We start from the raw sequence: 56,290 nt of genomic DNA on the forward strand, positions 1-56,290 counted from the left end.
TCGAAGTGATTGCCGTGGACCCGTCCGCCATACGTCCGGACCGGGCACGCTGGTTCGGCCTTGATCAATTGGCCCCCCATTCGCCGGCACGCCTGGCGACCTGGGTGACACGCACTGATGATATCCATACCGCTCGTGATGCCTGCCCTGGCCTTGTCGGGGATGTCGAACCCATGACGAGAGGAACATTGAATTGGCAAATAACCATACCGGCTGATGGAAGCCTTCCCATGGATGGATCAGTCCCCACCCTCATTCAATGGGCGCCTGGGCTTCATCCGGCGGACACGCTCCAGGACAAGGGTTGTGCGCTATTGGCACTGGATGTCTTTCATACGGATCCGGAAAAGATCAAAGCGATCCTGACGGCCATGAATTTTTCTGGCCCGATTCATCTTCACGCACTGCAAGCGCCTTCGGCTCCCTATCTGCTTGCGCATATTCAAACGCCAAATGGGTTGAAGACACTGCCGCTTTTACACGTGTGACCGTTTGGGGCGGCTTCGCCACCCAGCGGGAGCAAGCTCCCTCGCCACGCATATTCACTTCGTAACCGAAGCGAAACGCAGCTATCCGATTTCCCCATAGTTGCTATCGATACCAGCGCCGTTCTCGTCCTCGGCCTCTCTCTCTAATCTGCCCACCAACGCGATCGACGACGATCGCCGCAGATCAAACCGACCTTATGGAGAGAGAAACGATGAACACCTTCAACCGCACCCTCGCTGTCACCACCCTGGCATTGGCCACCCTCAGCGCCGAAGCCGCGTCGCCTGTCCAGGCCGCTGCCAGCGCGTCTGCTGTCGGCATCGTGGTCCAGTCCGCCAGCTACATCACCACCAAGGATGGCGTGCAGCTGTATTACAAGGACTGGGGCCCGCGCGATGGTCAGGTCGTGACCTTCAGCCACGGCTGGCCACTGGACTCCGACAGCTGGGAAGGCCAGATGATGTTCCTCGCCTCGAAGGGTTATCGCGTGGTGGCTCACGATCGTCGCGGCCACGGTCGCTCCAGCCAGCCTTGGGAAGGCAACGACATGGATCACTACGCCGATGACCTGGCGGCAGTGATTGAAGCGCTGGACCTGAAGGATGTCACGCTGGTGGGCTTCTCGACGGGGGGCGGTGAAGTGGCTCGCTACATCGGCCGTCACGGCACCGCTCGAGTGAAGAAAGCCGTGCTGGTGTCCTCTGTCCCGCCGTTGATGCTCAAGACCGACACCAACCCCGGTGGCTTGCCTATCGAGGTGTTCGATGGCCTGCGCAAGGCGTCCCTGGAGAACCGCTCGCAGCTGTACCTGGACATTGCCTCCGGCCCGTTCTACGGCTACAACCGCAAGGGCGCCAAGCCATCCCAAGGGCTGATCCAGTCGTTCTGGGTGCAGGGCATGCAGGGTGGCAGCAAGAATACCTATGACTCGATCGCGGCATTCTCGGCGACCGACTTCCGCGGCGATTTGAAGAAGTTCGATGTGCCGACGCTGGTGATCCACGGCGATGACGACCAGATCGTGCCTATCGACGCTTCAGGCCGGGCCTCGGCGGCGCTGATCAAGGGCGCTCGACTGATCGTCTACCCTGGTGCACCGCACGGCTTGACCGAGACGCACAAGGATCGCCTCAATCAGGATCTGCTGACCTTCCTCAAGGAATAAAAGCCCAGATCTCTTGTGGGAGCGAGCTTGCTCGCGATGGCGGTGGATCAGCTTGCCTCAATGCTGAATCTGCCGACGCCATCGCGAGCAAGCTCGCTCCCACTGGGGGTTTGGGGTGGATTCGGCGCTTGTGTGCACTCAAGATCAATTGTGGGAGCGAGCTTGCTCGCGATGGCGGTGGGTCAGCTTGCCTCAATGCTGAATCTACCGACGCCATCGCGAGCAAGCTCGCTCCCACAGTTGTTTCAGGATGGATCACGAATTCAATGCCGCAACAACTTACGCAATGGAATCTCATCCTTGCGCACCGGTGACTTGATGACGATGTAGCTGAAGTACTTGGAAATGCCGATGTTCTTGTCCAGCAGGCTTTCCATCACGTCCTGATAGTCCTGGATGCTGCGGGTCATGAAGCGCACCAGGTAGTCGTAGCCGCCGCTGATGAGGTGGCATTCGAGTACTTCATCCACCAGCCGGATGTTGGATTCGAACTTGGCGAAGTCCTCACGCTTGTGGTCGCTGAGGGTGACTTCGGTGAAGACCGTCACCGAATCGGTAATCTTGGCCAGGTTCAGATGGGCCTTGTAGCTGGAAATGTAGCCCAACGACTCCAGTCGTTTGACCCGCTGAAGGCACGGGCTGGCGGACAAGCCCACGGCATCGGCCAGGCTGACGTTGGTCATGCGGCCATCTTTTTGAAGCTCTACCAAAATGCTGATGTCGATCCGGTCCAGTTTCGCTAAACCTTCCATCGCATACCTCTTGCCTGCCGTTTGTAAGACAATCTTCTAACAAAATCAGCGTCGTAAGGACAGCTGATGCTGAGCGACCAGATCAGCCATGCTGTTGATGCAGTAGTCCGCCGCACAGGGCGCGGGAGACATATCGGCGTTGCGACAGATCAGGCAGACAGCCCCAACCGACCGTGGGCGGGCGCCGGGACGGGTCACCTGGAGAATAGACTCGGCGCTCAGGCCATTGGCCGCCAACCAATCGTGATCCTGCAACGGGTCGCTCGCCAGCGAAATAAAATCATCAGGCTCGATGCCCAGGCGCTCGCACAACACGCCCCGGTCCTCGGCATCGCGATCCCCTTGCACCAACAACCGATAGAACTTGCGCAGGTAGAGCATCGCACCCGGCGCATCCTCGAACAGCGTCCAACCGGCAGCCGAGCGGGCGAAGCTCATGCCCTCCTCCCAACTGACCTTGAGCTTCCAGCGCTCGGCCAATTGACGGTGGGCGAAACACAGCAAGCCGCTGAAGCCCAATTCGCCGAAACGCGGGTACAAGGCTTGCAGCACCTCGTCAAAATCGGCGAGCACCTGTGCTTTGTCCAACGGCTCGCCATGGTTTTCCAGCAACGGCTGCAACGCCGTCCAGACGCCGGAGTCCCGATCCACCAAGACCTCATCGCAGTCGATCAACAACGCCCGATATTCAGTCAGCCTCATCTGTAAAGCCTCCGATGATGTCCCATCGATCAACGCTCCATTAATCGCCACTGACGCTTGCCCGGGCAAACGTCATGAACGCAGGCATCAGCCGAGGACGCGTGCCAAGGCGCCGTCGAGAATCTGCAACGCTTCGTCGATCTGCGCTTCGCTGGTCACCAGCGGCGCCAGGAAGCGCAAGACGTTGCGGTACACCCCGCACTTGATCACCAGCAAACCGCCGGCCCGGGCTTCGTCGATCAGGCGTTGGTTCAGGTCGGCGTCCGGGGTGCGCGCGTCATCATGCTTGATCAGTTCGATCGCCAGCATGAAGCCGCTGCCGCGCACATCGCCGATCTGCGGGTAACGGGTTTGCAGGTGCAGCAGGCCCTGGCGCAAGCGCTTACCCAGGACTTCACCACGGGCCAGCAGCTGTTCTTGCTCGTACGCCTCGATCACCGCCAGCGCCGCCGCGCACGACAGCGCATTACCGCCGTACGTACCGCCCAGGCCACCCGGCAGTGGAGCGTCCATGATCTCGGCCTTGCCGACCACACCCGACAACGGCAAGCCACCGGCGAGGCTCTTGGCGACCGTGACCAGGTCCGGCTGGATGCCGGCGTGCTGGAAACCGAACCATTTACCGGTGCGACCGAAACCGGTCTGGATTTCATCGAGAATCAACACAATGCCATGCTTTTGCGTCAATGCGCGCAGGCCCCGCAAAAACTCGGCGGGGGCCGACAGGAAACCGCCATCGCCCTGCACCGGCTCGATGATGATGGCCGCGACCCGCTCAGGTGCCACTTGGGTGGCCAACAGCTCGTCCAGCGCCTGGAGCGCCATCGCGCTGGTGACGCCGCGATAGGCATTCGGATACGGCGTGTGGAAGACCTCCGGGGCGAACGGGCCGAAGTTCTGTTTGTACGGCTGGCTCATGCCGGTCAGCGTGGTGCCGAGCAAGGTCCGGCCATGGAACCCGCCGCGAAAGGCAATCACGGCCGAGCGGTTGGTGTGGGCCCGGGCGATCTTCACGGCGTTTTCCACCGCTTCGGCACCCGAGGTGAAAAATGCCGCTTTATAGGCGTGCTGGCCGCCGATCATTTCGCACAGGCGCTGGGCCAGGTCCAGGTAGGGCTTGTAGGCCACGACCTGGAAACAGGCATGGGAGATCTTCTGCAACTGGGCCTGCACGGCCGCGATGACCTTGGGGTGATTGTGGCCGATGTTCAACACACCGATGCCGCCGACGAAGTCCAGGTAACGCTTGCCGTCCACGTCCCATAATTCCGAGCCCTGGGCCCGATCGATCACCAACGGGTGCGCGGTGACCAAACCACGTGGCACGAATTGATCACGCTGACGGAGCAAACTTGGGGTTTCTTCGACTTTACTGTTCATTGGCATTTCCCATCGTGAGCCTCGCACCCAGGAAGCGGCTGCGGTGTGTTCACAGGTTAAGCGTTCGACGCGATTGTCTAAGCCGAACTTGGTCGTTGAGAAATTCGGATCGACTGTTTACACCCCGGCAAACAGCAGAATCCTCCAGAGGCATTCCAGCCCCATGGAATCTGCCGCAAGAGGCACCTTGCAACGCAGTGCGATGCTGCTACGCCGGCCCTTTCGACAGATCCTGCTCTGGCGTTGAGGCATGCTAGGGGCTCCTTGATTTCAGGCGAGAAGTGACCCATGGCCCTGCTCTATAAAGCTGACCCGGTACGCGGCGAACACTGGCGGCGCCTGTTCGCCGAACACGCGCCGGACATTGAATGGCGTGCCTGGCCAGACATCGGCGACCCGCGGGATATCCAGTACCTGGCGGCCTGGCAAGCGCCGGACGACGTCGAAACGCTGTTGCCGAATCTGCAGGTGCTGTTCGCCTTGTCGGCCGGCGTGGATCAACTCGACCTTGGCCGCTTGCCAACGACGCTGCCAGTGGTGCGCTTGCTCGACCCCGGCATCAGCCAGGGCATGTGCGAGTACGCCAGTTTCGCCGTGCTCAGCCTGCACCGGGACATGTTGCGCTATCGCCAGCAACAGGCCGAACGCTGCTGGCAAGCGCACCGGCTGATGCCCGCCGGGCAACGCCGGGTGGGCGTCATGGGCCTGGGTTTGCAGGCACGGCAGATACTCGCCAGCTTGAAGACCTTTGGTTTTGCCTTGTCGGGCTGGGCCCGCAGCGAACATGACATTGATGGGGTCGCGTGCTTTGCTGGCGACGAGCAACTGCCGGCGTTTCTCGGTCAATGCGACATAGTGCTGTGCGTCCTGCCGTTGACCGAGCAGACCCGAGGGATCCTCAACCGCCAGCTGTTCCAACACCTGCCCAAGGGCGCAGCGTTGGTCAACATGGGCCGGGGTGGACACCTGATGGAAGCGGACCTGCTTGAAGCCCTTGCCGACGGCCAGCTCAGCGCCGCGGTGCTGGACGTGCTGGAGCAGGAACCGGCACCGATGGATCATCCCTTCTGGCACCATCCACAGATACTGTTGACGCCGCACATCGCGGCGATGACTCAGCCTGAAAGTGCCTTTGGCGTGTTGCTGGAGAACATCCGCCGGCATCAACGGGGCGAATCGATGCTGGGCCTGGTTGATCGTGAGCGCAGCTATTGAGCGCTCGAATAGCATGCTCCCCGTCACACCTCATCATGCGGTGTCGTGCTGCTGTCTTTTTATAAAACAGCAGCTATGACGCTTACCAGGTGATAGCATTTGGCCTTCAACTATCTGAAGGATCAGCATGCATGAAGCAGAACGTAAGGACACAACGACTGGATAAGCTTCATAAGCTTGTGACTGCCTACACCGCCGAAGCTCATGAGGAAAAACTGCTACCTGCCGATCACCCTGCACTCGCCTGGTTCACCCCATTCAAATACCTGAATCCAGTTAGCTGGGCACTTGCCCCAAATAAAATCCCCTACGTAGCGGCCACTGCGTTGGTTGACAGTTATTCCTGCCTGCCGCGAAGACCAGACATGGCGTTTACCTATCTGTGGACGGCTACCAACAGTTGCTACAACGATCTCTATATGAAGTCATCTGCCCATGCGGAAAGCTTGGGGGACTCGAAAGCCATTGAAAAATCCCTGATTGAAATCAACAAGATCATGCAGTCCCAAATCGCCTTGCCGACCGCCTCCTCGCAGGGTCCCGATTTCAGCACCCCTCAAGAAATAATTTTGGATTTCGCCCACCGCCTACCTGACAAGACACTGCATTTCGTCGCGTCTTACATCCTCAAGGGTATGGCTATCGAAAAACACAATGAGTTCGTCATAAAAAAAGCAAACAAAACCGGAAAAAAAGCAGACACCATCAGAAAAATTCATATTTCATCATCATACAAATCGTTTAAAACCAAGTTCAAGGCAATGTTCAATCATTTCTACTGGACCTACGGTGAGGCCTATTCCGCCCTATGTACGATTACCGAGAATCCGGACAAAACGGATGTAAGCTTCGGAATAGTCGAAAACGAAAAATCTCGAAAAATCACCCATGCGCTTGGAAAAGAGATAAAAACAATACTCATCAAGATACCTGCCATCGACCAATTCGATGACCTCGGCAAGCCCACCGTAAAAACCCCGGCCCTCTATTCAGACACCCAGAGACTAGAATTTCTCGTGTTTTGCCTTCTCTACGCCACCAGAAACAATAACGCGCACGGAAATGTAGCATCCAGGGTCGGCAGTATATTTTCAGACAGTCAAAGCATCGTTGCCGCTACTTGGATTTTTTTGTTTGGCTATTTCTACCTTTCATTGATTCTCCTGTGCTTAGGTTCTATTGAACCCGATGACCTGCATATTCATTCACTCAACGCCTCCTTATTAGATAAAAAATGACTAAACCCGAATTCAAGGCATTAAGCGGTGAGATTTTCGACTTTGAAAATCTCACCGACAGAAATGACTTCATGCAGAATGAAGTGAGCTTTTGGAAGCCAAAACTCAAAAGTCTCAAAAAACACGACACATCGAATGTTCACCAGGCCCTGACGAATATAGCGGCCTGCGTGGAGATTTTTGAATATCACATCGCCATGGAAGAGCAATATTTTCTCGACGAAGAAGCGCCAGAAGAGGAGCTTTCGGACGTCTGGATCTATAGCAACTCACCCGCCACGATCAAATGGCTGGAGATTTATTCGAATGAACCCGCTATTGCCGGAGGTTTCTACGATGCAATTTTTCTAGGCAAAAGTGATAACCCAGGCTCATTTAACGACTTCAGCGGATACCTGGCCGCGTATGAATTCAAACTTCCCCTGCAAAACTCTTTCGCACAGCGTTCCACTTCAGAAGCGGCGGTGATACGTGGAATTCACTCAAACTTCTTCAAGATCAAATACAGGCTCGTAAAAAAAGCAAGAAAAGAAATGAACCTGTTTGCCCAATGGCAAAAGCAGGAAGAGGAGGCCTGGGCAACGCGCCTTGAGACGCTAGAGTCAACATATAAAGAGAAGCTTCGGCTGGAAGGCCCCGCGACCTATTGGGCAAAAAAAGCCAGTGAACACCAGACACGTGGTTATATCTGGACAGGCGTACTCAGCGTCACCTTGTTTTTCTCCGTCATCGGCCTATGGACATCCTTCAATCTATGGCTGAGTGGTGACCGCACACCGATTGCCCTCAATCAGATCGAGGGTGCGCTCATTTTCGTAACCCTTATCTCAACGTTGGCCTTTACCGTCAAAACACTCTCAAAGCTGGTTTTCAGCGCATTCCACCTTCAACGCGATGCAGAAGAACGAGAGCAGCTTACCCACTTGTATCTGACATTGAGCAAAGACACCCAAGTAGACGAGGAATCGAGAAAAATAATCCTCCAGTCGCTGTTCAGCCGCTCGGAGACAGGACTTATCTCTAATGAATCCGGACCAACCATGCCCGGACTGACGGACCTGCTGTCTGCTTTCAAAAAAGGCTGACAGCCACTGAAAGGTTATTCGCGCAGCACCTGCATACTTATCTATCGCGCTTTCGCGTCGGCCCAAGCCTGAAATCCGGCCCGGTATTTACTGCTGGCCGAGCAGCTGATTTGAGCAAGAAATGTGGTCGGCAAAGCCGTTGCTGACGGAACATACCGAATCAATTGGCGGCCCTTGCCAGGCCTCGTTGCAGGTGAGATACACACGCTTTCAGCGGATAAAACCGTCCGATCAAGCGCCTCTTTCAATGGTGATCTGCCATGTCCATTTCGCAACGCCCTACTTACTTCTATCGCGCCATGACCGCCACCGACGTGCCTGCGGCCCATGCCTTGTCCGTGCAGTTGAAATGGCCCCATCGCCTGGAAGACTGGGCGATGTTGCAACGCGTCGCCCAAGGGTTTGTCGTGGAAGACCAGGGTCGTTTGATTGGAACGGCGTTCACCTGCGCCCAGGGGGACTACGCCACCATCGGCCTGGTGATTGTCGACGATGAGTATCAGGGCCAGGGGATCGGTCGCAAACTGATGGAACTGGCGATCGAGGCTTGCGGCTCGCGGACCGCCGTGCTCAATGCGACGCTGGCCGGTGCCCCGCTGTATGCCAGCCAGGGCTTCGTTGATTTTGGGCATATCCAGCAGCATCAAGGGCAAGCGCTGGTGCCGGCCCTGCAAGCACTGGCCGCCGGCGAGCACTGCCGCGAGCTGGGCGAAGCCGATCATGCCGAGCTGATCAAACTGGCCAATGCCGGGAGCGGGCTGGAGCGGAGCGCTGTGCTCAATGATCTGTTCGAGGTCGTTGAACATTCAGTGGGTATCGAGCGCGACGGTCACTTGTGCGCCTTCGCCCTGCTGCGCCCCTTCGGCCGTGGGCGCTGCATTGGCCCGCTCATCGCCCAGAGCCTGGAACAGGCCCAGCACTTGATCGCCGTGCTGCTGGCTCAAGTGCCGGACGCATTCGTTCGCATCGACATCCCTTCAAACAGCGGCCTGGCCCCTTGGCTGGAAAAGGCCGGGCTCAAGCAGGTCGACACCGTCGCCCAAATGGCACGGGGCACGCCTCCGCAAGCGACCGGCGCAGTTCGGCAATTTGCGCCGGTGACCCAGGCCATTGGCTGAAAACCCCGCACTCCCCTCAACGCTTCCCTGGAGAATCATCTTCATGCTCGAACCCACTGCAGTGCTGTTGGCACACGCCGATGGCCGCCTTGCCTCAACCCCGTTCACCCCGGGTTCGCTGGGCGCCAAGGATCCGTTCGACCGCCTCATCGCCTATGACGGGGCGGATGGCATGGCTGCCGGCGTGGTCCGGGCGAGCGGGCTGTTCAGCGTCGATGCATACCCCTTCAGTGAGACGCTTGTGGTGCATGCCGGCGCAGTGACGCTGCGCAGCCAGGGACAGACGCTGCAGCTCAAGCCAGGTGAAAGCGCGGTGATCGGGCGGGGGACGGCGCTTGAGGTCGAGGCGCAATCTGGCTCGCTCTGGGCCTTCTGTGCCGATACCCAGCGTATCGAAGCGCACCTTCCCGGGCTGACGGCACTCCCCGCCCACACCCTGCTCTCGCCTTCCGCAGCCCCGGATGACGAGATCCTGCTCAGCCCGCCGCCGCAATGTAGCTCGCACAATTTGTTTGTCGAGCAAGCGAGCAACCTGCGCATCGGTATCTGGGACTCGACGCCCTACACTCGCAAGTCACGACCGCACAAACTGCATGAGCTGATGCACCTGCTCGAAGGCAGCGTCACCTTGCAGGCAGCCGATGGCAGCGACTTGACGGTCAACACCGGCGATACCGTATTCGTCCCGCTGAATGCACCGTGTGCCTGGAAAAGCAGCGTTTATGTGCGCAAGGTGTACGTCGTCAAGTAATCCGGTGTACGGCAGCTCCACCGCTATCGCGAGCAAGCTCGCTCCCACAGGGGATTGGTGGTGGATGTGAAGTCTGCGGCCAACCGAGAACCCAATGTGGGAGCGAGCTTGCTCGCGATGGCGGCGGCACAGCCAACATCATCGCAAGCTGATCCACCGCTATCAGAGCAAGCTCGCTCCCACAAGGGGTTGTGGTGGGGGGGGGTGGCAGATCAGCCAAAAAAAGCCCGCAGTGTGAGCGGGCAAAAGGTGTCGCAGGTTGGATCAAGCCTCAGAGCGCGGCGGCGATGGCCTGGCCAACATCCTGGGTCGAGCCTTGCCCACCCAGGTCGGGGGTGATGGGGCCTTCGGCGATGACTTGTTCGATGGCCTTGAGAATCCCATCGTGGGCCGCGCGGTAGCGCTCATCGCCGTTCCCCAGGAAATCGAGCATCAAGGCGCCGGACCAGATCATCGCGATCGGGTTGGCGATGTTCTGCCCATAGATATCGGGGGCCGAGCCATGCACCGGTTCGAACAGCGACGGGTAGCGGCGCTCCGGATCCAGGTTGGCCGACGGTGCGATGCCGATGGTACCGGCGCAGGCCGGGCCAAGGTCGGAGAGGATGTCGCCGAACAGGTTCGACGCCACCACCACATCAAACCGGTCGGGCTGCAAAACGAAGCGAGCGCACAGGATGTCGATGTGTTGCTTGTCCCACTTCACATCCGGGTACCGCTCGGCCATCAATGCCGTGCGCTCGTCCCAATACGGCATGCTGATGGAAATGCCGTTGGACTTGGTGGCCGCGGTCAAGCGTTTGCGCGGTCGGGTCTGGGCCAGGTCGAAAGCGAACTTCAGGATCCGGTCGACCCCGCGCCGGGTGAACACCGACTCCTGCAGCACGAACTCATGCTCGGTGCCTTCGAACATCTTGCCGCCGATGGAAGAGTATTCCCCCTCGGTGTTCTCGCGGATCACCACGAAGTCGATGTCCCCCGCCTTGCGCCCGGCCAACGGACACGGCACCCCCGGAAACAGCCGCACCGGGCGGATGTTCACGTACTGGTCGAAGTCGCGGCGGAACTTGAGCAACGAGCCCCACAGGGAAACATGATCCGGCACCTTGTCCGGCCAACCCACGGCGCCGAAGTAGATCGCGTCGAAGCCCTTGAGTTGTTCGAACCAGTCGGCGGGCATCATCTGCCCGTGCTCCAGGTAGTAATCGCAATGGGCCCAATCGAGCACTTCGATGTCCAGCGACAACTGCCACTTTTTCGCGGCTTGCTCCAGTACTCGCAGCCCTTCAGGCAAGACTTCCTTGCCGATGCCATCGCCGGCAATGGCAGCGATTCGAAATGGTTTGCTCATCAATCGTGGCTCCCGGGTGTCTGTTCAAATGACGGTCGCATCACAGCCCACCGATGTGGAAGGCTTTGACTTCAAGGTATTCGTCCAGGCCGTACTTGCTGCCTTCGCGCCCCAGGCCCGACTGCTTGATGCCGCCGAAGGGCGCGACTTCCATGGAGATAAGCCCGGTATTGAGCCCGACCATGCCGAACTCCAGCGCCTCGCCGAAACGCCATGAGCGGCGCAGGTCCTGGGTGAAGTAATAAGCCCCCAGGCCATACGGCGTGGCATTGGCCAGGGCCAGGGCCTGCTCTTCAGTAGTAAAGCGCATCAGCGGAGCCACCGGGCCGAAGGTTTCCTCGTTGGCAAGCAACATCCCGGCATGGGCCTCGCCCAATACCGTTGGCTGGACAAACTGACTGTCGCCCTCGGGAACACCGCCACAGAGCAGGCGCGCGCCCTGGCTCAACGCATCGTCGATGTGCCGGGCGACTTTGTTCACCGCCGCGAGGTTGATCAGCGGGCCGATCATCACGTCAGCCTCCAGCCCATTGCCGACCTTGAGCTTGCCCACCTCTTCCACCAGCCGTGCGGCGAAGCGTTCGTAGATACCGTCCTGCACCAGGATGCGGTTGGCGCAGACGCAGGTCTGGCCGGCGTTGCGAAACTTGCTGAGCATGATGCCGGCGACGGCTTGCTCCAGGTCCGCATCGTCAAACACGATGAACGGCGCGTTGCCGCCCAGCTCCAGGCTCAAGCGCTTGATGTGCTCGGCGCTCTGGCGCATCAACAGGCGCCCGACCGCCGTCGAACCGGTAAAGGAAATCTTGCGCACCGTCGGGTTGCCGGTCAGTTCTTCGCCGATACCGGCAGGCATACCCGTCACGACATTGAACACCCCGGCCGGAATCCCGACCCGCTCGGCCAACACCGCCAGGGCCAAGGCCGACAAGGGGGTCAGGTCCGAGGGTTTGACAATGACCGGGCAGCCCGCCGCCAGGGCCGGTGCGCACTTGCGGGTGATCATCGCATTGGGGAAATTCCACGGGGTGATCGCGGCACAGACACCCACCGGCTGCTTGAGCGTGAGCAGGCGTCGGTCGCCGCTGGGCGCCGGAATGGTCTCGCCATAGACCCGCCGGGCCTCTTCGGCAAACCATTTGGCGAAACCGGCCCCGTAGCGGATTTCGCCTTTGGCTTCGTTCAACGGTTTGCCCTGTTCACAGGTCATGATCAGCGCGAGGTCGTCGAGGTTGTCCATCATGGCTTGATACCAGCGCTCCAACAGCGCTGCCCTTTCGGCCGCCGGACGCGCGCGCCACGCTGGCCAGGCGCGCTCGGCGGCCTCGATGGCACGCCGGGTTTCCACGCCTTGCATAGCCGGTACCCGGGCGAGCACCTGGCCGGTGGCCGGGTCGATGACGTCAAGGGTGGCGGCGTTGTCGGCGCCGATCCACTGACCGTCGACGTAAGCGAGTTCTGCCAACAGGCTGGGGTCTTTCAATCGATTCTTGAGCATGGTCGCGTCCTGTTCCGAGGTGATTCCAGTCTAAGGAGATGCCACGGGGCAGGATGCTGAAAGCGGGGTTTGGGCAGTGTTGGATGCTGAAGTTTCGAGGTGGGACGGCAGGCTCTACCGAGGCCCCAGGCTAAACACCGAACACTGAACACTGAACATTGAACACTGTGGGAGCAAAGCTTGCTCGCGATGGCGGTGGATCAGGCGACATCGATCAAGACCGTGTCATCGTTCATCGCGAGCAAGCTTTGCTCCCACAGGTGTGTTCCCATAGATGTGTTCCCACAGGTGTGTTCCCACCTTTTGTTTTGTGCAGGGCTTAGATTTTCAGGGAGCCGAGCAACCCTTCCAGAAACCGCTCCCCCGCGTCCATCTGGCTGACTTCGATGAACTCGTCAGGCTTGTGCGCCTGTTCGATCGAGCCTGGGCCGCAGACCACCACGGGTACATCCAGGCGCTGCTTGAACAGGCCGCCCTCGGTGCCAAAGGAGACCTTGGTGGTGCCGGTGTCCGGGGTGGCAAAGTTTTTCAGGAAGCGCACGGCTTCGACGCTCGGATGGGTGTCGAGGCCCGGATAGACGTTGAGGGTTTCGATCTCGATGTCCGCGATGCTGGAGAGTTTTTTCGCCTCGCGCACGATCACCTCGGCGCGCTCGCGCAGTTGCTCCAGGAACAGGTCCAGATCGTCGTCCGGCAAGTTGCGCACTTCGAAATCCAGGGTGCACAGGTTCGGCACGATGTTCAGTGCCTTGCCGCCGACAATCTGCCCGACATGCACGGTGCTGTAGGGCACGTCGTAATCCGCATCCTGGGCACCTTGCTCCTGCAATTGCTGCTGGCTCAGGCGCAACGCCGCGATGAAATCGCAGGCGACGTGAATCGCATTGACCGAGCGCGGCGCCAGCGATGAGTGCGCTTCCAGGCCGCGACAGTAGGTGCGATAGGAACCCTTGCCCTTGTGGCCGAGCACGAACTGCATGTTGGTCGGCTCGCCGATCACGCACAAAAATGGCCGCACCGGCGCCAGGTGCAGCACGTCGAGCAAGCGCCGCACCCCCACGCAACCGATCTCTTCGTCGTGGGAAAGCGCCAGTTGCAATGGCCGGTTCAACGAATGGTCGGCGGCATCGAGCATGGCGTCGATGGCCAGCGCAATGAAACCTTTCATGTCACAACTGCCGCGCCCGTAGACCCGTCCATCGCGCACAGTCGCCTGGAACGCCGGAACGGTCCAGGCCTGCCCCGCCGCCGGCACTACGTCGGTGTGGCCGGATAGCAGGACCCCGGGCAACTCACGCGGGCCGGTGCTGGCGAACAGGTTGGCCTTCTTGCCGCTCTCATCCTTGACGATCAGCGACTCGATGCCCTTGCTCAGCAACAGCTCGCGCACGTACTCGATCAGGGCCAGGTTCGATTCTGAAGAGACCGTTTCAAACGCCAGCAGGCGTTCGAAAATGGCTAGCACGCGGGGTTTCATGAGGCCTTGCTCCGTTGTTCGGCACAAAGGGCGAACCGGCGGATGGAAAACGGCTCGATGAAGGTTCGAGTGCTGCCGGTGCTGATCAGTTCAGCCATGACATCGCCAACGCCCGGACCGAGCTGGAAGCCATGGCCGCTGAAGCCGAACGCATAGTACAAGCCATCGACGTTGCCACTGGGCCCCATCACCGGCAGGGAATCGGGCAGGTAGCCTTCGATGCCGCTCCACACGCGGATGATGTTGAGATTGCCGACGCCCGGCAGCAGCCGACGCATCTGGTCCAGTTGGTTGAGGATGCTGCGCGGCTCGACATAGGCCCGGCGGTTGAGCATGTCCGGCTTGCTGCGATAGCCGCCGCCGATGATGATATTGCCCCGGGGAATCTGGCGGAAATAGATCACTTCTTCAGGAATCTTGGTGTACACGCCGATCACCGTCGGCAAGGCGTACGGCACCGGTTCGGTGACGGCCATCTGCGGGCCATTGGTCTCCAGCGGCACCGGCTCGCCGAACTGCGCCGAGAGCTTCTGGCCCCAAGCGCCTGCGGTAATCAACAGTTGCGCGGCACTGAACTGGCGGCCATCGGTGGTGCTGATGCTGAACCCGTCACCGACCTTCTGCACCTCAGCCACCTCGGTGCGTTCCTCGATGCGTGCCCCGAGCCGCCGCGCCGCCCGAGCAAATGCCGGGGCTGCCAGACGCGGGTTGGCGTGACCGTCGTGAGGCGCATAGGAGCCGCCCTTGACGTCCTTGCCCAGAAACGGAAAACGCGCGTGCAGCTCGCTGCCGCGATAGATCTGCAAGTCCAGTTGCGCCGCTTCGGGGGCGGCCGCATAAGCCTCGAGTTCGGGAATTTCATCCTCGCGATAACACACGCGCATGTGCCCGCTGGCGATGAACTCCAGGTCGTCGTCGATCAGCTCCGGCAGACGCTTCCATAGCGCCCACGAGCGGTTGGCCAGTTCCAGTTGCCCGAGAAAACGCCCTTGGCGCCGCACGTTGCCGAAGTTGACGCCGCTGGCGTACTGGCCGATCTGGTCACGCTCCAGCAAGATCACCGACTGCCCCCGCTGGCGCAGGAAAAACGCTGCCGCCGAGCCCATCAGGCCGCCGCCGACAATCACCACATCGGCTTTATTTTCCGTCATGGCATCACCTCCCGAGTGAGCATCGACAGTGGTTTGACCGGCGCCTGACCACGCTGGCGGCCCACCTCCTGCACCTGGACACCCGCCGCTGCAGCAATCACTTCGGCCCCGGCCTGGGAGCAATAGCGCCCCTGGCAGCGGCCCATGCCAACCCGGCTGAACGCCTTGGCCCGGTTGACTTCACAAGCACCCTTTTCGCTGACCGTGCGGCGCAGTTCGCCGGCGCTGATCATCTCGCAGCGGCAGACGATGGCCTCGTCCGGCAAGGTCTTGGCTTGTGCTGCCGGCCAGGGAAACGCCTGGGCCAGGCCGAGGCGAAACGCGTCCATCACCTTGAGCGCCTGGCGCTGTTCGGCGACGAGCGCGGCGTCTACCGGCTGCTGCAGATCGCTCAACAACGCCAAGGCGACCAGGCGCCCGGCATGCTCGGCGGCATCGGCGCCACGGATCTTCGAACCATCACCAGCGGCGTAGACACCGCTGACCGAGGTCCGCCCCTCTTCGTCCGTGTCCAGCAGCCATTGGCTGGAGGCCTCGTCAAAGCGCAGGCGGCAGCCCGCCAGGTCGGCCAGTTGGGTTTCCGGGCGCAAGTGATAACCCAGCGCCACCGCATCGCACGCCACCGTCAAGGTTTCCCCCCTCGCGGTACGGACCCGCACGCCACTGACACCGGTGCTCGCTTCTCCCAGAATCTGCAGCGGCGAAATACCCAGGTGCACGGCAATCTTCGCCCGATACAGCTGCGCCAACAGTTTCATGCCGGTGAACAGCAAGCCCGGGCGCGCCAGGAGCTTGGGCAAGGCTTTGATGCGCTGGCCCAGCGGCGATGTATCCAGCACCGCTGCGACATTGGCGCCGGCCTTGAGGTATTGGCTGGCGACCAGATACAGCAACGGTCCGCTGCCCATGAACACCACGCGGTGGCCGATGGAAACCGCCTGGGCCTTCAAGGCGATCTGCGCGCCGCCGAGGCTGTAGGTACCGCCCAACTGCCAGCCCTCGATGGGCATCAGGCGGTCGGTGGCGCCGGTGCAGAGGATCAGCGCGTCGTAATCCACCGTCGTGTGCTGGCCCTGGCTGACGCAGCACAACTGCCCGGGTGTCAGGTTCCACACCAGGGTATCGGGGCGGTAGTCGATCTGCGGGCGCAAGCGGTCGAAGCTTTCGTGCAGGTCACGGGCCTTGTCCGCTTCGGTGCCGTACAGCGTGGCGTAGGTGCGGGTGAACCCTTCGGGCTGACGCCGGTAGATCTGCCCGCCATCGCGACGGTTTTCGTCGATCAGGGTCGGCTTGAAGCCCGCTGCGACCAGGGCCTGCGCGCAACGGATACCCGCCGGTCCAGCGCCTACAATGACTATCCGCGCAGCGGCCATATCGCCTCCGGTTGTTGAGTAATGATGTCCAGCCCTTCGCGTACTTCATTGGAGCAGGCTCGCAGGCGTTCGCCGCTGCGGGTCCAGACCCAGCAATCCTGGCAGGCGCCCATCAGGCAGAAACCGGCCCGGCTGCCCGGATCGAATTCCGACTGGCGCAACGCCGGGCCGTGGGTCAGCAATGCGACCATCAACGTGTCGCCCTGCAACGCCTCGACCGGGACGCCATCCACTTTCAATTTGACGACGAGTCGGCCCTGTTCGGCCAACCTCACGAAACGCGCGTTCATGCGTAAGCTCCCACGATCATGCTGTTTGAATCCTGTTGGCGCTTGAGCAGCTCGGCACTGTCGTGATGACAGAGCACCTCGCTGCCGCCGTCGATGATCCGCCGGGGCGGCGCGGTGTGGTTGCACAGGCCGTCGACCCGCACCGGGCAGCGATTGAGGAAGGTGCACAGCTCCGGCACCTCGGCGCGCGCGCCCAACGCCGGCAGCGTGCCGCACGTCGTGGTGCCACAACTTTCCAGCCAGCCCTGGCGCAACTCCGGCACCGAGTGGATCAACAGGTCGGTGTAGGGATGGAACGGCGCCTGGGCGAACGATTGCCGGCTGCCCTCTTGAACCTTGTGGCCGCTGTACATCACCACGATATCGTCGCACAGCGCCCGCACCGTGGAGATGTCGTGGCTGATGAACAGGTAGGACACCCCCAGTTGCTGGCGCAGGTCGCGCAGCAGTTCAAGGATCGCCGCGCCGACCACCGTGTCCAGCGCCGAGGTCACTTCATCGCACAGGATCAGGTCCGGCTTGGCCGCCAGTGCCCGGGCCAGGTTGACCCGCTGTTTCTGTCCGCCGGAGAGTTCGCTCGGGCGGCGCTCGGCCATGTCCCGTGGCAGACGCACCAGGTCGAGCAATTCGCCGATACGCTCACGCAGCGCCGCGCCCTTGAGGCCGAAATACATCTTCAACGGCCGGCTCAGGATGGTGCTGATGCTGTGCATCGGGTTGAGCGCGGTGTCGGCATTCTGGAACACCATCTGGATGCGTCGGAACTGTTCGTCCGTGCGTTCGGACAGGCTGCCACCCAGTGGCTGGCCGTCAAATGTCAGCCCGCCCAGGGCCGGGGTCAACAGCCCGGCCACCACCCGCGCCAAGGTCGATTTGCCCGAGCCTGACTCACCGATCACCCCGATGGCCTGGCCCCTGCGCACGGTCAGGTCGATGTCTTCGAGCACCCGGATCGCCGGCATGCCGTGCTGGTTCTTGTTGCCGTAGCCGGCGGTCAGGCCCTTGATGGTCAACAGCGGCGTGTCTTCGGCTACGCCGCACGGCGGGCGAATCGTCGTGTCTGGCCGTGCCGCCGCCAGCAGGCTGCGGGTGTAGGCGTGAGCCGGGCCCTTGAGCAGCGGCGCGGTGGCGCTCTGTTCGAAGATCTGCCCGCCGTTGAGCACCACGATCTGGTCGGCCATCTGCGCCACGACAGCCAGGTCGTGGGAGACGTAGACCGCCGTCGCGCCACGTTCACGCACCACCCGCTTGAAGGCGCGCAGCACGTCGATCTGGGTCGTCACATCGAGGGCCGTGGTCGGCTCATCGAGCACCACCAGCAGCGGATCGCTGATCAGCGCCATGGCCGCCATCACCCGCTGCAATTGCCCGCCAGACACTTGATGGGGATAGCGTTGACCGATGCCTTCGGGGTTGGGCAGCGCCAGGTCGCGGAACAGTTCGATGGCCTTGGCTTCGAGCACGGCCCGGCTGCCCAGGCCATGGATCAACGCCCCTTCCACCACTTGGTCGATGAGTTTCTTGGCCGGGTTGAACGCCGCCGCGGCGCTTTGGGCAATGTACGACACCCGATTGCCGCGCAGGCCTTGCAGCTCGCGCTCACTCAAGGCGAGCATGTCGTGCTCGCCAATCTGCACCACGCCGCCAGCCAGGCGACAACCGCGTCGGGCATAACCGAGCAGTGCCAGGGCGATGGTGGTCTTGCCCGAACCGGACTCGCCGATCAGCGCCAGCACTTCACCTTTCTCCAGGGAGAAACTCACACCCTTGACGATCTCCACCTCGCTGCGCTCGCCACAGGCGACCACGCGCAGGTTCTCGACTCGGATCAATTGGCTCATATCAATGGCCTCCCGTACGTCGGTTGCGCCGCGAAGACAAGCGGTCGATAAACAGATTGACGCCAATGGTCAGGGTGCCGATGGCCAGGGCTGGAATCACGATGGCCGGCGCGCCCTGGTTGAGGCCGCCAATGTTTTCCCGCACCAGCGAGCCCAGGTCGGCATCCGGCGGCTGCACACCCAGGCCGAGGAAGCTCATGCCGCTGAGCAGCAGGACGATGAAACCGAAACGCAAGCCCAGGTCGGTCAGCACCGGGTTGAGCATGTTCGGCAGGATTTCCACACAGGCGATGTACAGCCGGCGTTCGCCACGGGTGCGGGCCACTTGCACGTATTCCAGGGCCTCGATGTTCACCGCCATGCTGCGGGCGATACGAAACGCCCCCGGGGTGAAGCTGAGCACCGCCGTACAGATCAGCAAGGTCACCGACGAGCCGAACGCCGAGACCATGATCAGCGCGAGCATCTTGCTCGGGATTGAAATGAAGGCGTCCATCAGGCGGCTGATCAGCTCGTCCAGCCACTTCGGCGAAACCACCGACAGCAGCGCGCAACCGGTGCCCAGCCCACTGGCCAGTACTGCCGCCACCAACGCCAGGCCCACCGTGAAGCGCGCGCCCACGAGAATGCGGCTGAGCATGTCGCGACCCAAGTAATCGGTGCCCAACGGATACGTGGCGCTGAGGTTGTCGAAGACGTTGTCGGAGACCACTTCCCCCACCGGGTGGGGCGCCAGCCATGGCCCGAAGATCGCCACCAGCAACCAGATCACGCACATCGCGGCGCCGATCAGGCCGAGCCAGGGGGTTTTGCGCGACACCTTGCCCAAGGCCAGTTCGGGCGCCGCAGGCGGGGATTTCACAATGAGATTGTTCATTGGTTTCTCAGCCTCGGATTGGACAGGATCGCGCACAGGTCAGCCACCAGCACCAACACCAGGTACGCCGTACAAAACAGCATGGTGCAGGCCTGGACCAACGCCATGTCGCGGTTGGTCACGGCATCGACCATCAGGCTGGCGATGCCGGGATAGTTGAAGATCGTCTCGACGATCACCACCCCACCCAACAGGTAGGACAGGCTCAGGGCGATGGCATTGGCAATCGGCCCGATGGCATTGGGCAAGGCATGGCGCAGAACCACCCGCACCGGGCTCACGCCCTTGAGACGGGCCATTTCCACGTAGGGGCTGTCGAGTTGATCGATCACCGCCGCCCGGGTCATGCGCGCCATCTGCGCAACGATGACGCAGCACAGGGTCATCACCGGCAAGGCATAGGTGCGCATGAATTGCAGCGGCGAAGTGATCTCGCTGGAATAGGACAGCGCCGAAAGCCAGCCCAGGTTCACCGCGAAAATCAGCACGGCAAGGGTGGCGACCAGGAACTCCGGCACCGCCACCATCGTCAGGGTGAAGAAGCTCAGGAAGCCGTCGATGCGCCCCCCTCGCCCCATCGCCGAGCCGATGCCCAGGATCAACGCCACCGGCACCGACACCAGCGCCGTGGCCGCCGCCAGCATCAGGGTGTTGGGGACCCGGCCAGCCATCAACTCGCTGACCGGCGTGGCGTTGGAGATCGACACGCCCATGTCACCGCTGAGCAGGCTCATCAACCAGTGCAGGTAGCGCAACACACCCGGTTGGTCCAGGCCCATCTTCACCCGCAGCGCCGCCACTTGCTCAGGCGTGGCGAACTGTCCAAGGGACTGTTGCGCCGCGTCTCCCGGCAACACCGCCGTAATGGCGAACACCACCATCGATACGATCAACAGGGTCACGACCGCAGCGCCCAGGCGCCGGCCGATCAACCAAAGTGTGTTGCTATTCATCGCCCTACCCCTTGTGCCATGTCACGCCGCCAGACAACACGCATCAAGCCTCAAGCCAGATTTGCTCAGCGAACATATAGCCCATGAAACCGCCCAGCGGGTTGGTGCCATAACCTTTGACGCGTTGGTCGACGCCATCGATGTTGCTGATGAACACCGGGATGCCGATGCCGCTGTGGTCATGCACCAGGGTCTGCATGTCGGCATACATCTGCCCGCGCTTGGCCTCATCGGTTTCACCGCGAGCCTGGATCAGCAACTGGTCGAACTGCGGGTTTTTCCAGCCGGATTCGTTCCACGGTGCCGTGGACTGGAAGAACTGCGAGAACAACATGTCGGCGTTAGGCCGCGGGTTGATGTTGCCGAAGCTCAGCGGGTGCTTGGCCCAGTGGTTGGACCAGTAGCCGTCGCTCGGCAGCCGATTGACGTTGAGCTTGAGCCCGGCCTCCTTGGCCGATTGCTGCAGCAGCACGGCAACGTCGACCGAACCGGTGGCGGCTGGCGAGCACATCACCGGCATGCTGATGCTTTCCATGCCGGCCTTCTTCAGCAGGAAACGGGCCTTCTCCGGATCGTAGGTCCGTTGCGGCAGGTCGGCGTTGTAGAAACGGGAGCCGGGTGCAATCGGGTGGTCGTTACCGACCCTGGCAAACCCACGGAAGATCGCCGACTTGACCTGTTCGCGGTCCAGCAGCAGTTTCATCGCCTCGGTGAACTCCGGGCTCTGGCCGGGCATCTGGTCCTGGCGAATGATCAGGTCGGTGTAGTTGCCCGACGGCGAGTCCACCACGCGATGGGTGGTGCTGTCCTTGATGCGCGTGGTCGAGCGCGGGTTGACCTCGTTGATGATCTGCACGTCGCCCGACAGCAACGCGTTGACCCGTGATGGCTCGTCACCGATGCCGATGAATTCGATTTCGTCCAGGTACGGCAGGCCAGGCTTCCAGTAGTTGGTATTGCGCGCACCGATGGAACGCACCCCAGGCTTGAATTCCTTGACCTTGAACGGACCGGTGCCGATGCCCTGGTTGAAGTCGCTGGTGCCCTCGGGGACGATCAACAGGTGGGACACGGCAAGGATCGACGGCAGCTCGGCATTCGGGCCGCTCAGGCGGATCTGCACTTCATGGGTGCCGGTGGCCTTGACCTCGGCAAACTGCTCGGCCAGCGGCAAGACCTTGGAACCGGTGATCGGGTCTTTGTGACGCATCAGGGAAAACACCACGTCGGCGGCGGTGAGGCCCTTGCCGTTGTGGAAGGTCACTTCCTTGCGCAGGGTAATCACCCAGAGCGTGGCGTCGGTGGTGTCCATGCGTTCGGCCAGTTCCAGTTGCGGCACCATGTGGCTGTCGAAACGCGTCAGGCCGTTGTAGAACATGTAGTGACGCACGTAGTCCGTGGACGATGAGCCTTTGGCCGGGTCCAGGGTATCGGCAGTGGAACTGGAGATACCGGCGACCCGGATACGCCCGCCGGGCTTGCCTTTGCCGGGGGTTGCCGACTCATCGGCAAGCAGCTTGCCGGCGGCGCCGAACAGGCTGCCGGCACCCGCCGCGGCCACCCCGGCCAGCCCGAGCATCTGCAATGCATGGCGGCGCGACATGCCGCGGTTGAGCCCTTCGAAAACACGCAGACTTTCTGTACCGGTGATCAACTGGTCTTTGATGCCGTTTTTAGTGTCACTCATGTCAGTTCTACCTTTCGGAAAATGATAGGGCTCGATTACGTGCGTTAACGCAACGTGGTTGAAACGCCAAACAACGCGGTGAAACTCAGTGCAGGTAGTCCTGCAAGCGGTAATACGCGCCGACCAGCGGCAAAAACCAAGGCTTGCCGAAGTGCCCGGGAATGGCCGGCCAGTCCAGTTCGCGCCAAGGGTTGGCCTCGACCTTGCCGGCCATGACCTCGGCCATCACCTGCCCCATGTGCACCGACATCTGCACGCCGTGGCCGCTGTAGCCCATGGAGTGATAAACCCCGCCATGCTGGCCGGCCCGGGGCAGGCGATCGGAGGTCATGTCCACCAGGCCGCCCCAGCAATAGTCGATCCGAGTGTTCGCCAATTGCGGGAACATCTGCACCATCGCCGCTTGCAGCACCTTGCCGCTCTTGGCGTCGGACACGCTGTCGGACATGGCGAACCGCGCACGGCCGCCAAACAGCAGGCGGTTGTCCGGGGTCAGGCGAAAGTAGTTACCGATCATGCGGCTGGTGACATAGGAGCGCCGGGCCGGCAGCAAGCTGTCGATCAGCGCCTGGGGCAGGACCTCGGTGGCGATCACGAAACTGCCCACCGGCACGATCCGCCGCCGATACCAGCCCAGGCCACCCTGCTGACAGGTACCGGTCGCCAGCAGGATCTGCGAGGCTTGCAACGCCCCTTTGCTGGTGTTGACTCGATAACCGCCGGCACTGGCCTTCCAGTCTTGCACCGCCACGCCCTGGAAGATCAACGCACCGTGACGGGCGGCCGCCTCGGCCAGGCCGACGCCGAAACGCCCGACATGCATCTGCACGCCATTGCGCTGCAGCAGGCCACCGTGAAACTGCGCCGAATTGACTTCCTCCCGCGTCTCCTGGGCCGAGAGCAGCTCGACCTCGGCATCGACTTCCTTGCGGATCAATTCACAGGTACGCGCCAACCCTTCGTAGTGCATCGGCTTGGCAGCCAGCTTGAGCTTGCCGTTGCGCTTGAGGTCGCAAGCAATCTGCTCTTGCTCCACCAGCGTCACGACGCTCTGCACGGCGCTTTCATAGGCTTGGTAATACGCCCGAGCCTTGTCGGCGCCGAGGCTGGCGGTGAGCGCCGCGTAGTCCTGGGCCACGCCGGTACTGCAATGCCCGCCGTTGCGCCCTGACGCCTCGCCAATCACCCTGCCCGCTTCCAGCACCGCCACGCTGGCCCCCTTCAAGGCCAGGGCCCGCGCCGCCGCCAGACCGGTGAAGCCGCCACCGACGATGGCGACATCGACCTGCCCGGGCAATCCGCCGAGCTGAGCACCGGTGAACGCCGGTGCGGTGTCGAGCCAATAGGACTCACTGCCCATGTCTAACCCCTTTCGCCTTCAAGCGTGCGTCGAGACTCAGAGCCCGACCAGCGCGGGCAACCCGCCGATGTCCGGGATCTGGTGATAGCCAAAGGCAGCGTTGGCCGGGTGTTCATGACCGCGGGCGACGAAGGCTTTGTGCTTGATCTTCATGTCGTGGGCCGACATCAGGTCGTAGCGGAAGCTCGACGACACATGCAGGACGTCTTCCGGTCCGCAGCCAAGGTTATCGAGCATGAATTCGAAGGCGGCCAGGCGCGGCTTGTAGGCCTGGGCCTGCTGGGCCGTGAAGACTTTATGGAAAGGTGCGCCGAGCTTGTCGACGTTGGACATGATCTGCTCGTCCATCGCGTTGGAAAAAATCACCAGGGGGATCTTGTCGGCGATTTTCGACAGGCCCGCCGGTACATCGGCGTGGGGGCCCCAGGTTGGCACGGCGTCGTAATAGAGCTGGCCTTCGCCACGATATTCGACGCCCCAACGCTTGCAGACCCGCATCAGGGAGGTCTTGATGATTTCATCATAGGGCCGCCAGTCCCCCATCACCTGGTCCAGGCGATAAGCGGAGAAATCCTTGACGAACTGGTCCATCTGCCCGGCATCGACACGGTCGGCGAACAGCTCGCGGGTCATGGTGCCCATCTGGAAATTGGTCAACGTGCCGTAGCAGTCGAAGGTGATGTACTTGGGTCGAAGAAAGCTCATGAGTGCGGTCCTGGATTGTTGTTGAAGGCTCGACGAGGCGAACGATGGCGCCTTTCGTGAGGCATCGGTGCAACGCTGCATCACGTTTTCATTACAACACCATGAGACCGTGGATAAATCGTTAAAAATACCGGCCGCTTGGTACAAACCACCGTTTTGCGGGGCTCGCTCAGCAGACTTTGCGGGATGCTCCAGGCGCGGGCGTCGCGCCGTGTTTCTTTGGGTTTGCGGGCAGTTATGGTGCGCCAAACGGCTCTGCAAAGAGTTGTTTTCGGCAGAATCTACGCTTGGCGCAGCAGCTTCAGCATCCGTGGTGAATGGGCTGCCGTCATCGCGAGCAGGCTCGCTCCCACAGGGGGGGTGGTGGACACAGCTTCAAGAAACGCCGCCGATCCATTGTGGGAGCGGGCTTGCTCGCGAAAGCGGTGGGTCTGCTTGCAGGTGAGGTGAATGGGCTCGCGATGGCGGTGGGTCGGTAGGAGCAGTGGCCCATTCAGACCTTCAGTTCGGCCTCCAGGAAACCCACCAACGCCTGCACCCGCGCGCTACGCAGTTTGCGCGAGGGCACCAGGAGGTTGATTGGGGCGCTGTCGAATTGCCAATCGGCGAGCACCCGTACCAGGCGGCCGTCGGCGATGGCTTTGCTGACGTCCCATTGCGAGCGCAGCACCAGCCCCAGGCCCTGTTCAGCCCAGCGTCGGGCCACGCTGCCATCGTTGCTCAACAACGCAGGCTTGATCCGCAGGGTCTTGCGCCCGTGCGCATTGCGCAGGTGCCACAGGGTGACATCTTCATCGTTTTCACGAATACAGATGCAGCGATGCTCGGCGAGTTGCTCCGGCACTAGCGGTGTGCCGTTCTGCTCCAGGTAAGCGGGACTCGCGCACAGCCATCGGTCATTTTGCGTGAGGGGCCGGGCGACCCACTGGCTGTCGCTCAGGTGACCGATGTGTATCACCGCATCGCTGTCATGACGGTCAGGCCAGGGCGTTTCCCGGAGATCCAGATGCAGGCACAGCTGCGGATGCAACCTGGCAAAACGGGCCAGCAGCGGCGCGAGGCGTTGGCGTCCATAGCCGAACGGTGCCGCCAGCCTGAGGGTGCCTGCCAGTTGATCGTCTTGCTGCCTGAACGATTCGGGAAGCGCTTCCAGCTGTTCCAGCAACAGCGCACTCTGGCGCGAGAAACGCTCGCCGTCGGCGGTCAGGCTCAGCCGCCGGGCGTCGCGATTGGCCAAGGTCAGGCCCAGGAGTGTCTCCAATTTGCGCAAGCGCATGGACAGCGCCGGTGGCGAGACATTGAGGGCCCTGGCAGCTGCGCTCAACGATTCGCAGCGTGCCAGCGTCACGGCCATGCGCAGGTCTTCGAGGCTGATCATTCAGTTCAACTTAATGATTGATGACAGCGCATTGAACCACGGCTTTACGATGACTGAGTAGAGTCGAGCCTGTCTTTCACCCGCGAGCCTCGTTCATGCCAGTCTCAATTGCTTCCCTCGATACCCCGGTCGCGCTCATCGATGTACCGCGGATGCAGCGCAATATCCAACGCATGCAACACCGCATGGACGCCTTGGGGGTGCGTTTGCGCCCGCACATCAAGACCAGCAAATGCCTGCCGGTGGTTCAGGCGCAGCTTGCAGCAGGCGCCAGCGCCATCACCGTGTCGACCCTTAAGGAAGCCGAGCATTGCTTCGCCGCCGGCATCCACGACATCTTTTATGCCGTGTCCATGGCGCCCGGCAAACTGGCCCAGGCCCTGACGCTGCGGCGCAAGGGCTGTCGCTTGAGCATCTTGACCGACAGCCTGGCGGCGACACAGGCCATCGTCGATTTCGGCAGGCAGCACGACGAACGTTTCGAAGTCTGGATCGAGATCGATTGCGATGGCCATCGTTCCGGCGTGCGCGTTGAAGACGATGCACTTGTCGACATCGCCCGGCGACTCAGCGAAGGCGACATGCAGCTTTGCGGCGTCATGACCCACGCCGGGTCCAGCTACGAGCTCGACACACCCCAAGCACTGCAAGCCTTGGCCGAACAAGAACGCCATCTCTGCGTCAGCGCCGCCCAACGCATCCGTGCAGCCGGGCTGGCCTGCCCCGAGGTCAGCATCGGCTCCACACCCACGGCACTTTCGGCACAAAGCCTGGAAGGCGTCACTGAAGTGCGCGCCGGCGTCTATGTGTTCTTCGACCTGGTGATGCACAACATCGGTGTTTGCCAGGCGGATGAGCTGGCCCTGAGCGTGCTGACCACCGTGATCGGCCATCAGCCGGACAAAGGCTGGATCATCACCGATGCCGGCTGGATGGCCATGAGTCGTGATCGGGGTACACAGCGCCAGCAGCGGGATTTCGGCTATGGGCAAGTGTGCAGCGAAGCCGGCGACTGGATCGAGGGCGCCCTGCTCTCCAGCGCCAACCAGGAGCACGGCATCGTCACCCTTTCCAGCCCCGGGGACATCGATATCACCGAGCGGTTTCCCATCGGCAGTCGCCTGCGCATCCTGCCCAACCACGCCTGCGCCACCGGTGCGCAATTCCCTGATTACCGCGCCTGCGATGCCTCGGGCGCGGTGCACACCTGGAGTCGTCTGCATGGCTGGTGAAATCGAGTTGATTCACACAACCCAGGCGGCCGCTGCGGGTGGACATTACGCCCAGGCGGTCTTGCACCAGGGCGTCTTGTACGTGTCCGGGCAACTGCCGGTACGCGCCGATGGCAGCCACAGCGTCGACCAACCGTTCGAAGTGCAAGCCGCCATCGCCCTGGACAACCTGATGGCGATTCTCGGCACGGCAGGCCGCAGCCCCAGCGACCTGTTGAAAGTGACGGTCTATGTCGCCGGCATCGAACACTGGCCGGCTTTCGACCGGATCTACGCCCGCTATCTCGGCGAACACCGGCCTGCGCGCGCGGTGGTGCCCGTCCCGGCCTTGCACCATGGGTACCTGATCGAAATCGAAGCGCTGGCCCGTGCGCGCCCCTTCCCAACGGCATGAGATGAACCCGTGGCGAGGGAGCTTGCTCCCGCTTGAGTGCGAAGCGCTCAGCGCTTTTTTGGGGCCGCTGCGCGACCCAGCGGGAGCAAGCTCCCTCGCCACAGGGGCTGGGCCTGACCTTCTTGCAATTGAACTGCTGTCGAGGATTTTCGAGGGAACATCATGAAGCCAGAAAAAAGCGACGTCTTGATTATCGGCGGCGGCATCATGGGGTCGGCGTCGGCGTTTTTCCTGCGCCAGCGTGGGCACTCGGTGACCCTGCTGGAACGCGACCTGATCGGCCAATACGCCAGTGGCGTGAATTTCGGCAACGTGCGGCGCCAAGGGCGATTCCTCGGCCAACTGGAGTTGTCGAATCGCTCGTACGGGTTATGGAAGCAGCTCCCCGAGTTGATCGGCGATGACCTGGAGTTCATCCCCAGCGGCCATATGCGCGTCTGTTATCGCGAGGACGAAATCGCCGAGCTTGAAGCCTACGCCGCCGCCCCCGAAGCCCGCGAATTGGACTTGCAAATCATCACCGGCAAGGCGTTGCACGCACGTTTCCCGTTCCTCGGCGCGCAGGTCAAGGGCGGCTCGTACGCCCCTCACGACGGCCACGCCAACCCACGCCTGGCCGCCCCGGCATTTGCCCGCGCGGCGACACGGGCCGGGGCCAGCATCCGCGAGCGAACAGAGGTCGCCGCGGTACAAAAGGTGAATGACCAATTCCACGTGACCACCACCGACGGCCAGCTATTCATTGCAGAGCAACTGCTGATCACGGCGGGGGCGTGGGGGGCGAAGCTGTCCGAACAATTCGACGAAGCGGTACCGTTGGAAGCCAATGGCCCACAGATGTCGGTCACCGAACCTGTGCCCTACGCCTTGCCGACCGTGATCGGCGTGTTCACCAAGATAAAGGAAGAGGTGATTTATTTCCGGCAGATCCCCCGAGGCAACCTCATCATCGGCGGCGGCAACCGCTGCAAACCGGACATGATCAACCGTCGCGCCTACTTCAAGCCCGAGAGCCTGCTCAACCAGATGCAGCAGATGAGCCGCCTGCTGCCCGGGGTGGCGAACCTCAACATCATCCGGGTGTGGAGCGGCATCGAAAGCTACACGCCAGACTCGCTGCCAATCATGGGCCCAAGCGGCAAGGTCAAGGGCTTGTTCTATGCCTTTGGGTTCTGCGGGCATGGCTTCCAGCTCGGCCCGGGCGTCGGCGACGTCATGGCCGAGCTGATCAGTACCGGCAGCACTCGCACCCTGATCAGCCCTTTTGATATTCGCAGGTTTACCGAACCGACCGCCCTGACAATGCCTCAGATGAGCACGCCTGGCACCGGCAGGCTCATTTGACGCAAGCGACTGGGCGCCCTTTTTGCCCCGGACGGATGCTGCCACTTTTTTCGCGAAGTTAACCCCGCAGATACAGCAGATTCTTCTTTGCCAGGCTTGAGAACGGCATATCCCATCCGGGCCGCTTTGTTAGTTTATCGAGAAGAAAACGGCCTCAGGATCTGTCGCCGGCAGTGCTATCACCGCTCTATGGGAGCCCGTTGGATGACCACCCCTTTTTTGAACACCCCGCCTACGTCCCAGCAGTTCTATATCAATGGTGACTGGCAGTCTCCGGCATACCCGGCCACGCTGCCCGTGGTCAATCCCGCCACCGAGCAAGTCATTGCCGAGGTCGCCCGAGGGTCCGGCGAAGACGTTGACCGCGCCGTCGCCGCGGCTCGCGCAGCATTTCCCGACTGGTCGGCAACCCCGGTGGAAGCACGCGTGGCGATCCTGGGAAAGATCCATGCGCTGATCCTTGAACGCAAAGAAGAACTGGCCCAGGCGCTCTCGCTGGAGATGGGCGCGGCCATCGGCTTCGCACGGGCCATGCAAGTGCCGCTGGCCGCCGAACACGTTCGGGTGGCCCGCGATGTGCTGTCCACTTACACCTTCCAGAAGATTGAGCATGGCACGGCCATTCAACGCGAACCCATCGGCGTCTGCGGCCTCATTACGCCGTGGAACTGGCCGCTGTATCAAATCACCGCCAAAGTCGCCCCGGCGATTGCCGCCGGTTGCACGGTGGTGTTGAAACCCAGCGAACTGTCGCCCCTGAGCGCCCTTCTCTTCGCGCAATTGGTGCATGACGCAGGCCTGCCTGCCGGCGTCTTCAACCTGGTGAACGGCAGCGGTGCCGAGGTCGGCGCGGCCATGGCGGCGCATCCCGACATCGACCTGATCTCCATCACCGGTTCGAACCGCGCCGGCGCCCTGGTGGCCCAGGCCGCCGCCCCTACGGTCAAGCGCGTTACCCAAGAGTTGGGCGGCAAGTCCCCGAACGTGCTGTTGCCCGACGCCGACTTCGCCAAGGCCGTACCGCCGGGCGTGATGTCGGCATTTCGCAACGTCGGCCAATCGTGCAGCGCACCGACCCGAATGATCGTGCCAAGGAACCGCCTGGCGGAAGTCGAGGCGTTGGCTGCCGCCACCGCCAACGCGATCATCGTGGGCGATCCACAATTGGAAGAAACGATCCTCGGCCCCATCGCCAACGAGGCCCAGTTCAATCGCGTGCAAGCCATGATCGAAGTGGGCATGAATGAAGGTGCCAAGCTTGTCTGTGGGGGCCCAGGACGCCCGGAGGGTCTCGAACAAGGCTTCTACACCCGTCCCACGGTTTTCTCGCAGGTCGACAGCGCCATGCGCATCGCCCAGGAAGAAATCTTCGGCCCGGTGCTGTGCATCATTGCCTATGACACGCTGGATGAAGCCGTCGCCATCGCCAACGACACCGTCTATGGGCTGGGCGCGCATGTCCAGGGTCAGGACCTGGAGCTTGCGCGCGCCGTTGCGTCGCGTATTCACGCAGGGCAAGTGCTGTTGAACTACCCGGCGTGGAACCCGATGGCACCGTTCGGTGGCTACAAGCGTTCGGGCAATGGCCGTGAGTATGGGGTTCACGGGTTTGAGGAGTATTTGGAGATCAAGGCGATTGTGGGGTTTGAGTGATTACAAAAACCGATGTCATCAAATGACACGAAAGCCCTCAGAGTCATCCTTGGATTGCCGCGTCACTGCCCGGAGAATGGCCGGACCTCACATGGCAGGAAACATCAATGCGGCAAATCAGCATCAATGACAAACCACTCAGGGGCCTCCATCGCCGCCTTCGTTCCATAGAGCGCTGGGCATCAAGTTTTCAAGACAACTTTTACCCAAGGCCTGGTGACAGGAAATATGCAAACTGGAAGATTCCTGTTCATGAGGCCTTGGTCGAAGGCCCTCAGGCCCGGATTGAAGTCCAGGCCTTCTGTATCCAACAATTGCTTGAAGCGGCAACCCATCTATCCAATGCAGCTGATCGCTCACAGGGCTACTACCGGGTCGCGTGCCTGCTGACGTGGCCATGGGTACATCAGAGTGAGGTCACCCTCTTCTATGATCAGGACTATTACCTACGGTTTCTCGGCGAAACCAATGCACTCAAACCGCAACTGCTCAGCCAGACACTCGCGTTACACACCCCGGCGCACTTCATAGAGCACGGGCATGATGTGACTCAGGCGGACGACGAAATCGCAGTTCAATGGTGGTGCATAGGCGAACCGGCCTGAAGTCGCTCGTAACCATAGGCTGGCCTCAGTCCTCGAACCGCCCCTTCCCCTCGCGATCATGCTCGTAGTGTCGGGTGAGCGGAAACGCCGGCAGCCAGGCCTCACGGCGCACGGTCCAGCTTTCGTAGGTGGGCATCAGTTGATCGGGGGCGTCCAGCGTCCCAAGGTGCACTTCTATTTCGTCACCCGAGCGGGCGAACAGCGACGAGCCGCAGCGGGGACAGAAAAAGCGTCCGGCGTAGTCCCGTGTTTCACCTTCGATCGTCACGGCATCCTGGGGAAACACGGCGGCAGCGTAGAAGAGCGCGCCGTGATGCTTGCGACAGTCGAGGCAGTGGCAGAGGCCTACGCGATACGGACGGCCTGAGGCTTGGATACGAACGTTGCCGCACAGGCATCCGCCGGTGAATCGGTCCATGGTGGGACTCCTCTGTCGTTGAGCGATCGAGATACAACCTTCGACCGCTTCTACCTGTTTCTGGTTTAACTCATTCAACCCACCATCGGCACCGCAATCAGCAATATCGCCGTCCCATGGGTAGCGGTCGATGCCACGACGCCGTAGCGCATACAAATGAGCCCGCAGGCCAGGCCCTCTATCAGCGTAAACAGCAACACGGGCCAACCGAGTTGGGTAACGCTCAAGGCGAGAAAAGCATGCAACGCAGAAAACGCCACGGCACTGATCAGCGCTGCTCGCAGGGCGCTGACATGCAGTTCGAGGTAACCCTGCAAGAAGCCACGAAACAGCACTTCTTCCAGCGCGTTAGCGCCATAGGCCAGCACCGCCATGCCGAGTAGCCAGGGCCAATAACCTGGAATCACCGTTTCACCCCCTTGATAAAGCCGCAACGGCAAACCGATCAGGCAGCCCACCGCGACGCCCATGGCCAGGCCAACCAGTCGATTGCCTTTGAATAGCACCACCAGTTGCCACAAGTCTGGCAACAGGCGCGCGCTCAACGCGACCAACAGCAGCGACGAAACACCCAACATCGCCAGCACGAACGGGTTGGCCAGAAAACCAATCTGCAGATCGCCGTTCAGGGACCACATGTGCAAGGGCGTCATGGCGTCGCGCATCAACACGAATGCCAATAGCACAGTCACGATACGCAACGCTGTCTGGGTCTTGGGCGTCAACGCGAACCAGAGGCCGAAGAGCGCCAGGCCCGGCAGCAGATACAGGGTGTAGTCCAGCAGAACAACGAGTCCTTCGGCGATCATTGCGCTCTTCCCTTGGCGTCAACCGGCGCATGTTGCGCCATCAGTTCCACGACCCAATCGATGAACACCCGCAACTTGGCGCTGATGTGCCGGTTCGGGGGATAGGCCACATACAGCGGCATCGGCTCGAGGTGCCAGTCTTCGAACAGCGGCACCAACCCGCCCTGCGCTTCATGAGGCCTGGACATGTACTTGGGCAGCCAGAGCACGCCCAGCCCAGCCAAACCGGCCGCGAGGTAGGCGTTGCCGTCGTCGATGGCCAGCGCGTAGCGCCCTTTGACGTGAAGCAGCTCACCGTCACGGCGCATGGCGTAGGGCAAGGATTTGCCGGTGCGGGCCCACAGGAAACCCACAGTGCGGTGGTGCGAGCCTTCCAATTCTCGCGGATGCGCGGGCAGGCCAAATCGTGCCAGGTAACTCGGGGCGGCGAAAACGCCGAGGGCGAGATCGCCAACGCGTCGGGCGACCAGCGACTGATCCCTCAACTCACCGCCCCGCACCACGCAATCGACGTTTTCATCGAGCATGTCGACGATGCGATCACTGACGCCCATGTCGATCTGGATGTCCGGGTATCGCGCGTAGAACGTTGGCAAGGCCGGTATCAGGATCATCGAAGCCAGCGGACTCGGCACGTCCACCCGCAGTCGCCCGCGAGGTAACGCCTGGGCGCCGGACACGCTGGTCTCGGCATCGTCCATGTCGGCCAACAGCCGGATCACTCGTTCGTAATAGACGGCGCCGTCGGCGGTGACGTTGACCTTGCGCGTGGTGCGGTTGAGCAACTTGACCCGCAACCGTGCCTCGAGCTGCTGCACCAATTGGGTCACGGTGGTCTTGCTCATGTGCAGGGTTTCAGCCGCCTTGGTGAAGCTGCCCGCCTCCACGACTCGAACGAACGCTTGCATCGCATCAAAACGATCCATCTGTGCCTCGGCTGTCGATCCGATTGTTTGGATTCTACAAACAGTGATCGCCAAGGTTGCTCGTTTATCGCCAGGACACAAGCCCCTAGAGTGAGTTCATCGTTTGGAACCCACTCTTTGATGGAGGTACTCATGACACAGCGCGACGTGGTTTTCCCGCCTGGACGCCAGGCACTCTATGAGCGCAATCGCTATTCGCCGGCGATTCGGTCCAATGGTTTTCTGTTCGTCTCGGGACAGGTTGGTAGCACCGAAAACGGTTCGCCAGAGCCCGACCTGGAAGCTCAGGTTCGGCTGGCGTTCAACAACCTGAAGGCGATTCTTGCTGCCGCCGATTGCAGTTTTGATGATGTGGTGGACGTCACGGTCTTCATGGTCGACCCCGAATCGATCTTCGAACGGGTCTGGAGCGTCGTGCCCGAGTTCTGGGGCAACGCACCGCATCCGACGCTGACGGCGGTGGGCGTGACATGGCTGTATGGGTTTCAGTTCGAGATCAAGGTGATTGCCAAGTTGCCTGAAACCACCCTATAGGTCAGCTTGCATCAATGTGGCTGTGCCGCCGCCATCGCGAGCAGGCTCGCTCCCACAGGGGGACCTGTGCTGGTCGGGAATTCGAAGTCACCACAAATCAAATGTGGGAGCGAGCTTGCTCGCGATGGCGCCGGATCAGCTTGCATTGGAGTTGACTGACCCACCGCTTTCGCGAGCAAGCTCGCTCCCACAGGGGATCTGTGCTGGTCGAAAAATCGAAGTCACCACAAATCAAATGTGGGAGCGAGCTTGCTCGCGATGGCGCCGGATCAGCCAGCATTGGAGTTGACTGACCCACCGCTTTCGCGAGCAAGCTCGCTCCCACAGGGGAATGATGGTGGTGATTCGCCGGCTAGCCTTTTACCGCGGCCTCAATCGCGGCAATGTCGATCTTGGTCATCGTCATCATGGCCTCGAAGGCACGCTTGGCGGCGGCTTTGTCGGCACTGGCGACCGCTTCAAGCAACACGCGAGGACTGATCTGCCACGACAACCCCCACTTGTCCTTGCACCAGCCGCAGACGCTCGCCTCGCCGCCGTTGTCGATGATCGCGTTCCACAAACGGTCTGTTTCGGCCTGGTCTTCAGTTGCGATCTGAAATGAAAAAGCCTCGCTGTGCTTGAACGCCGACCCGCCGTTGAGGCCGACGCAAGGGATGCCGATCACCGTGAATTCCACGGTGATCACGTCGCCCTGCTTGCCCGACGGATAATCGCCCGGGGCATGATGGATAGCGCTCACCGCACTGTCGGGAAAGGTTCTTGCGTAGAACTCCGCCGCTTCCTGGGCGGTGCCGTCGTACCAGAGACAAATCCTGTTTTTATTATTCATTCCGGTTCTCCGAAAGGGACTGGACGATAAAGTCTAGCAGCCCCTCCGAAAGTTACAGATGACCGGCCCTCAGGTGAACAGATCAACCCCCAACTGGAACGCAACCCACAATGCCAGGCCTGTGGCAAACATCAACGCGATGTTCTCGAACAGGTTGTTGCGGTATTCCTTGCCCAGCAGGGACTTCTGGTTGGACATGATCAACAGGCCCAGGGAAATCACCGGCAAGCCGATGATGTTCAGCGCATTGACGCCGATGGTCAGCGTGACGAAGTCCGGCATGCCCGGGAGCGACCAGATCAATGGTGTCACGAGGATGAACAGCATGAACCATTTGTGCATCGGGTCACGGTGGAACTCTTTGCCGTAACGCTCCCGGCGCTCGGGCCGTACGTGCTGGAAGGCGTCGGTGATGAGCATCGGGAACGCCGTGGTCTTGCCGGAGATGCTGGCGAACAGCGTGGCAAACACACCGATAAAGAACACGTACCAACCGATCGAGCCGAAGAACATTTCCAGGGCCTTGCCCAAATCGCCCAGGGTTTTGACCTCGATGCCGTTGGGTCGCAGGATTTCCGCACCGACGATCCAGATGGCCAGGTTGATGATGATCCCGACAAACACCGCAAACAGCAGGTCGTTACGCTGGATACGCTTGTGTTCTGGTCCCACCCAGCCCTTCTGGCGCATGACATACGGATGAACGAAGTTGGCGATGGAACCGGCCACCGCACCGATCACCGAAACGGCCACCAGCAACGCGCCGTGCACCCCTTCATCGGGCGGGATACTGAAGCCGATGGTGCCTCTGACGATGCCGGCGACATCCGGGCCGGACATCACCGCCAGGGCCAGGAACGCCAGCGTCATGATCGCCAGCAGCCCTTTCATCACGCCTTCGATCATCGAATAGATATTGCGCCCGACGAGCATCCACACCGCCAACACCACTGCCACCGAACACAGCATTGGATAGTCGACCTTGAGCAACATGGCCAAGGCTTCGCCAGCCCCCTTGATCATGTAGGCGTTCATCAGGTGCCCCATGAGCAACGCATACACCAGCAGGAACCAGGCGAAAAACGGATTGAGCTGGGCATAACCTTGCAGGATGGTCATGCCCTGGTTATTGCAGAGCTGGAAGCGCGCGATGATGTTGACGATCAGGTAACGCAGCAGCAGAGAGACCGCCAGTACCCACATCATCGCGTAGCCATAATTCGCGCCAGCCACGGATGAAGTGATCAAATCGCCGGCACCCAGCCAGGAAAGGACCGCGATGATGCCGGGGCCGAGAAGCTTGAGCAGGCGTACGAAACGGCCTTGCGTGGACGCCGCAGCCTGGCCTTCAGCGGAAGGAATGCTCGTCATGGATGGAATCTCCGTTATTTTTTTTGTGAGAAACGGCCACAGTCGAACATATTAGATACGACGTCGTACAACCATTATTAATGCGTAATTATGTAGAAATGTTTCATGGCATCCGCTCCCAAGATGCCGTTGTAGTCCAGGAGCAAATTGCCACTAGCCCCTCACCTGTTCGCCGTTATCGACCATCCAGCGCACCATCCGCGCCAACGGCACCCGATGCTGCTGGATGGCGCACCAACTGACGTGTTCATGGCGATACAACTCGACATAACGGTTGAGCAGCACATGGCGACCGTCCTCGGCCAAGCGCAATTCAACTTCACGACAGTGCAATACATCCGGCTCGAACGAGCGCATTCGCCGATGCAGGACCAACACCTCGCTACTCATCAGCAGCGGCTCCGTCCTGGCATTGCGGATGGTCCTGCACCACCGCCCCCAACTTCCCTTGCGCGACAAAATCGGCACGCTGCTGCGCCGTTGCATCGCGTAGCGCCGCGTAGTAATCCGCTTGGGTCTGCAACTGGTCGGTCAGTGGCAATGCCTCGGCGCGGCCATCGACAACGCCGCCGACGGTGTTGATCGTACCCAGGGTATCGACGGTGCTGCTGTTGTCGCCAAACGGGTCGACGGCAAAACTCAGCACTTTGCCCGTCGCGTCCCGCAGGTTGGCGCTGCCCAGCAGGGGCAGTTCCACGACAGGTCCGGGGGCGACGTTCCAGACGCCGAAGGTCTGGCCGAAATCGGCCTCGTGGCGCTCGATGCCCAGCTTGCCCGACACGTCGATCAGCCCGACGATGCCCGCCGTGGTGTTGATGACGAACCGCCCCAGTGTGTTGACCGAGCGCTGGGCATTGCCTTGTAGCAAGTCGTTGATGAACACCTTGGGTTCACCGAAGTTCGCCACGAAGTTGTGGACGCCGGCCTGGAACATCTCCGGCAACTTGAGATAACCACGGGCCACTGGGGCCAGCGCGTAGTCATCCACGGTTCGGTTGAAGGCAAAGATGCCACGATTGACCGGTTCTGCGGGATCGTGAACGGTATAGGCCGCGCGTTCACACGAACCCGGCGTTGCCGCGGGCGTGCTGGAGCAACCGCTGGCGAGTGCCGTCAGTACAATCACGACGGTGGATCGAACAAACAATGGAGCGGGTTTGGTGATCGGCATACAGGGGGATCTCGGCGAGGAATGGAGGCGATACCGATCAGCTAACGAAACGGTGCCGGACACAGCTCTTGTGAAGAGGAGGACGCTTACTGTGGGAGCAAGGCTTGCCCGCGATGCAGGCGACGCGGACTTTCAAATATCGAGGCGCCTGTTTCGCGAGCAAGCTTTGCTCCCACAGAAATCCCCTCGCCACAAGTTTTGTGCAGGGCTGAGTATTTTTTAACTGACCGACATCAAGGCCATCCTGCCGCTGTTCTTTTGCCTGGAGATTTCCAGAATATTGCCCGAGCGCAACTTTATTGCCGGATTGAAATATATGACGCAGGCCCTGGATTGACCCTAGTATCGCCTCCTGTATTCATTACCCTGCGTGCCCACCGTGAGCCATTTATTACTGGTGGACGATGACCTCGAAGTCCTCGCCCTCTTGCGCAAGTTCCTCGAACAACATGGCTACAGCGTGGATGTCGCCGCCGACGGCAACGCCTTGTGGCAGGCGGTGGAACGGCGGGTGCCGGACCTCATCATCCTCGACGTCATGCTGCCGGGCGACAACGGCCTGGTGCTCTGCCAGCGACTGCGGGCCGAGCACACGGTCGGCATCATCATGCTCACCGCCATGGGCGAATTGAGTGATCGCGTCGTCGGCCTGGAGCTGGGGGCGGACGATTACCTGACCAAGCCGTTCGACGCCCGGGAGCTGTTGGCCCGGGTGCGTGCCGTGCTGCGGCGCACCGGTGAAGCCAGGGACACGCTGAACGACGCCTCCCGACCAATCCTGGAGTTCGAGAACTGGCAACTGGACGTTACCCGGCGCGAACTGCGCTCACCGGACAAGGTCATGATCCCGTTGTCGGCCGGAGAGTTCGAACTGCTGCTGGTGTTCGCCGAACACTCGCGCCGGGTGCTGACGCGCCAGCAGTTGCTGGACCTGGCCCGCGGCGAAACCTTCGAAGCGTTTGACCGCAGCATCGATGTCCAGGTCAGCCGCCTGCGGCGCAAGTTGGAGACCGACATCACCGGTACGTCGATGATCCGTACCGTGCGCAACAGCGGCTACCTGTTCAGCCCCCACGTGGTGAAGCGATGAAACCCTCGCGCTCGCGCGCTCAGCGCCCACGGGACACGGTAGCGCGCTGGATCGCCCTGACCACCATGATCGCCATGCTGACCTTGTTGGCCCTCAATGAGCTGTTCAGCCTGCTGGCCGGTGCCTGGGCGCGCCCTCCCCTGATGGAAACCGGCCTGATGGAAAAGGCCACCGCCATCACCCGCATCATTGACTCTGTCGCCCCCGAACAACGCCCCGCGATTGCCAAGGCCGCCAGCGACCAGGCATTCAACGCACAATGGCTGCAACGGCATGAAGACGCGCGGTTGCCGGTGATCGACAAGCCGGAGTTCAGTGAAGGTTCGGTGTTACTGCGCCAGCAGTTGGGCCGGCCGGACGCCAGGATCGAAGCCTACGAACCGAACGATTGGCCAGCCGATCAACCCGACGCACGCTACGCGGCGATCATCGAATTGGCCGACCATTCGTGGGTGATCTTCTCTGTGCCCTCGCGCAGTTGGGGGCTGGAGGAATGGGCGCGCAACGGGATCATCATCGCCCTGATCCTGCTCTCGACGTTGATCGTCGCGCTGATCGCCACACGGCACCTGGCCGCCCCGCTGGAACGTTTTGCCGAAGGCGCCCGGCGCTTCGGCGTCGACCACCAGGCGCCACCGATTCCGGTCATCGGCCCCCACGAAATCCGCCAGGCGATCCTCGCGTTCAATGCCATGCAGGCCCAGCTCAAGCATTTTCTACAGGACCGCACGCAGATGCTCGCCGCCATCTCCCATGACTTGCGCGCGCCGCTCACCCGCATGCGCCTGCGCGGGGAGTTCATCGAGGATGCCGAACAACAATCGCGCTTGTTCAGGGACGTGGACGAAATGCAGGCGATGGTCAACTCAGCCCTGGAGTTCTTCCGCGACGATGCCCGCCTTGAACACGCCACCGCGTTCGACCTGGCTGAGTTGCTGCACACCATCGTCGATGACCTCAAGGACGCCGGCACCGAGGTCGCGTTCGAAGGTGCCCAGCGCTTGGTTTATGTCGGGCGTCCCATTGGCATCAAGCGCGCCTTGGTCAACCTGATCGACAACGCGATCAAATATGGCGGCGCGCCCACTGTTCGACTCGAGGCCGACGCCAATCGTGTGGATATTTGCATTCTGGATCGCGGACCCGGCATCGCCGCGCAACACCTTGAGCAGGTCTTCACGCCGTTCTTTCGCATCGAAGGCTCTCGCAACAAGCACACCGGCGGCGTGGGGCTGGGCCTGTCGGCGGCCCGGGCGACGGTGCTGGAACATGGCGGCACGCTGACCCTGAGGAATCGACGCGGTGGCGGGTTGGAGGCCAGGGTCTCGCTGCCGCTTGACTGAAGTGCCCGATGTACCGATCCGCGCTAAACAATCAGCGCCTTCCTCGGTAGGATGTCCGGCCTTTGCGACCTGAACCCTGCCCCCCAGGAAGGCGCTCTTGTTTGTATCGCCCGACTCAATGCCATCGTTCGCGCTCATTGTAGGAGCTGCCTAGCGAAGCGAGGCTGCGATCTTTTGATCTTTCGCTTGAGATTCAAGTGCCTGGGGAAAGATCGCAGCCTCGCTTCGCTCGGCAGCTCCTACAGCGCCCCCTAGCGGGAGCAAGCTTCCTCGACAGACAGGAATCGACGGAGCCAAACCAAGGAATTCACCGATGATTCTTATCATTTATGCGCACCCCTACCCCGACAAATCGCGGGTCAACCAGCAGATGCTCAAGCGAGTGTCGACCAACCCGGACGTGGTCATACGTTCGCTCTATGATCTTTACCCCAACTTCGATATCGACGTCGAGGCGGAACAGCGAGCGGTGGAACAAGCAGAGCTGGTCGTCCTCCAGCACCCGATGTACTGGTACAGCACGCCGCCCCTGTTGAAACTGTGGATCGATAAGGTGTTCACCCACGGCTGGGCCTACGGTAAAGACGCCGTCGCCCTCAAAGACAAGCGCTTGTTGTGGGCTGTCACCACCGGTGGCGATCACGCGCATTTTGCGATCGGCGACTACCCCGATTTTTCGGCGCTGGCCCAACCTCTCCACGCCACGGCCATTTACTGCGGCATGCGCTGGCTGGAACCGGTGGTCGTGCATGGCGCCTATGCCGCCGACCCTGAGGCCCAACACGCACAAATCGAACACTATGGCGCTCGCCTGGCCGCCTGGAAGGAAGATTGAAATGGAGACGCACAGCCTGATTGAAATGCTGATCTACCTGGCCTCGGCGACGTTGATCGTGCCGATTGCCGTTCGGTTTGGCCTGGGCCCGGTGTTGGGTTACCTGCTGGCCGGGTGCATCATCGGCCCATGGGGGCTGAAGCTGATTACCGATGTGAAGGCCATTCTGGAATTCGCTGAAATCGGCGTGGTGCTGATGCTGTTCATCATCGGCCTTGAGCTCGACCCCAAGCGGCTCTGGGCCCTGCGCAAGATGGTGTTCGGTGGCGGTGCCCTGCAGATGCTCGCCTGTGGCGCTGCCATTGGCTTGTTCTGCACGGCCCTTGGCCTGAACTGGACGGCAGCGCTGCTGGTCGGCCTGACCCTGAGCCTGTCCTCCACGGCCATCGCCATGCAGGCCATGAGCGAACGCAACCTGACCGCCACCGCCGTCGGCCGCAGCAGCTTTGCCGTGCTGCTGTTCCAGGACATCGCGGCGATTCCGCTGGTGGCGATGATTCCGTTGTTGTCGGCCCACGGCGACACGCCTTCGGGCACGGCGCTGTTGCTATCGATTGGCAAAATCGTCGCCGCCATCGCCATCGTCGTGCTGTTGGGACGCTACGTGACGCGACCGCTGCTGCGCTTCGCAGCGCGGTCAGGCTTGCGCGAGATTTTCAGTGCCGTCGCACTTTTCCTGGTGTTCGGCTTCGGCTTCCTGCTGGAAGAAGCCGGCTTGTCGATGGCCATGGGCGCGTTCCTCGCCGGGGTCCTGCTGGCCAGCTCCGAATACCGCCATGCCCTGGAAAGCGACATTGAACCGTTCAAAGGCCTGCTGTTGGGTCTGTTCTTCATCGGTGTCGGCATGTCGATTGATTTCGGCACCCTGATCAACGCACCGCTGAAAGTCATCACCCTGACCCTGGGTTTCATCCTGATCAAGCTGCTGGTGATCAAGATGGCGGGCCGGTTCCTCAACGTCCCCGCCGGTCAGCGCTCCTGGCAGGCGGTGTTGCTGGGCCAGGGCAGCGAATTCGCCTTCGTGGTGTTTGGCGCGGCGACCGTGGCCGGCATCTTGACCGATCAATGGGGCAAGAGCCTGACCCTGGCGGTGGCCCTGTCCATGTGCCTGACGCCCTTGCTGATCGTGTTGCTGGATCGGTTCGAGTCCGTCGCCAAGAAAAACAAACGCGAATCCGACCTCGTCGACCAGCAGAATCCACGGGTGATCATCGCCGGGTTCGGGCGTTTCGGGCAGATCGCCGGACGGCTGTTGATGTCTTGCGGCGTCGAGGTGGTGGTATTGGATCACGACCCGGACAACATCGAGACGCTGCGTAAATTCGGCGTGAAAGTCTTTTATGGCGATGCCACGCGCCTCGACCTACTGCACGCAGCCGGCGCGGCCCAAGCGGTGGTGCTGATCAATGCGATCGACGATCGGGAAGACAACCTGGCGCTGACCCGGCTGGCCCAGGAGCACTTCCCCGCGTTGCAGTTGATCGTGCGGGCGCGGGACATGGGGCACCTCATCACCCTTCGGCAGATGGGTGTGGAGGCGGCTGAGCGGGAAACCTTCGAGAGCGCGCTGTCATTGGGTCGCAGTGCGCTGGAACACATGGGCGTCGGGGCCTACGAAGCGCGTGAGCGGGCGGATCAGTTCCGCCGGCTGAACCTCAAGATGCTGGAGGAAATCGTCGCCCAGCCGGAAGATGACCTCAAGTTCCGCCACGATGCCTACCGGCGCGCCAATGCGCTGCTCACGGACATGTTCAACGAAGACCGTGCCCGCCCCGTCGACAACTGGCAGGAACACCATCGCAACGAAACGGAAAAGACGCCCGGTTGACCGGCGTCACACACGCCCGAACTTGCGCCGGTACGCCACCGGCGTCAGCCCAGTCAGTGCCTTGAACATCCGTTGCAAGTTGGAGCTGCTGCTGAAACCCAGCTCGGCGCCGATGCTGGCGAGGGGCAGCGCCGTCAACGTCAGGCGTTCGCTGACCTGGTTCAACTTGATGCGTCGGGCGTAGGCCGCGACAGTCTCACCCGTTTCACGGCTGACCTTGCGCGCCAAGGTGCGCTCGGACACCGCCAACTGGCTCGCCAGTGCCTGGACGGTGATCCGCTCGGCCGGCATCTGTTCGATCAAGCCGTGCAACTGTCGCAGCCATCCGCTGGGTTGCTCGATCAGGGCCGCCCCCTGGAACGCCGCATGGGGAATGGCCGGGCGCGGTAGCACCATGAGCCGGGTAATGTCGCGCAACACGTCACTGCTGACGCTGCGTTCGATGAGTTTTTCGGCGATGGGCAGGTAGCCGTTCACCCCGGACGCCGTCGCCGTGCGCTCGTTGAACACGCAGTTCTGCTCGCTTTGCCAATGGACTTTTCGATACTGCTGCTGCATCGCTTGCGCCAGCCACCAGGTCACCGTCGCGCCCTGCCCGTTCAATCGACCGGCGGCGGCCAGCAGGCAGACACCGGTGCAATAGGACCAGAGCTGAAGCGATCGGGCATGCTTGGACAGCGCGCTCACGAGGGCTGTCTGATCAGCCAACAGCGCATTCACCTGCTCGGCCGATTCGGCCCAGAAGCCAGGAACCAGAACGGCATCCAAACCCGCGCTGCCCAACACCGCTTCCGCCTGCAGGGTCACGCCATGGGCACATACTACCGGCCCGGCCTGCAATGCGATGTAGCGAGCCTCGAACAGCGCCCGCCCTCCTCTGCGGTTGGCGGCATGCAGCAGATCGGCGAACGCGAACAGGCCGGCGGGCATGCAGCCGGGAAACAGGAGCAAACCGATGCGAAGTTTGTTGGTCATGGCCTGAAACGAATCAAAGATGTCAGATCCGGCCATTATGCACATGGGAACGGATCGGCACCATGAAGCGCTCGCTCAACAGGAATGCCTCATGAACATCCAGCAGATCCGTAACGCCACGATCATTCTTGAATTCGGCCCGTATCGCGTGCTCGTCGACCCGATGCTGGCTGGCAAGGGCACGCTGCCGCCGCTCCGACTGTTTGGTGCCACGCAGCGTAATCCACTGGTGGCGCTTCCGGCCTCGACAGCGACAGACCTCGATACGGTCACCCATTGCTTGATCACCCACTGTCAGAAAGGCCATTTCGACCATCTGGATCGCGCAGCCAAGCAGTGGCTGAGGGAAAAACAGATCCCGGTCATCTGCACCCCCCATGACGCCCCCTACCTCACCAAGCGTGGCCTGAATGTCCAACCACTGGCCAAGGCGCATGACCAACCCAACCCATTCCTGGGCGGCACTATTCGCTCCGTTCGATGCACCCATGGGCTGGGTCTGGCGGGCAAGCTGATGGAGCATGGCGTCGGCTACCTGATCGAGCTGCCCGGCGAACCGAGCGTCTACCTCACCGGCGATACCGTGCTCACCCCCACCGTGTGCGAATTCGTCTTGCGCCACCAGCCACAGGTCAGCGTGGTTCCGGCAGGCGGGGCACGGTTCGATATCGGCGGCGACATCATCATGGGCATCGACGAGACACTGGAATTCACTCGCTTATCTCGCGGGACCGTGGTGGCCAATCACCTGGAAGCGATCAGCCACTGCCCGACGACACGCAAGGCCCTTGCCGAAGCCGCCGCGCTGGCCGGCGTCGCAGGCCGGCTGTTGATACCGGAGGATGGCCAGACGTTGGTCTTTCGGGCGGCCTAGGCCAATGCGTCCAGCTCGGCCAGCATCGGCGCAGGGATCTTCAGTTCACTCGCCGTGAGGTTTTCCCGCAGGTGCGCCAACGACGACGTACCGGGAATCAGCAGGATATTCGGCGCACGTTGCAGCAACCACGCCAGGGCCACGCACAGCGGTGAGGCCTGCAAACGCGCCGCCACGCTGGAAAGGGTGTCCGATTGCAGCGGTGTGAAGCCGCCCAGTGGGAAGAACGGCACGTAGGCGATGCCCTGCCGGCCCAGGTTGGCAATGAGGTGTTCGTCGTCGCGATGGGTCAGGTTGTAGTGGTTCTGCACGCAAACCACCTGGGCAATGCCTTGGGCCTGCTTGACCTGCGCGGCCGTGACGTTGCTCAGGCCCAGGTGACGGATGAGGCCTTGGCGCTGCAGCTCGGCCAGTGTCGTGAACGACTCTTCGATGGAGTCTTCGGTGGGCGAATGCAGGTCGCCCCACACCCTAAGGTTGACCACGTCCAATACCTCCACCCCCAGGTTGCGCAGATTGTCGTGGACCGCACGGGTCAACTCGGCGGGGCTGTGGGCCGGGTTCCAGGACGCGTCGGCACCACGAACGGCGCCGACCTTGGTGACGATGACCAGATCCTGGGCGTAAGGGTGCAGCGCTTCGCGGATCAGCTGGTTGGTGACATGGGGCCCGTAGAAATCGGCGGTGTCGATGTGATTGACCCCGCTCGCCAATGCTTCGCGCAGCACGGCGACGGCGGCCGCCGGATCTTTGGGCGGTCCGAAGACCTGGGGCCCCGCCAACTGCATCGCGCCGTAGCCCATGCGATTGACCGTGCGATCGCCCAGTAAGAAGCTGCCTGCCTTGCCTGCAATGTTCATCTCGTCGCCCTCGGATCAATGTAAGTGAGCCGACTATAGGCGTTGACCATTCCCTTGATAATCAGGTGCAATCAGCACGGGTTGTACGGCGGAGAGAACAATGGCGACGGATATTCAAGACTTGCTGGCCTTTGTGTCCGTGGTCAATGCGAAGGGCTTTCGTGAAGGCGCGCGGCTGAGCGGCAAGTCTGCCTCAAGCCTCAGCGATGCCGTACGCCGAATGGAAAGCCGGCTCGGCGTACGCCTGCTCAACCGCACCACCCGCAGCGTGGTACCGACCGAGGCCGGTGCCCGGTTGATGGAACGCATCGTCCCGGCCCTGGGCGAGGTCGAGGCGGCGATGGACGTGGTCAACGACTTTCGCGACCGGCCTTCGGGCACCCTCAGGCTGAACGTGCCGGTCAGCGCGGCCCGGCTGGTGTTGCCGGCGATCATCACGCCGTTCCTGAAAAGCTATCCCGACATCCGCTTGGAAGTGGTCACCGAGGAGAGCTTCGTCGACATGCTCGCGGCCGGCTGTGACGCCGGCATTCGCTACGACGAGCGCTTGGAGCAGGACATGATCGCCATCCCCATCGGCCCACGGTTCCAGCGCTTCGCGACCGCCGCTTCACCCGCGTACCTCGATGCCAGGGGCCGGCCCGAACATCCACGGGACCTGCTTGGGCATGCCTGCCTGACGGGCAAGTTTCCCAGCGGCGCCCTGCCCCTGTGGGAATATGAACGTGACGGCGAAACGATGAGCGTCGACCCGAGCGGCCCGTTGATCGTGCGCATCGGCGGCGCGATGGACCTGGCAGTACAGGCTGCGGTGGATGGGCTGGGCATTGTCCATCTGTTCGAGGACTGGTTGCGGCCCCACCTGGACAGCGGCGCCCTCGAACCGGTACTCGAACCCTGGTGGCAGCGCTTTACCGGGCCGTTCCTCTACTACCCCGGCCGCCGCTACTTGCCTTCGCCGTTGAGGGCTTTTGTGGATTTCATCAATGCACAACAGTGTGGAAGCGAGCTTGCTCGCGATGGCGGTCATGCATTCACCCCATTGCCCACTCGTCTCCTCGCCGCAAGGATTTTCGAACCAAGCCATTCGCCACGGCTCGGACCTACATGACACCGCTGAAAGCCACGATGACGCGCTTCGACCGTCACGGCTTGAACGGCGGGTACATCAAGAATGCCTTGCGTTTCACTGCCGGGAGTTTTCGTTATGTGTGACGGTCTTGTTCAACACGTTTCTTCAAAAGACTCCCTGGCGTATTTCGCCCAGCGAGACACGCTCGGCAGCCGTTTCGGTGCTAGCGTGACGCCCTTGGACCTGTACGTGACAACGCCGCCCAAGGTCCTGGACCGCCAGAGCCTGATCAAGCCAAACATGCAGGTCAGCGCCATTCGTCGTCGCGGCGGGCACTTGGAGTGCATCAAGGTTCGCTGGGGTTGGTCGCCGATCTGGTCAGTCGGAACGATGCCGCCGCTGACCCATCTGCCCTTGCATCTGGTGATGCGTTCCAAGGTCTTCGACCCCATCAAGCACGAAGGCCGCGTACTGGTCGCCGTGGAGGGTTGGTATGAGTCGCAAGCCCCCGCCTCGCCCTCCCAGGCGCAACGTCTCACCTACACGACCGCCCGGCAGTCGGCCCCGATCTTCCTGGCCGCCCTGGCCCAGGCCAGCGAGACCCCGTTTGGCTGTGACGGCCTGGCCCTGGTGACGTATGGCGACATCGCCAACCAGCAGCAGCGGGTACTGGCCTTCGGTGCCGAAGATGCGCTCGACTGGCTGGAGCCCGCGCTGGGATGGGAACAGGCACAACAGCTGGCCGCACGCCTGAACGGCGCGCAACCGCACCTTGAACCGGCAATGACAACCCAACGTCCGGCCCAGGGCGGACTTTGACTTAGGGAGATAAAGCCATGTACGTGATCATGGGCGCCACAGGCCACGTTGGCTCGGCCACGGCCCGAGCCTTGCTGGCGCCAGGGCATGCCGTGATTGTCATGACCCGCAACGCCACCCACGCCACCGAATGGCACGCCAGGGGCGCTCAAATCGTCGAAGCGGATGCTGAAAACGTCGAATCGTTGCGCGCCGCGTTTCGGCTCGGGCGCAGGGCGTTCATTCTCAACCCGTCGGCGGATCCCAGTACCGATACCGATGCGGTGGAACGGCGCACGGTGGCCAACATCCTGGCCGCCCTCGACGGATCGGGCCTTGAGAAAATCGTCGTGCAATCCACCGCCGGCGCCCAGCCCGGCGAGCGTATCGGCGATCTCAGCGTCTTGTGGGAGTTGGAAGACGGGCTGCGCAACCAGTCGATCCCGGCAGCGATCAATCGCGGCGCTTATTACATGAGCAACTGGGACAGCCTGCTCGATACCGTGCGCGAGACCGGCAAGTTACCGACGCTGTTTCCCGCCGACCTGGCCTTTCCCATGGTTGCGCCCCGGGACCTGGGCGAAGTGGCGGCCGCGCGGTTGCTATCCTCGGTTGACGACATTGGCGTGCGTAACGTGCAGGGGCCTCGCCTGTACTCGCCCAACGATGTGGCCCAGGCATTTTCCCAGGCGCTCGGCCGGCTGGTCGAGGTACAAGTGATCCCCAGGGATCAATGGGAAAACACCTTCCAGAGCCTCGGCTTCAGTCCCGCTGCGGCGCAATCCTATACACGCATGAGCGCCGTCAGCCTCGACAGCGGCTTCGACGTGGGCGACAACGCCTTGCACGGCACTATGACGCTTGAGGCCTACATCCAGGCGCTGGTGCAAAACAACGGGCTGGGAGCGCACGGATAAAGGAATGCAGGAACGGCGCGGCAATGGACGGTAAACTGCGGCGGTCCTTTTTCTTTTCCAGCATGAGGCTTTGCATGAGCAACCCAGATATCACGTTTATTCCAGATTCGGATGCGGACTCCATTTCCTCCGACGTCGCCGGTTTCGGCGGCCTGCTGGTTTCCACGCAAATCCCCACCCACGCCGACGGCAGCCTGGAACTGGGTGACATCACGCTGCAGAGCGAACGCACGCTGCAAGCCCTCAAGACTGCCCTGGAGGGCGCCGGCAGTTCCATGGACCGGGTCCTGCACCTGACCATCTACCTGACCGACATGGCTGACCGCGCCGCTTTCAACGAGGTCTACAAACGCTTCTTCGCAAAACCCTGGCCGGTTCGCGCCGCCGTGGGCGTGGCGTCGCTGGCGGTTGAAGGGATGAAAGTGGAAGTGACGGCGATGGCGGCGAAGGGCTGAGCGGGCCCACTGCACTTTTGTAGCGCTGCACTGCTTTTTGTGGCGAGGGAGCTTGCTCCCGCTGGACTGCGCCTGTAGGAGCTGACGAGTGCAACGAGGCTGCGATCTTGTCCCAGACAGTTGAGTCTCAAGCGAAAGATCAAGATCAAGATCAAGATCAAGATCAAGATCAAGATCAAGATCAAGATCAAGATCAAGATCAAGATCAAGATCAAGATCAAGATCAAGATCAAGATCAAGATCAAGATCAAGATCAAGATCAAAAGATCGCAGGCTTCGCCAGCTCCTACAGAACCCAGCGGGAGCAAGCTCCCTCGCCACAGGTGTTTTGTTAACCCAGGCTCCCAGTCCAGCAGGGGACCTTGTTTATCCAGATGTAGGAGCATTCGGGATCGGGCTACGTTGTCTTGCGCCGTTGCCTACAACTGCGCCAGAATCCGCCGGCTTGTGCGCCTTGGGCCAGGGCTCTATCGTTTCCGGGTCGCTGATTGAATCAGCGATCGGGTTTGGTAGCCCGGCTTTTGACTTGTCGCATAGCCCTTGTCATACAGTCCATTTCGGAACTGTTTTATGGCGGTCATGCGCAGGGCGTCTTCGGACGCGCCGGTTCTCCAAGTCACCGGTCTACCAACCCGCGTATGGCCGCCACCCTTCGTTTGGTAGCGAGAGTGATGGCTCCATTTTTCGATTTGGAGATTCAACCATGTTCAAACCAACACCCAACCCACCGGACACCGATCCAGCCAACTCAAAAGCGCTCGACAAAGCCGCCGACCGCATCCTCGATCACTACCTCAAGCCCAAACCCAACAAACCCGAGGTGATCCAGGCCAGCTCTTCACCGTCACCCATGGCGTCGACACCGAAACCCTGCTCGCCAACCTCAGCGAAACCCTGGCCTCGGCCAATGCCATGGTCAGTGACCTGGCGTTCGACCAGGAAGGTCCCAGGCGCCACATTATCCTGGGTATCCAGCAACTGATCGAGCTGGGCGCATTGCTGGCGAACCGCGCGCTGGATAACGTCGAAGCACGCTAGCCTTCATCACAAAAGGCCTGTATTTGATCGTTCCCACGCTCTGCGTGGGAATGCATCCCATGACGCTCTGCGTCACATCCCAGAAGCGGAACGCGGAGCGTCCCTGGCGGCATTCCCACGCGGAGCGTGGGGACGATCGACTGGAGTATGCCCGGCTATTCCCTGGACAATCCCCTCCCCCAATCCCCGCCTATACTTCTTTGCCAATCCCCCCGGGGCCTGCACTTCCAACAATAAAAAGCAGAGGTGGAACATGGTCTGGCAACAAGTCTACGATCCCTTCGGTAATGCGGTGCTGTCGACGCTCCTGGCGGCGGTTCCGGTGGTGGTGATGCTGGCGTCCCTGGCGTTCTTTCATGTCAAGGCGCACCTGGCGGCGTTGATGGCCTTGGCCTCGGCCTTGCTGATCGCGATCTTCGCCTTCGGCATGCCCGCCGGCATGGCCGGTTCGGCGGCACTTTATGGCGCGGCCAACGGGCTGCTGCCCATTGGCTGGATTGTCCTCAACATCATCTTTCTGCACCGGCTGACCACCGAGAACGGCTCGTTCAAGGTCTTGCAGGATTCCCTCGCACGCATCACCGACGACCGGCGCCTGCAATTGCTGCTGATCGCCTTTTGCTTCGGTGCGTTCTTCGAGGGCGCCGCGGGTTTCGGCACGCCGGTGGCGGTGACCGGGGCGATCCTGATCGGGCTGGGTTTCTCCCCCTTGGCCGCCTCGGGCCTGGCGCTGATCGCCAACACTGCGCCCGTGGCGTTCGGCGCCCTGGGCACGCCGATCATCACCCTGGCCAAGGTTACCGGGCTGGATGAAATGGAGTTGTCGATGATGGTCGGTCGGCAGTTACCGTTTTTTTCGGTGATCGTGCCGTTCTGGTTGATCTGGGCGTTTGCCGGGTGGCGCAAGATGCTGGAAATCTGGCCGGCGATTCTGGTGGCCGGTGTCAGCTTCGCCGTCCCGCAGTTCCTGGTGTCGAACTACCACGGGCCGATGCTGGTGGATGTGATTGCCGCGCTGATTTCCATGGCCTGCCTAACCGCTTTTCTCAAGGTCTGGAAACCGGCCACGGTGCATACGTCCGCAGCGTTGTCGGGACGGGTCGATGATTCGAAAATCGACGCCAGCGAAGATGAAAAACCGCAGGCCAGCGGCACCTTTTCCAGTGATGCGCAACCGGCTGTGCTACGGGCCTGGATGCCATGGATCATCCTTACGGTCTTCGTGTTCGCCTGGGGCACCCAGGGTTTCAAGAACCTGTTCGATACCCGCCCGGCGCTGGACCCGCAGACCCAATCGGCCAAGCTTGATCCCCAAGGCAAACCGATGCGTGAGGCCAACCCGATCTTCTCGCCCCTGGTGACCTTCGGCACCATCCATCAGCAGATAGAGAAAGTCCCGCCCGTGGTGCCCCAGCCTAAAACCGAGGAAGCGGTCTACAAGTTCAACTGGTTCACCGCCACTGGCAGCGGCATTTTCCTGGCGGCGATTCTCGGTGGCTTGCTGATGGGCTATTCCATCCCGCAACTGCTGCACCACTACGTGCGAACGCTCTGGGTGGTGCGCTACTCGCTGATCACCATCGTGGCGATGTTGGCCCTGGGGTTTCTCACGCGCTACTCAGGCCTGGACGCGACCATGGGCCTGGCCTTCGCCGCCACCGGCATTTTCTACCCTATGTTCGGCACCTTGCTGGGCTGGCTCGGCGTGGCGCTGACCGGTTCGGACACGGCGTCCAACGTATTGTTTGGCGGCTTGCAACGAGTCACATCCGAGCAGTTGGGCCTGAGCCCGGTGTTGATGGCTGCGGCCAACAGTTCCGGCGGGGTCATGGGCAAGATGGTCGACGCCCAGTCGATCGTGGTCGCCTCCACCGCCACCCGTTGGTACGGTCACGAAGGCGAGATCCTGCGCTACGTGTTTTTCCACTCGGTGGTGCTGGCGATTCTGGTGGGCGGGCTGGTGACGTTGCAGGCGTATGTGGCGCCGTTCAGTCATATGGTCGTCGGCGGACATTGATAGATAGGGACGTGAGGATGTGCTTTTGTGGCGAGGGAGCTTGCTCCCGCTCGGTTGCGCAGCGACCGCAAAAAACGGGGCCGCTGCGCGCCCCAGCGGGAGCAAGCTCCCTCGCCACAGGTGAACACCTTCAAAACCGATTGGCGCCCTACCTTTAAAGCAGGGTGTTACTGAACGTTTTTCAGCTTGACCACATCACCGGACACCGAGGTGGTGTAGCCGGTCAGGACCCAGGCCCAGAACCAGTTTTCCTGGACTTGGGTGTTGATCATGGCGTCGCCGCCCTTGGCCTTGATTGCCGCGTCCTGGGCACGCACGAAACGGTTGTTCTGGCGAATCGGGATCACGCCGAACAGCAGCAGGCCGGTGGCCTTGGCTTCGCTGTGGCCGACAACGGTGTATTGGCTGCTGTCGTATTGCTGGGTTTTCATCGGGGTGCCGGTGCAACCCGCCAGGGCCAGGCCGAACACTGCGCAGGCGACAACTTTGCTGATGTGGTTCATTGAATACTCCATGAGAAAACGCCCGGGATCCGTCTCTCGGGCGGCGCGTACTCTAACCGATCAGCAACAAATTGACATTATCCCCGCAATCCGCAAGCCGCCTGTCAGGCTCACCCCAGAGCCATCCGTCAGATGTCCCTCCAGCGGAACAATTCCCTGTCGATACGCTGAAAACAGCGCCATGGACGGCTCGCGCACACCCCGGCTGAATGCGTACGAGCGCCAGCCCGCCAGAGCTTGTAACCATGATCGACCTGACCGTCTGGAACATCACGCTTCCTGTACAGACACCCGCCTTGACCGTTGCGACCAAAGCCGTTCCAACGCTGCGCAACCAGTACTTCACCAACACCGGTGACAAAATCGTGTTCTGGGCGCCGGTGACCGGTTCTCATACCGGCAAAAGCGAGTACCCACGCTCCGAGCTGCGGGAAACCTCGAAAGACGGCAAATTGCGCAACTGGCGTTACAACAGCGGCGTCAACACCCTCAAAGGCACCCTGGCCGTGAACCAGGTACCTTCCGCCGGTCGTGTGGTTGTCGCGCAGATCCATGCCAAGGATGCCCCCGCCCCCTTGCTGAAGCTGGTATACCGCTTTGCCAAGGGCAGCGGTAACCTGGACGTCGAATACCGGGTCAAACCCAAGGACCCGAAAAGCCCGGTGATCTTCACCGTGCCAAACGTGGCCTTGAACAAAGTCTTCACCTACTCCTTGCAGATGGACAAGCAGGGCAAGCTCACGATCCTGATCAACAACCTCGGCAAGCAAGTGAAGCTCGACCCGTCCTGGTACGGCTACAACTTCTATTTCAAAGCCGGCGTCTACACCCTGGACAACGTCGGCTATTCCAACGAAGGCGGAAAAGTGACCTACACCAAGCTGGACGTGAGCCATCAATGACTGACGCCCAGCCTCTCTTCTGCTTCAGGCCTTTGATGGCGCGTTAACCACCTGCCGGCCGCTGAAGGAAAACAGGAAACAGGCGAACACCACCAACGCGAAACCGGCCGGGAACAGCCAGATGCTGTTCCAATCGTGGCCGCCCTCCAGGACAAAGTGATCGGTCACCTGCCCCGCCACCCAGAAACCGATCAACATCCCCACGCCATAGGTCGCCAGGGTAATCAGGCCCTGGGCCGAACTGCGCAAATGCTTCGGCGCCTTGGCATCGGTGTAGATCTGCCCCGAGACAAAAAAGAAGTCGTAGCAGATGCCGTGCAGGGCAATGCCGGTAAACAGCATGAACGCCAGGTCGCCGTTATTGCCGTAGGCGAACAACAGGTAGCGCAGCGCCCACGCCAACATGCCCACCAACAGCGCCAGCTTGATGCCGAAGCGCTGGATGAACAGCGGCAACAGCAGCATGAACAACACTTCCGAGACCTGCCCGATGGCCATCTTCGCCGTTGGGTTGGTCATGCCGGTCTCGGCCAGGAACGGGTTGGCATTCTGGTAATAAAAGGCCAAGGGAATGCAGATCAGGATCGAGGCGATGAAGAACACCAGGTAGCTGCGGTCCTTCAACAGCCCCAATGCATCCAAGCCCAACAGCTGCTTGATGCCACCACCGCTCGCCTGCTCCTGGAGCGGCGCCGTGGCCGGCAGCGTGAAGCTGTAGAGCCCCAGGACCAGGGAAGCGACGGCCGCCATCAGGAACGTATTGCGCAAGCCGCCTGCCGAGATCGCTTCACGCGAATCCCAGGCGAACACAAAACTGATCACCACGCCCGCGACGATCCAGCCAATCGTGCCCCACACCCGGATGCGCGAGAACTCCAGCGCCGGGTCGCGCATTTGCCGGAACGCCACGGAATTGACCAGGGCCAGCGTCGGCATGTAGACCACCATGTACGCCAGTACATACGGGTAGAACACGCTGAAATCCGCCGCCGAATACAACTGATACAGCAACACCGCGCCCAGCAGGTGCAACACCGCCAGGATCCGTTCGGCATTGAAGTAGCGGTCGGCGATCAGGCCGATGACAAACGGCGCAATGATCGCCCCCCACGACTGAGTGGAAAACGCCATGCCGATCTGCCCGCCGCTGGCGCCCAGCGTGCTGGAGAGAAATGTCCCCAGGGTGACGAACCAGCCACCCCAGATAAAAAACTGCAGGAACATCATCACGCTGAGGCGTGCGTTCATCGTGGTCATGACAGTCACCGTTTTATTGTTGTTCTTGTGAAAATGAAAAACCTTGCGCCGCTTTTGTGGCCTGCTTTGTGGGCTGCCTGCTTTTGTGGCGAGGGAGCTTGCTCCCGCTCGGCTGCGCTGTAGGAGCTGCCGAAGGCTGCGATCTTTTGATCTTTCGCTTAAGGCTCATGTATCCGGGAAAGATCGCAGCCTCGCTTCGCTCGACAGCTCCTACAGGCCCAGCGGGAGCAAGCTCCCTCGCCACAGGGGCTTTGTGTTGCGCGGGCTACCTCAAAAGGCCCAACAACCGCCGATTGGAATCCTCATCCGCCGTGACGCTGGCGAAGTCATCGAACGCCTTGCCAGTCTTGCTGATCATGTGCCGCTGGATAAACGCAGCGCCTTCTGCCGCACCCTGTTGCGAATCCTTCAGGCAGCACTCCCATTCCAGGACCGCCCAACCGCTGAAATCGTATTGGGTCAGTTTGCTGAAGATCGATTTGAAATCGATCTGGCCATCGCCCAACGAACGGAACCGCCCGGGCCGATCGACCCAGCCCTGGTAACCGCCGTACACCCCGGAACGAGCATCGGGGCGGAACTCGGCGTCCTTGACGTGGAACATGCGGATGCGCGCGTGGTAGCGATCGATGAAACCCAGGTAGTCCATCTGTTGCAGCAGCAGATGGCTGGGGTCGTAGAGGATCGCCGCCCGTGGATGGTGATCGACGGCCTCCAGGAAGCGCTCGAACGAGGCCCCGTCGTGGAGGTCTTCGCCGGGGTGGATCTCGTAGCACAGGTCCACCCCCGCCGCGTCGAAGCAGTCGAGAATCGGCAACCAGCGCCGGGCCAGTTCGGCGAACCCCTGCTCCACCAGGCCCGCCGGGCGCTGCGGCCAGGGATAGAGATACGGCCACAGCAGCGCGCCGGAAAACGTTGCATGAGCCTTCAGCCCCAACCGCTGGCTGGCGCGGGCGGCCAGCTTGAGTTGCTCGATCGCCCACTCGGTGCGCGCCTGGGGCTGGCCGCGCAGATGGGCCGGGGCGAAGTCGTCGAACAGCGCGTCGAACGCCGGGTGTACCGCCACCAACTGGCCTTGCAGGTGCGTCGATAACTCGCTGATCTCGACACCGGCCTGGGTGCAGGTGGCCTTGAGTTCATCGCAATAATCCTGGCTCTCGGCGGCCCGGGCCAAGTCGATGTACTGCGTGCCCGACGTTGGCAGTTGAATGGCCTTGTAGCCTTGCGAAGCGGCCCACTGGGCGATGTTGGCCAGGGTGTCGAACGGCGCTTCGGCGGACATGAATTGCGCCAGGAAAATGCCTGGGCCACGCAGGCCGCTCGGTGTCTTGTCGGGAGTATTCACAACAGGGATGCTCCGGTTTGCACGGCGGTCCACTTCGTCTCGCCACGGTGGTTGAGGATGGCGGCCTCGATGAACGCCATGCCCCGCAAGCCGGTCTCGATGCCGGGTACTCCGGGGGCGTCGGGGCCTTCGACATGGCTGCGAATAGCCAGGGCGAAATCGCCGTAGAGGTTGGCCATGGCCTCCAGGTAGCCCTCGGGATGCCCGGCCGGCAGGCGCATGCGCCGCGTGGCCGCCGCACACAGCCACGGCTGGCCGACACCGCTACGCAAGATGCGCAGGGGTTGGTCAACGCCGCGATGGATCAAGCTCGCCGGTTCTTCCTGGCGCCACTCCAAGGCGCCCTTGTCACCGTAGACGCGAATCTTCAGCGGGTTCTCTTCGCCGGTGCAGACCTGGCTCGCGATCAACACGCCGCTGGCACCGCCCGCCATCTTGAACAGCATCGCGGCGTCGTCATCCAATTGTCGGCCCGGGATGTGCGTACCCAAGACGGCGCATAGCTGTTGGATAGGCTGGTCTGCGACGAATTCGGCCAAGGAAAACGCGTGGGTGCCGATGTCGCCAATGCATCCGCCCAGGCCGGACTGCCCGGGGTCGTCGCGCCACTCGGCCTGTTTATTGCCCTGGGCGGCGACATCCTGGCTGAGCCAGCCTTGGGGGTACTCGACCAGCACTTTGCGCACCTGGCCGATCTCGCCCGAACGCACCATCTCCCGCGCCTGCCAAACCATGGGATAGCCCAGGTAGGTGTGGGCCAGGCCGTAGAGGCAACGGCTGCCTTGCAGCACCTCCCTGAGGGCCAGCAACTCGTTGAGGTCCAGCGCAGCGGGTTTCTCGCTGAACACATGGAAACCGGCTTTCAAGGCCTGGCTGGCAATGGGCGCATGAAGATGATTGGGCGTGACGATCACCAGCAGTTCCATGCGTTGATCAAGCGGTAGCAGCGCTTCGGTGTCGAGCATCTGCTGCCAGTCGTGGTAGCAACGGGACCCGGCCAGGCCCAGGACCGCGCCGGTCTGCCGAGTGTTGCGAGGGTCGCGGCTGAATGCGCCG

Annotated in this window: 53 protein-coding genes and 2 pseudogenes (2 of these 55 cut by a window edge); 26 read left to right on the top strand and 29 right to left on the bottom strand. The window is 61.5% G+C overall.

Features of this window, described 5'->3' with window-relative positions; genetic code table 11:
* Positions 1-488: the 3' portion of a VOC family protein gene (locus QMK47_RS17955; protein WP_320388940.1), read on the top strand. It extends 160 nt beyond the left edge of the window; 488 of the gene's 648 nt are visible here — the last part of the coding sequence; its start codon lies off the left edge, out of view; the stop codon is at positions 486-488.
* A 212-nt stretch (positions 489-700) separates the two neighbouring features.
* The gene (locus QMK47_RS17960; protein WP_320388942.1) at positions 701-1,654 is read left to right on the top strand and encodes an alpha/beta hydrolase; all 954 of its coding nucleotides are present in this window, start codon (positions 701-703) and stop codon (positions 1,652-1,654) included.
* 263 nt (positions 1,655-1,917) lie between these two features.
* Here the strand turns inward: QMK47_RS17960 and QMK47_RS17965 are convergent, their stop codons facing one another.
* The 3 genes from QMK47_RS17965 to gabT form a co-directional block, all read right to left on the bottom strand.
* Complete coding sequence (locus tag QMK47_RS17965; protein ID WP_003203167.1) at positions 1,918-2,406, bottom strand: Lrp/AsnC family transcriptional regulator; 489 nt, start codon at positions 2,404-2,406, stop codon at positions 1,918-1,920.
* Positions 2,407-2,451: 45 nt separating this feature from the next.
* Complete coding sequence (locus QMK47_RS17970) at positions 2,452-3,108, bottom strand: hypothetical protein (RefSeq protein WP_018601222.1); 657 nt, start codon at positions 3,106-3,108, stop codon at positions 2,452-2,454.
* 87 nt (positions 3,109-3,195) lie between these two features.
* Complete coding sequence (gene gabT, locus QMK47_RS17975; protein WP_320388944.1) at positions 3,196-4,488, bottom strand: 4-aminobutyrate--2-oxoglutarate transaminase; 1,293 nt, start codon at positions 4,486-4,488, stop codon at positions 3,196-3,198.
* Positions 4,489-4,776: 288 nt separating this feature from the next.
* On the opposite strand from gabT, the gene QMK47_RS17980 reads away from it, so the two are divergent.
* The 5 genes from QMK47_RS17980 (at position 4,777) to QMK47_RS18000 (ending at position 9,895) form a co-directional block, all read left to right on the top strand.
* The gene (locus QMK47_RS17980) at positions 4,777-5,703 is read left to right on the top strand and encodes a glyoxylate/hydroxypyruvate reductase A (protein ID WP_320388945.1); all 927 of its coding nucleotides are present in this window, start codon (positions 4,777-4,779) and stop codon (positions 5,701-5,703) included.
* A 131-nt stretch (positions 5,704-5,834) separates the two neighbouring features.
* A complete protein-coding gene (locus tag QMK47_RS17985; protein WP_320388946.1) occupies positions 5,835-6,941 on the top strand; it encodes a hypothetical protein in 1,107 nt (368 codons plus the stop codon).
* A complete protein-coding gene (locus tag QMK47_RS17990) occupies positions 6,938-8,026 on the top strand; it encodes a DUF6161 domain-containing protein (RefSeq protein WP_053177693.1) in 1,089 nt (362 codons plus the stop codon). The genes QMK47_RS17985 and QMK47_RS17990 overlap by 4 nt, the downstream gene beginning before the upstream one ends.
* A gap of 260 nt (positions 8,027-8,286) precedes the next feature.
* The gene (locus QMK47_RS17995) at positions 8,287-9,144 is read left to right on the top strand and encodes a GNAT family N-acetyltransferase (protein WP_258688701.1); all 858 of its coding nucleotides are present in this window, start codon (positions 8,287-8,289) and stop codon (positions 9,142-9,144) included.
* A 43-nt stretch (positions 9,145-9,187) separates the two neighbouring features.
* Entirely contained in the window at positions 9,188-9,895 is a 708-nt protein-coding gene (locus QMK47_RS18000) for a cupin domain-containing protein (RefSeq protein WP_258688704.1), read from the top strand.
* 271 nt (positions 9,896-10,166) lie between these two features.
* Here QMK47_RS18000 and QMK47_RS18005 read toward each other — a convergent pair whose 3' ends face one another.
* From QMK47_RS18005 to QMK47_RS18065, 13 genes are all read right to left on the bottom strand, one after another.
* The gene (locus tag QMK47_RS18005; protein WP_214511905.1) at positions 10,167-11,246 is read right to left on the bottom strand and encodes a tartrate dehydrogenase; all 1,080 of its coding nucleotides are present in this window, start codon (positions 11,244-11,246) and stop codon (positions 10,167-10,169) included.
* 40 nt (positions 11,247-11,286) lie between these two features.
* Positions 11,287-12,744, bottom strand: coding sequence for an NAD-dependent succinate-semialdehyde dehydrogenase (locus tag QMK47_RS18010; RefSeq protein WP_053177699.1), 1,458 nt, complete (start codon positions 12,742-12,744; stop codon positions 11,287-11,289).
* Positions 12,745-13,063: 319 nt separating this feature from the next.
* On the bottom strand, positions 13,064-14,221 hold the full coding sequence (argE, locus tag QMK47_RS18015; protein WP_320388948.1) for an acetylornithine deacetylase: 1,158 nt from the start codon (positions 14,219-14,221) through the stop codon (positions 13,064-13,066).
* Positions 14,218-15,372, bottom strand: coding sequence for an NAD(P)/FAD-dependent oxidoreductase (locus tag QMK47_RS18020; protein WP_253476105.1), 1,155 nt, complete (start codon positions 15,370-15,372; stop codon positions 14,218-14,220). Before QMK47_RS18020 ends, argE begins: the two co-directional genes overlap by 4 nt.
* Positions 15,369-16,745, bottom strand: coding sequence for an NAD(P)/FAD-dependent oxidoreductase (locus QMK47_RS18025; RefSeq protein WP_320388950.1), 1,377 nt, complete (start codon positions 16,743-16,745; stop codon positions 15,369-15,371). Before QMK47_RS18025 ends, QMK47_RS18020 begins: the two co-directional genes overlap by 4 nt.
* A complete protein-coding gene (locus QMK47_RS18030) occupies positions 16,727-17,035 on the bottom strand; it encodes a (2Fe-2S)-binding protein (protein ID WP_258688710.1) in 309 nt (102 codons plus the stop codon). Before QMK47_RS18030 ends, QMK47_RS18025 begins: the two co-directional genes overlap by 19 nt.
* Positions 17,032-18,876, bottom strand: a complete 1,845-nt coding sequence (locus QMK47_RS18035; RefSeq protein ID WP_214511900.1) for an ABC transporter ATP-binding protein — start codon at positions 18,874-18,876, stop codon at positions 17,032-17,034. Before QMK47_RS18035 ends, QMK47_RS18030 begins: the two co-directional genes overlap by 4 nt.
* A gap of 1 nt (position 18,877) precedes the next feature.
* Positions 18,878-19,753 (bottom strand): ABC transporter permease, encoded by an 876-nt coding sequence (locus QMK47_RS18040; RefSeq protein WP_014337748.1) that lies wholly within the window; start codon positions 19,751-19,753, stop codon positions 18,878-18,880.
* On the bottom strand, positions 19,750-20,706 hold the full coding sequence (locus tag QMK47_RS18045) for an ABC transporter permease (protein ID WP_003203201.1): 957 nt from the start codon (positions 20,704-20,706) through the stop codon (positions 19,750-19,752). Before QMK47_RS18045 ends, QMK47_RS18040 begins: the two co-directional genes overlap by 4 nt.
* A gap of 43 nt (positions 20,707-20,749) precedes the next feature.
* A complete protein-coding gene (locus QMK47_RS18050) occupies positions 20,750-22,393 on the bottom strand; it encodes an ABC transporter substrate-binding protein (protein ID WP_258688713.1) in 1,644 nt (547 codons plus the stop codon).
* Between the two features lie 85 nt (positions 22,394-22,478).
* Positions 22,479-23,753, bottom strand: a complete 1,275-nt coding sequence (locus QMK47_RS18055; protein WP_095963297.1) for an NAD(P)/FAD-dependent oxidoreductase — start codon at positions 23,751-23,753, stop codon at positions 22,479-22,481.
* 36 nt (positions 23,754-23,789) lie between these two features.
* A complete protein-coding gene (locus tag QMK47_RS18060; RefSeq protein ID WP_003203206.1) occupies positions 23,790-24,458 on the bottom strand; it encodes a haloacid dehalogenase type II in 669 nt (222 codons plus the stop codon).
* Positions 24,459-24,951: 493 nt separating this feature from the next.
* On the bottom strand, positions 24,952-25,836 hold the full coding sequence (locus tag QMK47_RS18065; protein WP_320388952.1) for a LysR family transcriptional regulator: 885 nt from the start codon (positions 25,834-25,836) through the stop codon (positions 24,952-24,954).
* Between the two features lie 95 nt (positions 25,837-25,931).
* Here QMK47_RS18065 and QMK47_RS18070 point away from each other — a divergent pair, with 95 nt between their 5' ends.
* From QMK47_RS18070 to QMK47_RS18090, 5 genes are all read left to right on the top strand, one after another.
* The gene (locus QMK47_RS18070; protein WP_253476125.1) at positions 25,932-27,068 is read left to right on the top strand and encodes a DSD1 family PLP-dependent enzyme; all 1,137 of its coding nucleotides are present in this window, start codon (positions 25,932-25,934) and stop codon (positions 27,066-27,068) included.
* Positions 27,058-27,462, top strand: coding sequence for a RidA family protein (locus QMK47_RS18075; RefSeq protein ID WP_320388954.1), 405 nt, complete (start codon positions 27,058-27,060; stop codon positions 27,460-27,462). The genes QMK47_RS18070 and QMK47_RS18075 overlap by 11 nt, the downstream gene beginning before the upstream one ends.
* Before the next feature lie 162 nt (positions 27,463-27,624).
* Complete coding sequence (locus tag QMK47_RS18080) at positions 27,625-28,806, top strand: FAD-binding oxidoreductase (RefSeq protein WP_320388955.1); 1,182 nt, start codon at positions 27,625-27,627, stop codon at positions 28,804-28,806.
* A gap of 204 nt (positions 28,807-29,010) precedes the next feature.
* The gene (locus tag QMK47_RS18085; RefSeq protein WP_320388957.1) at positions 29,011-30,459 is read left to right on the top strand and encodes an aldehyde dehydrogenase family protein; all 1,449 of its coding nucleotides are present in this window, start codon (positions 29,011-29,013) and stop codon (positions 30,457-30,459) included.
* 107 nt (positions 30,460-30,566) lie between these two features.
* Positions 30,567-31,064, top strand: a complete 498-nt coding sequence (locus QMK47_RS18090) for a DUF3916 domain-containing protein (protein WP_214511892.1) — start codon at positions 30,567-30,569, stop codon at positions 31,062-31,064.
* A gap of 25 nt (positions 31,065-31,089) precedes the next feature.
* Here the strand turns inward: QMK47_RS18090 and QMK47_RS18095 are convergent, their stop codons facing one another.
* The 3 genes from QMK47_RS18095 to QMK47_RS18105 all read right to left on the bottom strand — a co-directional run bounded on the left by QMK47_RS18095 (position 31,090) and on the right by QMK47_RS18105 (position 33,217).
* Complete coding sequence (locus QMK47_RS18095) at positions 31,090-31,482, bottom strand: GFA family protein (RefSeq protein WP_253476133.1); 393 nt, start codon at positions 31,480-31,482, stop codon at positions 31,090-31,092.
* Between the two features lie 74 nt (positions 31,483-31,556).
* Positions 31,557-32,291, bottom strand: a complete 735-nt coding sequence (locus QMK47_RS18100) for a CPBP family intramembrane glutamic endopeptidase (protein WP_320388959.1) — start codon at positions 32,289-32,291, stop codon at positions 31,557-31,559.
* Positions 32,288-33,217, bottom strand: a complete 930-nt coding sequence (locus QMK47_RS18105) for a LysR family transcriptional regulator (protein WP_253476137.1) — start codon at positions 33,215-33,217, stop codon at positions 32,288-32,290. Before QMK47_RS18105 ends, QMK47_RS18100 begins: the two co-directional genes overlap by 4 nt.
* Before the next feature lie 132 nt (positions 33,218-33,349).
* Between QMK47_RS18105 and QMK47_RS18110 the strand changes: the two genes are divergently transcribed.
* Positions 33,350-33,751 carry a RidA family protein gene (locus QMK47_RS18110; RefSeq protein WP_253476139.1) on the top strand — a complete coding sequence of 134 codons (402 nt, stop codon included), beginning with the start codon at positions 33,350-33,352 and terminating at the stop codon, positions 33,749-33,751.
* A gap of 352 nt (positions 33,752-34,103) precedes the next feature.
* Here QMK47_RS18110 and QMK47_RS18115 read toward each other — a convergent pair whose 3' ends face one another.
* The 4 genes from QMK47_RS18115 to QMK47_RS18130 form a co-directional block, all read right to left on the bottom strand.
* Entirely contained in the window at positions 34,104-34,583 is a 480-nt protein-coding gene (locus tag QMK47_RS18115; protein ID WP_320388961.1) for a VOC family protein, read from the bottom strand.
* Positions 34,584-34,652: 69 nt separating this feature from the next.
* The gene (locus QMK47_RS18120) at positions 34,653-35,954 is read right to left on the bottom strand and encodes an Nramp family divalent metal transporter (RefSeq protein ID WP_320388963.1); all 1,302 of its coding nucleotides are present in this window, start codon (positions 35,952-35,954) and stop codon (positions 34,653-34,655) included.
* Between the two features lie 153 nt (positions 35,955-36,107).
* On the bottom strand, positions 36,108-36,344 hold the full coding sequence (locus QMK47_RS18125) for a hypothetical protein (protein ID WP_253476145.1): 237 nt from the start codon (positions 36,342-36,344) through the stop codon (positions 36,108-36,110).
* Positions 36,337-37,125 (bottom strand): VacJ family lipoprotein, encoded by a 789-nt coding sequence (locus tag QMK47_RS18130; RefSeq protein ID WP_320388964.1) that lies wholly within the window; start codon positions 37,123-37,125, stop codon positions 36,337-36,339. Before QMK47_RS18130 ends, QMK47_RS18125 begins: the two co-directional genes overlap by 8 nt.
* A gap of 379 nt (positions 37,126-37,504) precedes the next feature.
* Here QMK47_RS18130 and QMK47_RS18135 point away from each other — a divergent pair, with 379 nt between their 5' ends.
* The 4 genes from QMK47_RS18135 to kefC all read left to right on the top strand — a co-directional run bounded on the left by QMK47_RS18135 (position 37,505) and on the right by kefC (position 42,221).
* Complete coding sequence (locus tag QMK47_RS18135; protein WP_253476149.1) at positions 37,505-38,215, top strand: response regulator; 711 nt, start codon at positions 37,505-37,507, stop codon at positions 38,213-38,215.
* Positions 38,212-39,558 (top strand): sensor histidine kinase, encoded by a 1,347-nt coding sequence (locus QMK47_RS18140; RefSeq protein ID WP_320388966.1) that lies wholly within the window; start codon positions 38,212-38,214, stop codon positions 39,556-39,558. The genes QMK47_RS18135 and QMK47_RS18140 overlap by 4 nt, the downstream gene beginning before the upstream one ends.
* Before the next feature lie 313 nt (positions 39,559-39,871).
* Entirely contained in the window at positions 39,872-40,393 is a 522-nt protein-coding gene (gene kefF / locus QMK47_RS18145) for a glutathione-regulated potassium-efflux system oxidoreductase KefF (RefSeq protein ID WP_320388968.1), read from the top strand.
* A gap of 1 nt (position 40,394) precedes the next feature.
* On the top strand, positions 40,395-42,221 hold the full coding sequence (kefC, locus tag QMK47_RS18150; protein WP_253476155.1) for a glutathione-regulated potassium-efflux system protein KefC: 1,827 nt from the start codon (positions 40,395-40,397) through the stop codon (positions 42,219-42,221).
* 6 nt (positions 42,222-42,227) lie between these two features.
* Here kefC and QMK47_RS18155 read toward each other — a convergent pair whose 3' ends face one another.
* Entirely contained in the window at positions 42,228-43,196 is a 969-nt protein-coding gene (locus QMK47_RS18155; protein ID WP_320388970.1) for a GlxA family transcriptional regulator, read from the bottom strand.
* Positions 43,197-43,287: 91 nt separating this feature from the next.
* Between QMK47_RS18155 and QMK47_RS18160 the strand changes: the two genes are divergently transcribed.
* Positions 43,288-44,070, top strand: a complete 783-nt coding sequence (locus tag QMK47_RS18160; RefSeq protein WP_320388972.1) for an MBL fold metallo-hydrolase — start codon at positions 43,288-43,290, stop codon at positions 44,068-44,070.
* Here the strand turns inward: QMK47_RS18160 and QMK47_RS18165 are convergent.
* On the bottom strand, positions 44,067-44,930 hold the full coding sequence (locus QMK47_RS18165; protein ID WP_320388974.1) for an aldo/keto reductase family oxidoreductase: 864 nt from the start codon (positions 44,928-44,930) through the stop codon (positions 44,067-44,069). The genes QMK47_RS18160 and QMK47_RS18165 overlap by 4 nt on opposite strands.
* Before the next feature lie 100 nt (positions 44,931-45,030).
* On the opposite strand from QMK47_RS18165, the pseudogene QMK47_RS18170 reads away from it, so the two are divergent.
* From QMK47_RS18170 to QMK47_RS18200, 7 genes and pseudogenes are all read left to right on the top strand, one after another.
* A pseudogene (locus tag QMK47_RS18170) lies at positions 45,031-45,921 on the top strand (LysR family transcriptional regulator); the annotation flags it as partial.
* Positions 45,922-46,137: 216 nt separating this feature from the next.
* Positions 46,138-46,821 carry an SOS response-associated peptidase family protein gene (locus tag QMK47_RS18175; RefSeq protein ID WP_320388975.1) on the top strand — a complete coding sequence of 228 codons (684 nt, stop codon included), beginning with the start codon at positions 46,138-46,140 and terminating at the stop codon, positions 46,819-46,821.
* Positions 46,822-46,838: 17 nt separating this feature from the next.
* Positions 46,839-47,717, top strand: coding sequence for an NmrA family NAD(P)-binding protein (locus QMK47_RS18180; protein WP_253476165.1), 879 nt, complete (start codon positions 46,839-46,841; stop codon positions 47,715-47,717).
* A 74-nt stretch (positions 47,718-47,791) separates the two neighbouring features.
* Positions 47,792-48,172 (top strand): RidA family protein, encoded by a 381-nt coding sequence (locus QMK47_RS18185; protein WP_320388977.1) that lies wholly within the window; start codon positions 47,792-47,794, stop codon positions 48,170-48,172.
* 107 nt (positions 48,173-48,279) lie between these two features.
* The gene (locus QMK47_RS18190) at positions 48,280-48,507 is read left to right on the top strand and encodes a hypothetical protein (RefSeq protein WP_320388978.1); all 228 of its coding nucleotides are present in this window, start codon (positions 48,280-48,282) and stop codon (positions 48,505-48,507) included.
* Positions 48,508-48,875: 368 nt separating this feature from the next.
* A pseudogene (locus QMK47_RS18195) lies at positions 48,876-49,210 on the top strand (DUF6124 family protein).
* 253 nt (positions 49,211-49,463) lie between these two features.
* Positions 49,464-51,227, top strand: coding sequence for an L-lactate permease (locus QMK47_RS18200; RefSeq protein ID WP_320388980.1), 1,764 nt, complete (start codon positions 49,464-49,466; stop codon positions 51,225-51,227).
* A 167-nt stretch (positions 51,228-51,394) separates the two neighbouring features.
* On the opposite strand, the gene QMK47_RS18205 is transcribed toward QMK47_RS18200, so the two are convergent.
* The gene (locus QMK47_RS18205) at positions 51,395-51,730 is read right to left on the bottom strand and encodes a hypothetical protein (protein ID WP_100264074.1); all 336 of its coding nucleotides are present in this window, start codon (positions 51,728-51,730) and stop codon (positions 51,395-51,397) included.
* 245 nt (positions 51,731-51,975) lie between these two features.
* Here QMK47_RS18205 and QMK47_RS18210 point away from each other — a divergent pair, with 245 nt between their 5' ends.
* Positions 51,976-52,632, top strand: a complete 657-nt coding sequence (locus QMK47_RS18210; RefSeq protein WP_320388981.1) for a polysaccharide lyase family 7 protein — start codon at positions 51,976-51,978, stop codon at positions 52,630-52,632.
* A 24-nt stretch (positions 52,633-52,656) separates the two neighbouring features.
* Here the strand turns inward: QMK47_RS18210 and QMK47_RS18215 are convergent, their stop codons facing one another.
* The 3 genes from QMK47_RS18215 to QMK47_RS18225 all read right to left on the bottom strand — a co-directional run.
* The gene (locus QMK47_RS18215) at positions 52,657-53,889 is read right to left on the bottom strand and encodes a nucleoside permease (RefSeq protein WP_320388982.1); all 1,233 of its coding nucleotides are present in this window, start codon (positions 53,887-53,889) and stop codon (positions 52,657-52,659) included.
* Between the two features lie 265 nt (positions 53,890-54,154).
* Entirely contained in the window at positions 54,155-55,234 is a 1,080-nt protein-coding gene (locus QMK47_RS18220; RefSeq protein WP_320388983.1) for a sugar phosphate isomerase/epimerase, read from the bottom strand.
* Positions 55,231-56,290: the 3' portion of a Gfo/Idh/MocA family oxidoreductase gene (locus tag QMK47_RS18225; protein WP_320388984.1), read on the bottom strand. 116 nt of this gene lie beyond the right edge of the window; 1,060 of the gene's 1,176 nt are visible here — the last part of the coding sequence; its start codon lies off the right edge, out of view; it ends in the stop codon at positions 55,231-55,233. The genes QMK47_RS18220 and QMK47_RS18225 overlap by 4 nt, the downstream gene beginning before the upstream one ends.

Origin of the sequence: Pseudomonas sp. P9_35 (assembly GCF_034008205.1) — a bacterium.
Lineage (GTDB): Bacteria > Pseudomonadota > Gammaproteobacteria > Pseudomonadales > Pseudomonadaceae > Aquipseudomonas > Aquipseudomonas kilonensis.

What these genes read in the sequence shown, in the direction of transcription:
- QMK47_RS17960 (WP_320388942.1), top strand. Translation starts at nt 701, where the DNA reads ATGAACACCTTCAACCGCACCCTCGCTGTCACCACCCTGGCATTGGCC.
- QMK47_RS17965 (WP_003203167.1), bottom strand. Translation starts at nt 2,406, where the DNA reads ATGGAAGGTTTAGCGAAACTGGACCGGATCGACATCAGCATTTTGGTA.
- QMK47_RS17970 (WP_018601222.1), bottom strand. Translation starts at nt 3,108, where the DNA reads ATGAGGCTGACTGAATATCGGGCGTTGTTGATCGACTGCGATGAGGTC.
- gabT (WP_320388944.1), bottom strand. Translation starts at nt 4,488, where the DNA reads ATGAACAGTAAAGTCGAAGAAACCCCAAGTTTGCTCCGTCAGCGTGAT.
- QMK47_RS17980 (WP_320388945.1), top strand. Translation starts at nt 4,777, where the DNA reads ATGGCCCTGCTCTATAAAGCTGACCCGGTACGCGGCGAACACTGGCGG.
- QMK47_RS17985 (WP_320388946.1), top strand. Translation starts at nt 5,835, where the DNA reads ATGAAGCAGAACGTAAGGACACAACGACTGGATAAGCTTCATAAGCTT.
- QMK47_RS17990 (WP_053177693.1), top strand. Translation starts at nt 6,938, where the DNA reads ATGACTAAACCCGAATTCAAGGCATTAAGCGGTGAGATTTTCGACTTT.
- QMK47_RS17995 (WP_258688701.1), top strand. Translation starts at nt 8,287, where the DNA reads ATGTCCATTTCGCAACGCCCTACTTACTTCTATCGCGCCATGACCGCC.
- QMK47_RS18000 (WP_258688704.1), top strand. Translation starts at nt 9,188, where the DNA reads ATGCTCGAACCCACTGCAGTGCTGTTGGCACACGCCGATGGCCGCCTT.
- QMK47_RS18005 (WP_214511905.1), bottom strand. Translation starts at nt 11,246, where the DNA reads ATGAGCAAACCATTTCGAATCGCTGCCATTGCCGGCGATGGCATCGGC.
- QMK47_RS18010 (WP_053177699.1), bottom strand. Translation starts at nt 12,744, where the DNA reads ATGCTCAAGAATCGATTGAAAGACCCCAGCCTGTTGGCAGAACTCGCT.
- argE (WP_320388948.1), bottom strand. Translation starts at nt 14,221, where the DNA reads ATGAAACCCCGCGTGCTAGCCATTTTCGAACGCCTGCTGGCGTTTGAA.
- QMK47_RS18020 (WP_253476105.1), bottom strand. Translation starts at nt 15,372, where the DNA reads ATGACGGAAAATAAAGCCGATGTGGTGATTGTCGGCGGCGGCCTGATG.
- QMK47_RS18025 (WP_320388950.1), bottom strand. Translation starts at nt 16,745, where the DNA reads ATGGCCGCTGCGCGGATAGTCATTGTAGGCGCTGGACCGGCGGGTATC.
- QMK47_RS18030 (WP_258688710.1), bottom strand. Translation starts at nt 17,035, where the DNA reads ATGAACGCGCGTTTCGTGAGGTTGGCCGAACAGGGCCGACTCGTCGTC.
- QMK47_RS18035 (WP_214511900.1), bottom strand. Translation starts at nt 18,876, where the DNA reads ATGAGCCAATTGATCCGAGTCGAGAACCTGCGCGTGGTCGCCTGTGGC.
- QMK47_RS18040 (WP_014337748.1), bottom strand. Translation starts at nt 19,753, where the DNA reads ATGAACAATCTCATTGTGAAATCCCCGCCTGCGGCGCCCGAACTGGCC.
- QMK47_RS18045 (WP_003203201.1), bottom strand. Translation starts at nt 20,706, where the DNA reads ATGAATAGCAACACACTTTGGTTGATCGGCCGGCGCCTGGGCGCTGCG.
- QMK47_RS18050 (WP_258688713.1), bottom strand. Translation starts at nt 22,393, where the DNA reads ATGAGTGACACTAAAAACGGCATCAAAGACCAGTTGATCACCGGTACA.
- QMK47_RS18055 (WP_095963297.1), bottom strand. Translation starts at nt 23,753, where the DNA reads ATGGGCAGTGAGTCCTATTGGCTCGACACCGCACCGGCGTTCACCGGT.
- QMK47_RS18060 (WP_003203206.1), bottom strand. Translation starts at nt 24,458, where the DNA reads ATGAGCTTTCTTCGACCCAAGTACATCACCTTCGACTGCTACGGCACG.
- QMK47_RS18065 (WP_320388952.1), bottom strand. Translation starts at nt 25,836, where the DNA reads ATGATCAGCCTCGAAGACCTGCGCATGGCCGTGACGCTGGCACGCTGC.
- QMK47_RS18070 (WP_253476125.1), top strand. Translation starts at nt 25,932, where the DNA reads ATGCCAGTCTCAATTGCTTCCCTCGATACCCCGGTCGCGCTCATCGAT.
- QMK47_RS18075 (WP_320388954.1), top strand. Translation starts at nt 27,058, where the DNA reads ATGGCTGGTGAAATCGAGTTGATTCACACAACCCAGGCGGCCGCTGCG.
- QMK47_RS18080 (WP_320388955.1), top strand. Translation starts at nt 27,625, where the DNA reads ATGAAGCCAGAAAAAAGCGACGTCTTGATTATCGGCGGCGGCATCATG.
- QMK47_RS18085 (WP_320388957.1), top strand. Translation starts at nt 29,011, where the DNA reads ATGACCACCCCTTTTTTGAACACCCCGCCTACGTCCCAGCAGTTCTAT.
- QMK47_RS18090 (WP_214511892.1), top strand. Translation starts at nt 30,567, where the DNA reads ATGCGGCAAATCAGCATCAATGACAAACCACTCAGGGGCCTCCATCGC.
- QMK47_RS18095 (WP_253476133.1), bottom strand. Translation starts at nt 31,482, where the DNA reads ATGGACCGATTCACCGGCGGATGCCTGTGCGGCAACGTTCGTATCCAA.
- QMK47_RS18100 (WP_320388959.1), bottom strand. Translation starts at nt 32,291, where the DNA reads ATGATCGCCGAAGGACTCGTTGTTCTGCTGGACTACACCCTGTATCTG.
- QMK47_RS18105 (WP_253476137.1), bottom strand. Translation starts at nt 33,217, where the DNA reads ATGGATCGTTTTGATGCGATGCAAGCGTTCGTTCGAGTCGTGGAGGCG.
- QMK47_RS18110 (WP_253476139.1), top strand. Translation starts at nt 33,350, where the DNA reads ATGACACAGCGCGACGTGGTTTTCCCGCCTGGACGCCAGGCACTCTAT.
- QMK47_RS18115 (WP_320388961.1), bottom strand. Translation starts at nt 34,583, where the DNA reads ATGAATAATAAAAACAGGATTTGTCTCTGGTACGACGGCACCGCCCAG.
- QMK47_RS18120 (WP_320388963.1), bottom strand. Translation starts at nt 35,954, where the DNA reads ATGACGAGCATTCCTTCCGCTGAAGGCCAGGCTGCGGCGTCCACGCAA.
- QMK47_RS18125 (WP_253476145.1), bottom strand. Translation starts at nt 36,344, where the DNA reads ATGAGTAGCGAGGTGTTGGTCCTGCATCGGCGAATGCGCTCGTTCGAG.
- QMK47_RS18130 (WP_320388964.1), bottom strand. Translation starts at nt 37,125, where the DNA reads ATGCCGATCACCAAACCCGCTCCATTGTTTGTTCGATCCACCGTCGTG.
- QMK47_RS18140 (WP_320388966.1), top strand. Translation starts at nt 38,212, where the DNA reads ATGAAACCCTCGCGCTCGCGCGCTCAGCGCCCACGGGACACGGTAGCG.
- kefF (WP_320388968.1), top strand. Translation starts at nt 39,872, where the DNA reads ATGATTCTTATCATTTATGCGCACCCCTACCCCGACAAATCGCGGGTC.
- kefC (WP_253476155.1), top strand. Translation starts at nt 40,395, where the DNA reads ATGGAGACGCACAGCCTGATTGAAATGCTGATCTACCTGGCCTCGGCG.
- QMK47_RS18155 (WP_320388970.1), bottom strand. Translation starts at nt 43,196, where the DNA reads ATGACCAACAAACTTCGCATCGGTTTGCTCCTGTTTCCCGGCTGCATG.
- QMK47_RS18160 (WP_320388972.1), top strand. Translation starts at nt 43,288, where the DNA reads ATGAACATCCAGCAGATCCGTAACGCCACGATCATTCTTGAATTCGGC.
- QMK47_RS18165 (WP_320388974.1), bottom strand. Translation starts at nt 44,930, where the DNA reads ATGAACATTGCAGGCAAGGCAGGCAGCTTCTTACTGGGCGATCGCACG.
- QMK47_RS18175 (WP_320388975.1), top strand. Translation starts at nt 46,138, where the DNA reads ATGTGTGACGGTCTTGTTCAACACGTTTCTTCAAAAGACTCCCTGGCG.
- QMK47_RS18180 (WP_253476165.1), top strand. Translation starts at nt 46,839, where the DNA reads ATGTACGTGATCATGGGCGCCACAGGCCACGTTGGCTCGGCCACGGCC.
- QMK47_RS18185 (WP_320388977.1), top strand. Translation starts at nt 47,792, where the DNA reads ATGAGCAACCCAGATATCACGTTTATTCCAGATTCGGATGCGGACTCC.
- QMK47_RS18200 (WP_320388980.1), top strand. Translation starts at nt 49,464, where the DNA reads ATGGTCTGGCAACAAGTCTACGATCCCTTCGGTAATGCGGTGCTGTCG.
- QMK47_RS18205 (WP_100264074.1), bottom strand. Translation starts at nt 51,730, where the DNA reads ATGAACCACATCAGCAAAGTTGTCGCCTGCGCAGTGTTCGGCCTGGCC.
- QMK47_RS18210 (WP_320388981.1), top strand. Translation starts at nt 51,976, where the DNA reads ATGATCGACCTGACCGTCTGGAACATCACGCTTCCTGTACAGACACCC.
- QMK47_RS18215 (WP_320388982.1), bottom strand. Translation starts at nt 53,889, where the DNA reads ATGACCACGATGAACGCACGCCTCAGCGTGATGATGTTCCTGCAGTTT.